Origin of the sequence: Acidiphilium sp. JA12-A1, from assembly GCF_000724705.2 — a bacterium.
Classification (GTDB): Bacteria; Pseudomonadota; Alphaproteobacteria; order Acetobacterales; family Acetobacteraceae; genus Acidiphilium; species Acidiphilium multivorum.
In genome coordinates this window covers 1-57,211 of the sequence record NZ_JFHO01000063.1, presented here as the reverse complement: position 1 = coordinate 57,211, position 57,211 = coordinate 1, and the positions used below count along the sequence as shown (strand labels likewise).

The 57,211-nt window shown below is 67.4% G+C and carries 51 protein-coding genes (1 of these 51 cut by a window edge); 32 read left to right on the top strand and 19 right to left on the bottom strand.

Annotation, left to right across the window (positions count from 1 at the left end):
* On the bottom strand, window positions 1-779 hold the 5' portion of the coding sequence (gene hslU / locus RT91_RS12690) for an ATP-dependent protease ATPase subunit HslU (RefSeq protein WP_007421791.1). 541 nt of this gene lie to the left of the window's left edge; 779 of the gene's 1,320 nt are visible here — the first part of the coding sequence; it begins with the start codon at window positions 777-779; its stop codon lies off the left edge, out of view.
* Window positions 776-1,327, bottom strand: coding sequence for an ATP-dependent protease subunit HslV (gene hslV, locus RT91_RS12685; protein WP_007421790.1), 552 nt, complete (start codon window positions 1,325-1,327; stop codon window positions 776-778). Before hslV ends, hslU begins: the two co-directional genes overlap by 4 nt.
* Before the next feature lie 137 nt (window positions 1,328-1,464).
* On the opposite strand from hslV, the gene RT91_RS12680 reads away from it, so the two are divergent.
* The 12 genes from RT91_RS12680 to attM all read left to right on the top strand — a co-directional run bounded on the left by RT91_RS12680 (window position 1,465) and on the right by attM (window position 11,803).
* Window positions 1,465-1,902 carry a phosphate-starvation-inducible PsiE family protein gene (locus tag RT91_RS12680; protein ID WP_007421789.1) on the top strand — a complete coding sequence of 146 codons (438 nt, stop codon included), beginning with the start codon at window positions 1,465-1,467 and terminating at the stop codon, window positions 1,900-1,902.
* Between the two features lie 78 nt (window positions 1,903-1,980).
* A complete protein-coding gene (locus tag RT91_RS12675; RefSeq protein ID WP_035187569.1) occupies window positions 1,981-3,378 on the top strand; it encodes an MFS transporter in 1,398 nt (465 codons plus the stop codon).
* Window positions 3,379-3,437: 59 nt separating this feature from the next.
* Window positions 3,438-4,028 carry an imidazoleglycerol-phosphate dehydratase HisB gene (gene hisB, locus RT91_RS12670; RefSeq protein WP_007423220.1) on the top strand — a complete coding sequence of 197 codons (591 nt, stop codon included), beginning with the start codon at window positions 3,438-3,440 and terminating at the stop codon, window positions 4,026-4,028.
* Window positions 4,025-4,660, top strand: coding sequence for an imidazole glycerol phosphate synthase subunit HisH (gene hisH / locus RT91_RS12665; RefSeq protein ID WP_007423219.1), 636 nt, complete (start codon window positions 4,025-4,027; stop codon window positions 4,658-4,660). The genes hisB and hisH overlap by 4 nt, the downstream gene beginning before the upstream one ends.
* The gene (locus RT91_RS12660) at window positions 4,657-5,217 is read left to right on the top strand and encodes a GNAT family N-acetyltransferase (protein WP_011942224.1); all 561 of its coding nucleotides are present in this window, start codon (window positions 4,657-4,659) and stop codon (window positions 5,215-5,217) included. Before hisH ends, RT91_RS12660 begins: the two co-directional genes overlap by 4 nt.
* Window position 5,218: 1 nt before the next feature.
* On the top strand, window positions 5,219-5,959 hold the full coding sequence (hisA, locus tag RT91_RS12655) for a 1-(5-phosphoribosyl)-5-[(5-phosphoribosylamino)methylideneamino]imidazole-4-carboxamide isomerase (protein WP_035187567.1): 741 nt from the start codon (window positions 5,219-5,221) through the stop codon (window positions 5,957-5,959).
* Entirely contained in the window at window positions 5,953-6,717 is a 765-nt protein-coding gene (gene hisF / locus RT91_RS12650; RefSeq protein WP_007423216.1) for an imidazole glycerol phosphate synthase subunit HisF, read from the top strand. The genes hisA and hisF overlap by 7 nt, the downstream gene beginning before the upstream one ends.
* Window positions 6,718-6,725: 8 nt before the next feature.
* Window positions 6,726-7,220, top strand: a complete 495-nt coding sequence (locus RT91_RS12645; RefSeq protein WP_013640002.1) for a phosphoribosyl-ATP diphosphatase — start codon at window positions 6,726-6,728, stop codon at window positions 7,218-7,220.
* On the top strand, window positions 7,217-7,600 hold the full coding sequence (locus RT91_RS12640; RefSeq protein WP_007423214.1) for a histidine triad nucleotide-binding protein: 384 nt from the start codon (window positions 7,217-7,219) through the stop codon (window positions 7,598-7,600). The genes RT91_RS12645 and RT91_RS12640 overlap by 4 nt, the downstream gene beginning before the upstream one ends.
* A gap of 4 nt (window positions 7,601-7,604) precedes the next feature.
* Window positions 7,605-9,656: an N-acetylglucosamine-6-phosphate deacetylase gene (gene nagA, locus RT91_RS12635; protein ID WP_035187564.1), complete on the top strand. Its 2,052-nt coding sequence runs from the start codon at window positions 7,605-7,607 to the stop codon at window positions 9,654-9,656.
* Between the two features lie 44 nt (window positions 9,657-9,700).
* Complete coding sequence (locus tag RT91_RS12630; RefSeq protein WP_011942229.1) at window positions 9,701-10,987, top strand: hydroxyacid-oxoacid transhydrogenase; 1,287 nt, start codon at window positions 9,701-9,703, stop codon at window positions 10,985-10,987.
* 27 nt (window positions 10,988-11,014) lie between these two features.
* The gene (attM, locus tag RT91_RS12625; RefSeq protein ID WP_035187563.1) at window positions 11,015-11,803 is read left to right on the top strand and encodes an N-acyl homoserine lactonase AttM; all 789 of its coding nucleotides are present in this window, start codon (window positions 11,015-11,017) and stop codon (window positions 11,801-11,803) included.
* A 79-nt stretch (window positions 11,804-11,882) separates the two neighbouring features.
* On the opposite strand, the gene RT91_RS12620 is transcribed toward attM, so the two are convergent.
* Window positions 11,883-12,644 (bottom strand): SDR family NAD(P)-dependent oxidoreductase, encoded by a 762-nt coding sequence (locus RT91_RS12620; RefSeq protein ID WP_035187561.1) that lies wholly within the window; start codon window positions 12,642-12,644, stop codon window positions 11,883-11,885.
* A 1-nt stretch (window position 12,645) separates the two neighbouring features.
* Window positions 12,646-13,668: an acetamidase/formamidase family protein gene (locus RT91_RS12615; RefSeq protein ID WP_035187559.1), complete on the bottom strand. Its 1,023-nt coding sequence runs from the start codon at window positions 13,666-13,668 to the stop codon at window positions 12,646-12,648.
* A gap of 155 nt (window positions 13,669-13,823) precedes the next feature.
* Between RT91_RS12615 and RT91_RS12610 the strand changes: the two genes are divergently transcribed.
* The 3 genes from RT91_RS12610 (at window position 13,824) to RT91_RS12600 (ending at window position 17,049) form a co-directional block, all read left to right on the top strand.
* A complete protein-coding gene (locus tag RT91_RS12610; RefSeq protein WP_011942232.1) occupies window positions 13,824-14,600 on the top strand; it encodes an SDR family oxidoreductase in 777 nt (258 codons plus the stop codon).
* Between the two features lie 19 nt (window positions 14,601-14,619).
* Window positions 14,620-15,330 (top strand): SDR family NAD(P)-dependent oxidoreductase, encoded by a 711-nt coding sequence (locus RT91_RS12605; protein WP_035187557.1) that lies wholly within the window; start codon window positions 14,620-14,622, stop codon window positions 15,328-15,330.
* A gap of 84 nt (window positions 15,331-15,414) precedes the next feature.
* Window positions 15,415-17,049, top strand: coding sequence for a long-chain-fatty-acid--CoA ligase (locus RT91_RS12600; protein ID WP_007422962.1), 1,635 nt, complete (start codon window positions 15,415-15,417; stop codon window positions 17,047-17,049).
* A gap of 18 nt (window positions 17,050-17,067) precedes the next feature.
* Here RT91_RS12600 and RT91_RS12595 read toward each other — a convergent pair whose 3' ends face one another.
* Window positions 17,068-21,828 carry an NAD-glutamate dehydrogenase domain-containing protein gene (locus RT91_RS12595; protein ID WP_035187555.1) on the bottom strand — a complete coding sequence of 1,587 codons (4,761 nt, stop codon included), beginning with the start codon at window positions 21,826-21,828 and terminating at the stop codon, window positions 17,068-17,070.
* A gap of 318 nt (window positions 21,829-22,146) precedes the next feature.
* Here RT91_RS12595 and ftsH point away from each other — a divergent pair, with 318 nt between their 5' ends.
* On the top strand, window positions 22,147-24,048 hold the full coding sequence (gene ftsH, locus RT91_RS12590) for an ATP-dependent zinc metalloprotease FtsH (protein WP_011942236.1): 1,902 nt from the start codon (window positions 22,147-22,149) through the stop codon (window positions 24,046-24,048).
* Here the strand turns inward: ftsH and RT91_RS12585 are convergent.
* Window positions 24,003-24,617 (bottom strand): endonuclease/exonuclease/phosphatase family protein, encoded by a 615-nt coding sequence (locus RT91_RS12585; RefSeq protein ID WP_011942237.1) that lies wholly within the window; start codon window positions 24,615-24,617, stop codon window positions 24,003-24,005. The two genes, ftsH and RT91_RS12585, sit on opposite strands and share 46 nt — an antisense overlap.
* 173 nt (window positions 24,618-24,790) lie before the next feature.
* Here RT91_RS12585 and RT91_RS12580 point away from each other — a divergent pair, with 173 nt between their 5' ends.
* Window positions 24,791-26,146: a phosphatidylserine/phosphatidylglycerophosphate/cardiolipin synthase family protein gene (locus tag RT91_RS12580; protein WP_240314283.1), complete on the top strand. Its 1,356-nt coding sequence runs from the start codon at window positions 24,791-24,793 to the stop codon at window positions 26,144-26,146.
* Here the strand turns inward: RT91_RS12580 and RT91_RS12575 are convergent.
* Together RT91_RS12575 and RT91_RS12570 are read right to left on the bottom strand one after the other, a co-directional pair.
* Window positions 26,137-26,988, bottom strand: a complete 852-nt coding sequence (locus RT91_RS12575; protein WP_011942239.1) for an alpha/beta hydrolase — start codon at window positions 26,986-26,988, stop codon at window positions 26,137-26,139. The two genes, RT91_RS12580 and RT91_RS12575, sit on opposite strands and share 10 nt — an antisense overlap.
* A 24-nt stretch (window positions 26,989-27,012) precedes the next feature.
* Entirely contained in the window at window positions 27,013-28,047 is a 1,035-nt protein-coding gene (locus RT91_RS12570) for a polyprenyl synthetase family protein (RefSeq protein ID WP_011942240.1), read from the bottom strand.
* 93 nt (window positions 28,048-28,140) lie between these two features.
* On the opposite strand from RT91_RS12570, the gene RT91_RS12565 reads away from it, so the two are divergent.
* Both RT91_RS12565 and RT91_RS12560 read left to right on the top strand, forming a co-directional pair.
* Window positions 28,141-28,347 carry a DUF2007 domain-containing protein gene (locus RT91_RS12565; protein WP_007422958.1) on the top strand — a complete coding sequence of 69 codons (207 nt, stop codon included), beginning with the start codon at window positions 28,141-28,143 and terminating at the stop codon, window positions 28,345-28,347.
* Window positions 28,344-29,063: a tRNA1(Val) (adenine(37)-N6)-methyltransferase gene (locus tag RT91_RS12560; RefSeq protein WP_013640011.1), complete on the top strand. Its 720-nt coding sequence runs from the start codon at window positions 28,344-28,346 to the stop codon at window positions 29,061-29,063. The genes RT91_RS12565 and RT91_RS12560 overlap by 4 nt, the downstream gene beginning before the upstream one ends.
* 8 nt (window positions 29,064-29,071) lie before the next feature.
* Here the strand turns inward: RT91_RS12560 and RT91_RS12555 are convergent, their stop codons facing one another.
* The gene (locus RT91_RS12555; RefSeq protein ID WP_011942242.1) at window positions 29,072-29,539 is read right to left on the bottom strand and encodes a host attachment protein; all 468 of its coding nucleotides are present in this window, start codon (window positions 29,537-29,539) and stop codon (window positions 29,072-29,074) included.
* Window positions 29,540-29,764: 225 nt separating this feature from the next.
* Between RT91_RS12555 and RT91_RS12550 the strand changes: the two genes are divergently transcribed.
* On the top strand, window positions 29,765-31,258 hold the full coding sequence (locus RT91_RS12550; RefSeq protein WP_035187552.1) for an acetyl-CoA hydrolase/transferase family protein: 1,494 nt from the start codon (window positions 29,765-29,767) through the stop codon (window positions 31,256-31,258).
* A gap of 45 nt (window positions 31,259-31,303) precedes the next feature.
* On the opposite strand, the gene dnaN is transcribed toward RT91_RS12550, so the two are convergent.
* Window positions 31,304-32,428, bottom strand: a complete 1,125-nt coding sequence (gene dnaN, locus RT91_RS12545; protein WP_007422952.1) for a DNA polymerase III subunit beta — start codon at window positions 32,426-32,428, stop codon at window positions 31,304-31,306.
* Between the two features lie 198 nt (window positions 32,429-32,626).
* Between dnaN and RT91_RS12540 the strand changes: the two genes are divergently transcribed.
* The 3 genes from RT91_RS12540 (at window position 32,627) to RT91_RS12530 (ending at window position 37,207) form a co-directional block, all read left to right on the top strand.
* Entirely contained in the window at window positions 32,627-34,360 is a 1,734-nt protein-coding gene (locus tag RT91_RS12540; RefSeq protein WP_007422951.1) for an ABC transporter permease subunit, read from the top strand.
* Between the two features lie 9 nt (window positions 34,361-34,369).
* Window positions 34,370-35,689, top strand: coding sequence for an AAA-associated domain-containing protein (locus RT91_RS12535; protein ID WP_007422950.1), 1,320 nt, complete (start codon window positions 34,370-34,372; stop codon window positions 35,687-35,689).
* Between the two features lie 69 nt (window positions 35,690-35,758).
* A complete protein-coding gene (locus tag RT91_RS12530) occupies window positions 35,759-37,207 on the top strand; it encodes a lyase family protein (RefSeq protein ID WP_035187550.1) in 1,449 nt (482 codons plus the stop codon).
* Here RT91_RS12530 and RT91_RS12525 read toward each other — a convergent pair.
* Window positions 37,126-38,094 carry a LysR family transcriptional regulator gene (locus RT91_RS12525; protein ID WP_035187548.1) on the bottom strand — a complete coding sequence of 323 codons (969 nt, stop codon included), beginning with the start codon at window positions 38,092-38,094 and terminating at the stop codon, window positions 37,126-37,128. The genes RT91_RS12530 and RT91_RS12525 overlap by 82 nt on opposite strands.
* A 98-nt stretch (window positions 38,095-38,192) precedes the next feature.
* On the opposite strand from RT91_RS12525, the gene RT91_RS12520 reads away from it, so the two are divergent.
* Together RT91_RS12520 and RT91_RS12515 are read left to right on the top strand one after the other, a co-directional pair.
* Window positions 38,193-38,618, top strand: coding sequence for a DoxX family protein (locus tag RT91_RS12520; protein WP_007421898.1), 426 nt, complete (start codon window positions 38,193-38,195; stop codon window positions 38,616-38,618).
* Window positions 38,618-39,400, top strand: coding sequence for a class III extradiol ring-cleavage dioxygenase (locus tag RT91_RS12515; protein WP_013640016.1), 783 nt, complete (start codon window positions 38,618-38,620; stop codon window positions 39,398-39,400). The genes RT91_RS12520 and RT91_RS12515 overlap by 1 nt, the downstream gene beginning before the upstream one ends.
* Here RT91_RS12515 and RT91_RS12510 read toward each other — a convergent pair.
* The 6 genes from RT91_RS12510 to RT91_RS12485 form a co-directional block, all read right to left on the bottom strand.
* Window positions 39,376-40,617: an MFS transporter gene (locus RT91_RS12510; protein ID WP_011942248.1), complete on the bottom strand. Its 1,242-nt coding sequence runs from the start codon at window positions 40,615-40,617 to the stop codon at window positions 39,376-39,378. The genes RT91_RS12515 and RT91_RS12510 overlap by 25 nt on opposite strands.
* A gap of 29 nt (window positions 40,618-40,646) precedes the next feature.
* Window positions 40,647-42,176, bottom strand: coding sequence for a monocarboxylate uptake permease MctP (gene mctP / locus RT91_RS12505; protein WP_007421895.1), 1,530 nt, complete (start codon window positions 42,174-42,176; stop codon window positions 40,647-40,649).
* 11 nt (window positions 42,177-42,187) lie between these two features.
* Window positions 42,188-42,394 carry a DUF3311 domain-containing protein gene (locus RT91_RS12500; protein ID WP_007421894.1) on the bottom strand — a complete coding sequence of 69 codons (207 nt, stop codon included), beginning with the start codon at window positions 42,392-42,394 and terminating at the stop codon, window positions 42,188-42,190.
* 84 nt (window positions 42,395-42,478) lie between these two features.
* Entirely contained in the window at window positions 42,479-43,060 is a 582-nt protein-coding gene (gmk, locus tag RT91_RS12495) for a guanylate kinase (RefSeq protein WP_011942249.1), read from the bottom strand.
* Complete coding sequence (locus RT91_RS12490; protein WP_011942250.1) at window positions 43,053-43,961, bottom strand: YicC/YloC family endoribonuclease; 909 nt, start codon at window positions 43,959-43,961, stop codon at window positions 43,053-43,055. Before RT91_RS12490 ends, gmk begins: the two co-directional genes overlap by 8 nt.
* Entirely contained in the window at window positions 43,958-44,977 is a 1,020-nt protein-coding gene (locus RT91_RS12485; protein WP_172637347.1) for a site-specific DNA-methyltransferase, read from the bottom strand. The genes RT91_RS12490 and RT91_RS12485 overlap by 4 nt, the downstream gene beginning before the upstream one ends.
* 206 nt (window positions 44,978-45,183) lie before the next feature.
* Between RT91_RS12485 and RT91_RS12480 the strand changes: the two genes are divergently transcribed.
* Entirely contained in the window at window positions 45,184-45,954 is a 771-nt protein-coding gene (locus RT91_RS12480; protein ID WP_011942252.1) for an enoyl-CoA hydratase-related protein, read from the top strand.
* 578 nt (window positions 45,955-46,532) lie between these two features.
* Here RT91_RS12480 and RT91_RS12475 read toward each other — a convergent pair.
* The gene (locus RT91_RS12475; protein WP_035187542.1) at window positions 46,533-47,552 is read right to left on the bottom strand and encodes an NAD(P)/FAD-dependent oxidoreductase; all 1,020 of its coding nucleotides are present in this window, start codon (window positions 47,550-47,552) and stop codon (window positions 46,533-46,535) included.
* Between the two features lie 69 nt (window positions 47,553-47,621).
* Between RT91_RS12475 and tsaE the strand changes: the two genes are divergently transcribed.
* From tsaE to RT91_RS12450, 5 genes are read left to right on the top strand one after another with little or no spacing between them, the layout of a single operon-like run.
* Window positions 47,622-48,071 (top strand): tRNA (adenosine(37)-N6)-threonylcarbamoyltransferase complex ATPase subunit type 1 TsaE, encoded by a 450-nt coding sequence (tsaE, locus tag RT91_RS12470; RefSeq protein WP_035187539.1) that lies wholly within the window; start codon window positions 47,622-47,624, stop codon window positions 48,069-48,071.
* Complete coding sequence (addB, locus tag RT91_RS12465) at window positions 48,068-50,947, top strand: double-strand break repair protein AddB (RefSeq protein WP_035187537.1); 2,880 nt, start codon at window positions 48,068-48,070, stop codon at window positions 50,945-50,947. Before tsaE ends, addB begins: the two co-directional genes overlap by 4 nt.
* Window positions 50,944-54,417 carry a double-strand break repair helicase AddA gene (addA, locus tag RT91_RS12460; protein WP_035187535.1) on the top strand — a complete coding sequence of 1,158 codons (3,474 nt, stop codon included), beginning with the start codon at window positions 50,944-50,946 and terminating at the stop codon, window positions 54,415-54,417. Before addB ends, addA begins: the two co-directional genes overlap by 4 nt.
* Window positions 54,418-54,474: 57 nt before the next feature.
* Window positions 54,475-54,801 carry a thioredoxin gene (trxA, locus tag RT91_RS12455; RefSeq protein WP_011942255.1) on the top strand — a complete coding sequence of 109 codons (327 nt, stop codon included), beginning with the start codon at window positions 54,475-54,477 and terminating at the stop codon, window positions 54,799-54,801.
* The gene (locus RT91_RS12450) at window positions 54,801-55,205 is read left to right on the top strand and encodes an acyl-CoA thioesterase (protein ID WP_013640022.1); all 405 of its coding nucleotides are present in this window, start codon (window positions 54,801-54,803) and stop codon (window positions 55,203-55,205) included. Before trxA ends, RT91_RS12450 begins: the two co-directional genes overlap by 1 nt.
* 1 nt (window position 55,206) lies before the next feature.
* Here RT91_RS12450 and RT91_RS12445 read toward each other — a convergent pair whose 3' ends face one another.
* Window positions 55,207-55,800: an MFS transporter gene (locus RT91_RS12445; protein ID WP_256363799.1), complete on the bottom strand. Its 594-nt coding sequence runs from the start codon at window positions 55,798-55,800 to the stop codon at window positions 55,207-55,209.
* 43 nt (window positions 55,801-55,843) lie between these two features.
* Here RT91_RS12445 and RT91_RS20615 point away from each other — a divergent pair.
* On the top strand, window positions 55,844-57,211 hold a 1,368-nt coding region (locus RT91_RS20615), incomplete at its 3' end, for a transposase (protein WP_082468592.1).

Below are 57,211 nucleotides of genomic sequence, written 5' to 3'. Positions count from 1 at the left end.
TCGGTGCGCGCGCAGATCTTGTCGATCTCGTCGAGAAAGACGATGCCGTGCGTCTCGGCGTGCAGGCGGGCATCGGCGGTCAGCTGCTCGTTGTCGAGCAGGCGGTCGGCCTCCTCGCGCTCCAGCGCGGCGCGGGCGGCGGCGACGGTCATCCGCTTGCGGCCATGCTGGCGGCCGAACATCGACTTCATCATGTCGCCGAGATTGATCGCGCCGCCCGGCGGCATGCCCGGCATGTCCATCTGGCCGATCACGTTGGGCGGCGCCTCGCTCACGTCGACGTCGATTTCCTTTTCTTCCATCTCGCCGTCGCGCAGCATCCGGCGGAAGCGGTTGCGCGTCTCCGACGAGGCCCCCTCGCCCACCAGCGCGGTCAGCAGCCGATCCTCGGCGGCGAGTTCGGCGCGGGCCTGCACGCCCTTGCGGCTCATGTCGCGCAGCATCGTGATCGACACCTCGACGAGGTCGCGCACGATGCTTTCCACATCGCGGCCGACATAGCCCACCTCGGTGAATTTCGTCGCCTCGACCTTGATGAACGGCGCCTGGGCGAGCTTGGCGAGGCGGCGGGCGATCTCGGTCTTGCCGCAGCCGGTCGGCCCGATCATCAGGATGTTCTTCGGCACCACCTCCTCGCGCAGCCCCTCGGGGAGCTGCTGGCGGCGCCATCGGTTGCGCAGCGCGATGGCGACGGCGCGCTTCGCGTCCTGCTGGCCGACGATGAAGCGGTCGAGCTCGGAGACGATTTCGCGGGGCGTGTAGGTCGGGCTGTCGATCACAGGATTTCCACCGTCACGTGATGGTTGGTGTAGACGCAGATGTCGCCGGCGATCTTCATCGCCCGGCGGGCGATGTCCTCGGCGGTCATGCCGTCCACCGAGATCAGCGCGCGCGCCGCGGCAAGGGCGTAGTTGCCGCCGGAGCCGATGGCGATGATGCCGTCCTCGGGTTCCAGCACGTCGCCATTGCCGGTGAGGGTGTAGGCATGGGTGCGGTCGGCCACCGCCATCATCGCCTCGAGCCTGCGGAGATAGCGGTCGGTCCGCCAGTCCTTGGCGAGTTCGACGCAGGCGCGCTCGAGCTGGTTCGGGAAGCGCTCCAGCTTCGCCTCCAGCCGTTCGAGCAGGGTGAAGGCATCAGCGGTGGCGCCGGCGAACCCGGCCACGACATTGCCATTGCCGATTCGGCGCACCTTGCGCGCGTTGCCCTTCACCACGGTGTTGCCGAGGGAGACCTGGCCGTCGCCGGCCATGGCGACCTGCTCGTCGCGCCGCACACAGAGAATGGTCGTGCCATGCCAGCCGACCGGATCATTGGTATTCATCATGCACTCCAGATGGCACCGCGCGGATGGCCGGGCAAGGCGCCAAAGGTTGAAGGGGCGCGGGTCCGTGTCCCTTTCGTGCATGCAACGGACGGCGGAAGCCGCTATCATTGCCGCGGCAGACACGGGGAGACCAGGGGATGGACCGCCGGTTCGGCAGCAGGGCGTACCAATATTTCGAATTCGTCGTCGTCCAGGCCGTGACGCTGCTGATGGCGATCGTGGTGACGGCGGCACTCGCGCATCTCGTGGTGAACATCGCACACGACATCCTGGCCACAACCTTCGATCCGACCAACGCGGCGGTGTTCCAGTCGGTGTTCGGCGGGATCTTCACCGTCGTCATCGCGCTGGAATTCAAGCGATCGATCCTCGTGACGAGCGAGCGCGACGAGGGGCCGGTGCGCGTGCGGGTGGTCATCCTGATCGGGATGCTCGCGATCGTCCGCAAGCTGATCATCATGGATCTCGCGCATGAGAACGCGTTGCAACTCCTCGCACTTTCGGTCGCGTTCCTGTCGCTCGGAATCGTCTACTGGCTGGTCCGCGACCAGGATCGCCGGGAAATGAAGGATTAGACGGGCGAGGCCGGCCCCCGACTTGCCAAGGTCTCAGGAGACGGGCTTACTGATAAAAAACATGTCAGTGAGGATCGCATGCCGGACCAGACTGCGGCGACAATCGCCGCCCGCCTCGACCGTCTGCCGCCGTCGCGCACGGTCTGGACCATCATTGTCCTGATCTCGCTCGGCGGCATATTCGAATTCTATGATCTCTTTTTCACCGGCTATGTCGCTCCGGGAATGGTGGGCGACGGGCTGTTCAAGCCCGAATCGCTCGGCTTCCTCGCCGGGCTGAGCGTGCTGAAGGTCGCCGGCTTCGGCACCTTCGTCTTTGCCACCTTCGCCGGGCTCTGGGTCGGCGCGCTGATCTTCGGCCAGGTCGCCGACCGGTTCGGCCGCCGCGCCGTCTTCACCGGCTCGCTGCTGTGGTACATGGTCTGCACCGCGATCATGGCGTTCCAGACCAGCGGCCTCGCGCTCGATATCTGGCGCTTCATCGCCGGCATCGGCATCGGGGTCGAACTCGTCACCATCGATACGTTCATATCCGAGATCATCCCACGCGGCGAGCGCGGCAAGGCCTTCGCGGTGAACCAGTTCATCACCTTCCTCGTGGTGCCGCTGATCGCGTTCCTGGCCTATGCCATGAAGGGCAGCAAGCCGTTCGGGCTGGACTACTGGCGGGTGCTGATCCTGATCGGCTCGGTCGGCGCCGTCGTGGTGTTTGCCCTGCAGCGCGGCATTCCGGAAAGCCCGCGCTGGCTGGCCCGCCACGGCAGGATGGCGGAGGCGGAGGCGATCGTCGCCGACATCGAGCGGCGGGTGGCGGCGGAGACCGGCGCGGCCCTGCCGCCATTGCAGCCGGCGGCCCCGGAAGAGGAAGGCGCCGGATCGATCATGGAAATCTTCGGCGCCGAATACCTGCGGCGGACGATCATCCTGTCCATCTTCAACATGGCGCAGGTGATCGGCTTCTACGGCTTCGCCGCCTGGGTGCCGACGCTGCTGATCCATCGCGGCATCACCGTCACCCACAGTCTCGAATACGCCTTCATCATCGCCATCGCCAATCCGTTCGGCCCGCTGCTCGGCACGGTCTTCGCCGACCGGATCGAGCGCAAGACGCAGATCATCGGCGCGCTCGTCGTCATGACGGTCGTGATCGGCCTGTTCGCGCAGAGTTCGGCGCCGCCGGTGCTGATCGCCCTTGGCGTGCTGTTCACGCTGGCCTCGAACGTGATGTCCTTCGCCTATCACGGCTACCAGCCGGAGCTGTATCCGACCCGGATCCGCGCCCGCGCGGTCGGCTTCGTATATTCGTGGAGCCGGCTGGCGGCGGCCTTCGCCGGGCTCGCGATCGGCGTGCTGCTCGCCCGGTACGGCGTGCCGGGAGTGGCCGTGTTCATCGCCGTCGCCATGCTGGTGGGCATCGCGATGATCGCGCTCGGTCCCTCGACCAGGGGACTCGCGCTCGAGCAGATCAACCACTGAGCGAAGTTTCGCCGGCCGGCTGATTGGCGGGCCGGCGAAATTGGGCTAGGCCAGCGCGCATGAGCCGCACTGCAAGCATCACGCGCACTACATCCGAAACATCGATCGAACTGATGCTCGACCTCGATGGCACCGGCAACACCGACATCGCCACCGGAATCGGGTTCTTCGACCACATGCTGACCGCGCTCGGCCGGCACGCCATGCTCGACCTGATCGTCCGCGCCGAGGGCGACCTGCATATCGACGCCCACCACACGGTGGAGGATGTCGGCATCGTGCTTGGCCAGGCGATTCGCGAGGCGCTGGGCGACAAGCGCGGCATCACCCGCTTCGGCTTCGCCGCGACCCCGATGGACGAGGCGCTGTGCGAGGCCGCGATCGACCTTTCCGGGCGGGGGTTACTGGTGTTCGACGTGCCGTTCGAGCGACCGATGCTCGGCGACATGGACACCCAGCTGGTTCAGGAATTCTTCCAGGCGCTGACCGCCAATGGCGGCTTCGCCCTGCATCTGACCCGCCGCGCCGGCCACAACGCGCATCACGTGGCCGAGGCCGCGTTCAAGGCGGCGGCACGGGCGCTGCGCATGGCTGTCGAGCCCGATCCGCGGGCCGCGGGCGCGATCCCCTCGACCAAGGGGGTGCTGTGAGGATTGCGGTCATCGATTACGGCAGCGGCAATCTCGCCTCGGCGGCGCGCGGGCTTGAACTCGCCGCCTCCCGTCTCGGGCTCGATGCCACCGTCTCGATTACCGACGACCCGGATATCGTTGCCGGTGCCGACCGGATCGTGCTGCCCGGCCAGGGCGCATTCGCCGACTGCGCGCACGGGCTCGCCGCGCGCCCGGGCCTCGCCGCCGCGATGCATCGGCGGGTCGAGGCCGGGGCGCCGTTTCTTGGCATCTGCGTCGGCATGCAGCTGATGGCCGAACGCGGTCTCGAACACGAAATCACCCCCGGATTCGGGTGGATTCGCGGCGACATCGCGCCGATTCGCGCAGACGGCCTGCGCCTGCCGCACATGGGCTGGAACGAACTCGCCTTCACCCCCGGCGCGCACCCGCTGCTCGACGGGCTCACGCCGGGCGACCATGCGTATTTCGTGCATTCCTACGCCCTGCGCACGGATGATCGCGGACCGGTGATCGCGACCACATCATATGGTGAAGAGATCGTGGCAATGGTTGCAACCGGCAACCGGGCGGGTACACAATTCCACGTTGAGAAAAGCCAGGAGGTCGGCCTGACCATTCTGGCGAATTTCCTGCGCTGGATGCCATGATGACCCAACCGGACCTCTGCGACCTTCCTCCCCCGTCGAGCATGCAGGTCGATCGCCTGACCGCGATCGCCGATGACGACATGCAGACGCTGTGCGAGGCCGCCGATGCGGCGATCATCGATGGCGGCGGCTTCGGCTGGCTCCGCCCACCAGGACGCGCGGCGCTGGAGCAGTATTTCCGCGGCGTCGTGATGGTGCCGGAACGCGAACTGTTCGTCGGCCGGATGGACGGGGTGATCTACGGCGCCGCCCAGCTTGTCCGCCCGCCACGCAACAACGAGGCGCAGGCCTTCGGCGCGACGCTCGCGCATAATTTCGTCGCCCCTTACGCACGCGGCCACGGCCTGGCTCGCCTCATCGTCGAGCGGGTCGAAGACCGCGCCCGCGCCCTCGGCTATCAGGTGCTCAACCTTGATGTCCGCGCGACCCAGGACGCCGCGATCGCCCTCTACGAGCGTGCTGGCTTCGTCCGCTGGGGTACGCACCCGGCCTATGCCCGCACCGACGGGCAGACGATCGCAGGGCATTTCTACTACAAGTTGTTGCAGGCTTCCTGACATGGCGCTGACCCTCTACCCGGCGATCGACCTCAAGGATGGCGCCTGCGTGCGTCTGCGCCGCGGCGAGATGGACCAGGCGACGGTCTATGCCGAGGATCCGGCCGCCCAGGCCCGCGCCTTCGAGGCCGCCGGATTCACAGCACTGCACGTGGTTGACCTGAACGGCGCTTTTGCCGGGCGGCCGGTGAACGGCGAGGCGGTGCGCGCGATACTCGCCGCGGTGGCGATGCCGGTGCAGCTCGGCGGTGGCATCCGTGACATGGCGGGCATCGCCGCCTGGATCGAGCTTGGCATCTCACGCGTCATTCTCGGCAGCGCCGCGGTGAAGAACCCTGCCCTGGTACGCGAGGCGGCGGCCGCCTTTCCGGGGCGGATCATCGTCGGCATCGACGCGCGGGATGGCATGGTCGCCACCGAGGGATGGGCCGAAACATCGTCGCTGCCGGCGACCGAGATGGCGATGCGCCTGCAGGATGCCGGCATCGCCGCCATCATCCATACCGATATCGCGCGCGACGGCATGCTTCAGGGCCTCAATCTCGACGCCACCGAAGCCCTCGCCGCCGCCATCGCCATTCCGGTGATCGCCTCGGGCGGCGTGGCCGGCATCGAGGACATCCGCAACCTGCGCGCCGCCGCCGCCCGGACGCCCAATCTGGCCGGCACGATCATCGGCCGCGCCCTCTACGATGGCCGGATCGACCCGCAGGCCGCGCTGGCGGAGGCCGCCGGATGCTGAAGCTGCGCGTCATTCCCTGCCTCGACGTGAAGGACGGGCGGGTGGTCAAGGGGGTGAACTTCGTCTCGCTGCGCGATGCCGGCGACCCGGTGGAGCAGGCCGTGGTCTATGACCGCGCGGGCGCCGACGAACTCACCTTTCTCGACATCACCGCGAGCCATGAGAATCGCGACACGATCATCGACGTGGTCGGCCGCACCGCAGCCAGAGTGTTCCTGCCGCTGACCGTCGGCGGCGGCATCCGCAGCACGGATGACATGCGCCGCCTGCTGCTGGCCGGAGCCGACAAGTGCAGCATCAATTCGGCAGCCATTTCCCGCCCGGATTTCATCAACGAGGCGGCACGGAAATTCGGCAGCCAGTGCGTGGTCGTCGCGGTCGATGCGCGGCGCGGCGGCAGGGGTTGGGAAGTGTTCACCCATGGCGGACGGCGCGGCACCGGGATCGACGCGGTGGGCTGGTGCGCCGAGATGGCCGCGCGCGGCGCCGGCGAGATCCTGCTGACCTCGATGGACCGCGACGGCACCGGCCTCGGCTTCGACCTCGACCTGCTGCGCGCCGTGACCGCGCGGGTGAACATTCCCGTGATCGCCTCGGGCGGGGTCGGCACGCTCGCGCATTTCGTCGAAGGCGCCGAGGCGGGCGCGACGGGGCTGCTTGCCGCCAGCGTGTTCCATTTCGGCCAGTTCACCATCGCCGAGGTGAAGGCCGCCCTCGCCGCCGCCGGCCTGCCGGTTCGCCCGGTTGCCTCCCACTAGAGATCGCCATGCCCAAGAAACCCGTGAAATCCGCCGCTGCCGACGCCAAGCCGAAAAAGGTCGCTTCCGCCAAACCCAAGGTGAAGGCGAAGCCGAAGGGAGTGGGCGCCGCGAGCCATCCGCCCGTCCCGCTGCTGAACCCTGCGGCGCCGAACGCTCAGGTGCTCGACCGGCTATGGTCGACCATCCTCGCACGGAAAGCCGCCGATCCGCTGGTCAGTCACTCGGCCCGCCTGCTCTCGCGCGGGGTCAACAAGGTCGCCCAGAAATTCGGCGAGGAATCGGTCGAATGCCTGATCGAGGCAGTCGCTGGCAACCGGACGGCGCTGATCGCTGAAAGCGCCGACGTGCTTTACCACCTGCTGGTCATGTGGGTCGCGGCCGGGGTACGGCCGGAAGATGTGTGGCTGGAACTCCAGCGCCGGGAAGGCATTTCCGGGATCACCGAAAAGGCGTCCCGCCCGATGCTGCTGTCGATCGCGGAAACGAGGAAAATTCCATGAAACCAGGTGTGAGCGGCAAGCCGCCCTATGACGACCAGAACGTCTTCGCCAGGATCCTGCGCGGCGAAATCCCCTGCCGCAAGGTGTATGAGGACGAATTCGCCCTCGCCTTTCACGACATCAACCCGCAGGCGCCGCAGCATGTGCTGGTGATTCCGAAGGGGAAATACGTCTCCTTCGCCGATTTCTCTTCCACCGCCAGCGATGCCGAGATCACCGGCTTCGTGCGCGCGGTCGGCGAGGTGGCGCGGCAGATCGGCGCGGAGGAGACCGGCTACCGGCTGCTCGCCAATATGGGGCCGGACAGCCATCAGGAAGTGCCGCACCTGCACGTGCACGTGTTCGCCGGCCGTCCGCTGGGGCCGATGCTCGTCCGCTGAGCCGATGCTGATCGCGGCCGACCGCCTGTTCCGCGACGGGGCGATCACCGGCCCCGGCGCGGTGGCCATCGAGAACGGGCGGATCGCCGCGGTGCTGGACTACGATCCGGCGAACCCGGACCTGCGGCTTCAGGGCGGCATCCTCGCCCCCGGCCTGATCGACCTGCACAACAACGGTGCCTTCGGCATCGATTGCGCCGAGGCGGATACCGATGGCTTCCGCCATCTCTGCCGGGCCCTCGGCGCGCGCGGTGTCACCAGTTTCGCGCCGACCGTCATCACCGCGCCGTTCGCCTCCCTGCATGGCGCGGCGCGGCGCCTGCGCGCGGCGCTGGCGGCGATGGCGGGCGAACCGGTCGCGCGGATGCCGGGGCTGCATCTCGAAGGCCCGTTCCTCGCACCCAACCGGCGCGGCGCCCATCGCACGGACTGGCTGCGCGATCCGACCGGTGCGGCGCTGGACGAACTTCTGGCCGACCCCGATCTTGCCGCCACCCTGAAGCTCGTCACCCTCGCGCCGGAGCGGCCGGGCGGGCTTGCGGCGGTGCGGCGGCTGACGGATGCGGGGGTGATGGTGGCGCTGGGCCACAGCGACGCCGATGCGACAGAAGCGCAGGCCGCGATCGAGGCCGGCGCCCGCCTGGTGACGCATGTGTTCACCGCGATGCGGCCGTTTCATCATCGCGATCCGGGGCTGATCGGCGTCGCCCTCGCGGATGCGCGGGTGCATGCGTGTTTCATCGCCGATGGCGTGCATGCGGATGCGCTGGCGCTGCGCTTCGGCTTCGCCGCCGCCGGCGCGCGCGCGGTGGCGGTGACCGATTCGGTCAGCCTCGCCGGCCTGCCCGAGGGCAGCACGGCACGCTTCGGCGGCGATTCAGCGCAGGCGCGGGACGGCGCCGCGCGGCGGCCGGACGGATCGCTCACCGGCGCGACGATCACGCTCGATGAAGGGCTACGCCGCCTGATCGGCGCCGGCATCGCGCCCGCTTCCGCGCTGCGCGCGGCGACCGAAGCCCCCGCCGCAGCGCTCGGCCTGGCCGATCGGGGGCGGCTCGCCGCCGGGTGCCTGGCCGATCTCGTCTGGTTCGACGATGCGTTCGAGATCCGCAATGCCTGGATCGGCGGGACGGCGCTGCATCCCCTGCCGGCGCCGGCGCGCCATGCCGCCGCCATGCCGGCGACGGAGACGATCCGCCGCGATCTCGACGAACTCGACCGGGCGGACAGCGCCACGATCATGGCCGCGTTGCTGGATCAGGAACAGGAAGCGGCGGCGGCGGTGAAGCGAGCGATCCCAGCGCTCGCCCGCCTGGCGGAGGACGTGGCGGTGCGGCTCGAAGCCGGCGGGCGGCTGTTCTATGCCGGCGCCGGAACCTCAGGCCGCCTCGCGGTGCTCGATGCGGTGGAATGCGGGCCAACCTTCTCGCTGCCGGACGGGGTGATCATTCCCCTGATCGCCGGCGGTGCGGCGGCGGTGACCGGCGCGGTCGAGGGCGCCGAAGACGATGCCGCCGCCGCCGCCGCCCTGCTCGATGACCACAAGGCGGGCCCGGCGGATGTTCTCGTCGGCATCGCCGCCTCCGGGCGGACGCCGTTCACCCTCGGCGCGCTGCGCGCCGCCGCCGCGCGCGGCCTGCTGACCGGGGCTATCGTCAATGCCGATGGTCCGCTCGCCACTTCGGCCGACATCGCGGTGGTGATCGCGACGGGTGCCGAAGTGCTCGCCGGCTCGACCCGGCTTTCGGCCGGCACCAGCCAGAAACTGGCCCTCAACGCGCTCTCCACCACGGTGATGATGCGCCTCGGCAAGACATTCGGCCCCTATATGGTCGATCTCCGCGCCACCAACGCGAAGCTGCGCGCCCGCGCCATCCGCATTGTCCGCGCGATTGCCGGCGCGCCCGAGGCCGATGCGAAAGATGCCCTTGAAACAAGCGGTTACGAAGTAAAGACCGCCATCGTCATGCTCATGTTGCGAATCGGCACGACCGAGGCGCGCGCGCGCCTCGCGGAGGCGAGCGGACGATTGCGCACCGCGCTGGACGGGGCATAGTCCCTCCCGCATTGGCCCGCTCACGGCCGAGGATGGAGGAAATCATGAGCCAGACGGCAGACCAGGGCTTCGAAAGCGTCTTCACGCTCGAAGCCACCCAGTTGAAATACGGCATCGGCGCGGCTGACGAACTCGGCTGGGAGGCGAAGCGCCTTGGCCTCCGCCATGTCATCCTCGTCGCCGACCCGATGCTGCACCAGTTCGGCCTGATCGAGCGAATCGAGGGGATCCTCGCCGCCTCCGGCATAACCTTCGACCGGTTCGAGGACATCCATGTCGAGCCGACGATCGACAGTTTCGCCCGCGCCGCCGCCTTCGCGGAGGCGCATCCCTGCGACGGGTTCATCGCCCTCGGCGGCGGCTCGACGATCGACACCGCGAAAGTCGCCAACCTGATCAGCACCCATGGCGGGGCGGTGATCGACTATGTCAACCCGCCGATCGGCGGCGGCAGGAAGCCGCCCGGACCGCTGCGGCCGCTGATCGCGCTGCCCACTACTTCCGGCTCCGGGTCGGAGGCGACCACCGTCGCCGTGCTCGACATCCCCGAACTCAAGGTCAAGAGCGGGATCTCGCACCGCTACATGCGGCCGACCCTCGCGATGGTCGACCCTGCCCTCGCGCGGACGACACCAGCCGGCGTCACCGCCTCGGCCGGGCTCGACGTGATTTGCCATGCGGTCGAGAGCTATATCTCGAAACCGTTCAACCAGCGGCCGAAGCCGGCCTCGCCGGACGATCGCCCGCCCTATCAGGGCTCCAACCCGGTGGCCGATATCTGGTCGCTCCAGGCGATCGAGTTCGGCGGGAAATATCTCGCCCGCGCCGTGGCCGATGGCGAGGATTACGAGGCGCGCGGGACGATGATGCTCGGCGCCACCATGGCCGGCATCGGCTTCGGCACCGCCGGTGTGCACATTCCCCATGCCTGCGCCTATCCGATCGCGGGGCTCAAGCACGTCTATCACGCCCCAGGCTATTCGCGGAACCACGCCTTCGTGCCGCACGGCTTCTCGGTGATCGTCACCTCGCCAGCGGCGTTCCGCTACACCTATGATGCGGCGCCCGAGAAGCATATCCGCGCCGCCAGCCTGTTGCGCGGCCACGATATCGAGAATCCCGGCCCGGACTCGCTGCCCGCGGCACTGATCGACCTGATGAAGGCGGTGGGCGCGCCCTCGGGCATCGCCGAACTCGGCTACACCGAGGCGGATATTCCCGCGATCATCGACGGCGCGCTGAAGCAGCAGCGCCTGCTCGCCGGATCGCCCAAGCCGGTGGATGCCGGCATCCTGGAGACGATACTGCGCCAGTCGATGCGCAACTGGTGAAACGCCAATAACACGAGGGCAGGGAAAATGTCAGACATAAGGCTCTACATGTTCAGCTGCGGCACACTGAAGACCGTGACCGCCTCGATCAAGATGAACCAGGGCAACGATCCCTACGAGATCCCGGTGCCGTGGTTTCTCATCACCCATCCGAAGGGCAACATCGTGATCGATGGCGGCAATGCCGCAGAGGTCGCCGAGGACATGCGGGCGCATTGGGGGGCGGTCTGCGATGTCTATCTGCCGGTGATGACGCGCGAGGAGGCGTGCCTGCCGCAGCTGCAGAAGCTCGGCATCGATCCGGCGAGCGTGCGCTACGTGCTGCAATCGCATCTGCATCTCGACCATACCGGGGCGATCGGCCGCTTCCCGAACGCGACCCATCTCGTGCAGCGGGCGGAATACGAATATGCCTATACGCCGGACTGGTTCGCCGCCGGCGGCTACATCCGCAAGGATTTCGACAAGCCCGGCCTGAAATGGCAGTTCCTCAACGGCACCGCCGATGATTTCTACGATCTCTACGGCGATGGCGTGATCCGCACCGTCTTCACCCCCGGCCATGCGCCCGGGCATCAGTCGTTCCTGGTCACGCTGCCAAAGACCGGACCGATGCTGCTGACGGTGGATGCGGCCTATACGACCGATCACTGGGATGAAAAGGCGCTGCCGGGCTTCCTCGCCAGCACGGTCGATACGGTGCGCTCGGTGCAGAAACTGCGCACGCTCGCGGAGAAGACCGGTGCGACGGTGGTCACCGGTCACGATCCGATCGCCTGGCCGAACTTCAAGCACGCGCCTGGCTATTACGACTGAACCTGGCCCATTGCTGAAATGACAAACCCGCCCGGAGATGATCCGGGCGGGTTTTCTTTTGTTGATTGACGGCGCGCGATCAGAACTGCACGCCGCGGGTCAGCGCGCCGTCGACCACCAGGTTGGTGCCGGTGACGAAGCTCGCCGCGGGGCTGGCGAGGAACACCACGCCGCGCGCCACCTCGTCTGGCCGGCCCATGCGGCCGGTCGGGTTGAGGGCGAGAGCCTCCTTGAATAGCGCCGGATTGCCATGCTCGATCTTTTCCCACACGCCGCCGGGGAAATAGGTATTGCCCGGCGAGAGCGCGTTGACGCGGATGCCCTTGCCCGCGAGCTGGAACGACAGCCCCTTGGCGTAATGGATCAGCGCCGCCTTGAACACGCCATAGGGGCCGGCGGCGAAATCCACCTCGCGGCCCGACACCGAGGAAATCACCACGATCGATGCCGCGCCGGATTTTTCGAGGAACGGCATCGCCGCGTTCACCGCGGTGACCGTGCCCATCATGTCGGTCTCGAATTCCGCCCGCCAGGAGGCCTCGTCCTGCCCGATCGACAGCGCCGAGACATTGGCGACGACGATGTCGATCCCGCCGAACTCCGCACCGACATCGGCGATCCAGGTCGCCAGCGCAGCATGATCCGAAACGTCCACGGCGCGGCCGGTGGCGCGCACGCCCGCGCGGCGCAGCTCCGCCACCGCGCTTTCGACCTCCTGCGCGTTGCGCGCGCAGATCGCGACATCGGTGCCTTCCTGCGCCAGCAGCTCGGCCACGGAACGGCCGATCCCCTTGGTGCCGCCGGTAATGACGGCGCGTTTGCCCTTCAGTCCGAGATCCATGTCAGCCTGTCTCCCCGTCAATATATTTCTTCAGAATGCCCGCGCCGACCGTATAGTTCGGGTCGACGAAATTGCCGAGACGCACCCGGCCGCACTGGCTCAGCATCATGTAGGCGTCCCACCGCCCGAATCCATATTCCGCCTCGAGCCAGAGGATGAGGTCGCGATAGGCGATGCGCGTCGCATCCTCCAGCGGCCGCGCGGAGCCGATCGCCATGATGAAATCCTCGCGCTCCAGCCGCGGCCATTCGAGCGTCCAGTTCTTGATCAGGTCGACGCGGATGGTGGTTTCCGAGGCATATTCCACCGCCGTGCCGCACACCTCGCCATCGCCCTGGCAGGCATGGGCATCGCCGATGAACAGCCGCGCGCCCGGCGAGCGGACCGGCAGGTAGGTGATACTGCCCGGCCCCATGTCCGGCAGGTCCATGTTGCCGCCATGCGATCCCGGCGTCAGCGAGTTGATGCTGTCGATTTCCGGCGAGGTGGAGAGCGTGCCGATATGCGGCGCATAGGGCAGCACGACGCGCGCGCTCCAGCGCACCTCCTTCTCGTTGACCGGCACCTTGCGGGTGATTTCGGGCAGCGGCGGATTCAGCGTCGCGGTGAGCGCGGTGCCGGTGAGCGCACCGAATTGCGGAATCATGCAGCAGGTGCCGTGCGGATCCTCGCCGCGCGGGCGCATCCGCTCGATATGCACGGCGATCGCGTCGCCCGGTTCCGCGCCCTCGATCATGATCGGCCCGTTCTGCGGATTGACGAAGGGCATGCGCAGGCGGCGGCTCGGCTTGTCCCGCTCGGTGCGGATCGCGCCCTCGAAGGCATCGCGCGTCTCGACCACGATGCGATCGCCCGGTTCGACTGTCAGCACGGGTTCGGAATAGGGGCCGATCGTGTAGTGATACTGGCCCTGCATTTCCTCTGTCAGCTTGTGGACACGCGGCTTGCGGGCCCAGCCGACGCCCCGCCGCGCCACGATTGAATTCGAAATCCAGTGATTGGCCCTGGCCACTTCCACCTCCATCACCAACGGAACGTGCTCACCCGCATATATGCCGGATTGCGCAAGCGATGATGCAGTGTTTGCCGCGCGGGCGCAATTGCGTTCTCCGCCTCGTGCGCCCACATCCCGCGCGTGCATTCGTACCATGACGAAACAGTTCACCGAAGGAGAAAACAATGGATCTGTCGCTCGCGGGAAAGCGCGTCCTCGTCACTGGCGGCTCGAAGGGCATCGGCTTCGCCTGCGCCGCTGCATTCATAGCCGAGGGCGCCGAGGTCGCCATCTGCTCGCGGCAGCAGGCCAATCTCGAAGCCGCCAAAGCCACGCTGCGCCTGCGCGCCGCGCTTTCTGCCGACCTGACTGACGCCGCGTCAGCGGACGCGATGATTAAGGCGGCGGAAGCCGAACTCGGCCCGATCGACATTCTCGTCAACAGCGCTGGCGCGGCACGGCGCACCCCGCCCGACGAACTGACGCCGGCACATTGGCGGGCCGCGATGGACGCCAAATATTTCAGCTATATCAACGTGATCGATCCGCTGGTGAAGCGCATGGCCGCGCGCGGCGGCGGGGTGATCGTCAACGTGATCGGCAATGGCGGCAAGATTGCCTCGCCCGTGCATCTGGCCGGCGGGGCGGCGAACGCGGCGCTGATGCTGGCAACCGCCGGGCTCGCGACCGCCTATGCGAAACAGGGGGTGCGCGTGGTCGGCCTCAATCCGGGACTGACAGAGACCGGGCGCGTCGCCGAGGGCCTCGCCTCGGATGCGCGGCTCGCCGGCATCAGCATCGACGAGGCGCGCGCCCGCGGCATTGCCCGGATTCCCCTCGGCCGGATGGCAACGCCGGAGGAAATCGCCAATACGGTGCTGTTTCTCGCCTCGCCCCGCGCCAGCTATGTGACGGGCGTCAACATCACGATGGACGGCGCCACCACCGCCTGTGTCGTATGACAACGAAAGGTCAGATGAAATGACAGATCAGTCCGGGCCGCGTTATCGCCGCGCCCTGATCGTCGGCGCCGGCAGCGGGCTGAGCGCCGCCCTCGCCCGCCGCTTCGCCGCACAGGGGATGAGCGTCGCGCTCGCCGCGCGCAATCCCGACAAGCTCGCGCCGCTCTGTGCCGATATCGGGGCGAAATCCTTCGCCTGCGATGCCACCGACGCGGCGGCGGTCGCAGGGCTATTCGAGCAGGTGGAAGCCGGCGGCGGCACGCCGGATGTGGTGGTCTACAACGCCTCCGGCCGGGTGCGCGGCCCGGTCGCCTCACTCGATCCCGAGGCGGTTGCGCGCGCCCTCGCGGTTTCGGCCTTCGGGGGATTTCTCGTCGGCCAGCAGGCGGCGCAGAGAATGCTTGGGGCTGGACACGGCGCCATCCTGTTCACCGGCGCCTCGGCCAGCGTGAAGGGCTATGCGGAGTCGGCCGCCTTCGCGATGGGCAAGTTCGCCCTGCGTGGCCTTGCCCAGAGCATGGCACGGGAACTCGCGCCGAAGGGCATCCATGTCGCGCATTTCGTCATCGATGGCGGCATCCGCTCCGCCAGCCGCCCGGTGCCGGCGGATGCGCCGGACAGCCTGCTCGACCCGGAGGCCATCGCCGAGACCTATCTTCATGTCCTGCACCAGCCACGCAGCGCCTGGACCTGGGAGATCGAGCTCAGGCCCTGGGTCGAGCGGTTCTGACCGGCCGCATCGTCCGGCGATTGCGCGCGCCGATGGTTTGAAGCATGTTTCGCGCACAAAGAATTCAAAGAATGGGAGCCGTCCATGCTGGGCCTGATGCAGCACCACGACCTGATGATCTCGGACTTTCTGGTCCACGCCGCCCGGCATCATCCGCGGGCGGAAATCGTCTCCCGCCTCGCCGGCGGCATTCATCGCCAGACCTGGGTGGATACGGCGCGGCGGGCCCGCCAGCTCGCCCGCGCACTTGGCCGGCTCGGTGTACGGTCGGGGGATCGCGTCGCCACTCTCGCCTGGAACAACCACCGCCATGTCGAGCTCTATTTCGCGATTTCCGGCTCGGGCGCCGTGGTCAACACCGTCAATCCGCGCCTGGCACCCGACGACATCGCCTATATCCTCGAACACGCCGAGGATGGCGTGCTGTTCGCCGAGGCCGATTTCGCATCCCTGGTGGAGCAGGTCGCCGGCAAGCTGCCGCCGGGCCTGCTCCGCCAGGTGGTGTTTCTCTGCGACGCGGCGGACCTGCCCGGCATCGCCCTGCCCGCCGGCGTTGCGATCACCGATTACGAAAGCCTGATCGACGCCGAGACCGACGAATACGACTGGCCCCGGTTCGACGAGCGGACCGCCAGCGGCCTCTGCTACACCTCGGGCACGACGGGACGGCCGAAGGGCGTGCTCTACACCCATCGCTCCACCGTGCTGAAGGCGATGGCGGTGAACGCGGCGGATGCGATCGGCCTCAAGGCGGCCGACCGGCTGATGCCGGTGGTGCCGATGTTCCATGTCAACGCCTGGTCCCTGCCCTACGCCGCCGCCGCCGCCGGCACCTCGCTGGTCATGCCGGGGCGGTTCCTCGACGGGCAGAGCCTTTACGAACTCATCGAGGCCGAACACGTCACCTGCGCCTCTGGCGTGCCGACGGTCTGGCTCGGCGTGCTCGCCCATATCCGCAAGACCGGGGGGCGGTTCAGCACACTCGAGCGTATGATCGTTGGCGGATCGGCCTGTCCGGAAGCGCTGTTCGACGCGTATGACGAACTCGGCGTCACCATCGTCCACGCCTGGGGCATGACCGAGAGCAGCCCGATCGCCACGGTGGCGACCCCGGTGCCCGGCGTCGATGCCGCGACCGCGCGGCGGCAGCGGCTGAGCCAGGGGCGGGTGCTGTTCGGGATCGACCTGCGGGCGCGGCGCGGCGCCGAGGAAGTGCCGTGGGACGGCGAGACCGCCGGCGACATCGAGCTGCGCGGCCACTGGGTGACCACCGGCTATTACCGGATGCCGAAAGGCACGACCGAGGACGGCTGGTTTCCCACCGGCGATGTCGGGATGATCGATCCCGACGGGTTCGTGATCCTCACCGATCGGAGCAAGGACCTGATCAAGTCGGGCGGCGAGTGGATCAGCTCGATCGACATCGAGAACATCGCGGTCAGCCATCCGGCGGTGGCCGAGGCGGCGGCGATCGCGGCGAAACACCCGAAATGGGATGAGCGGCCGGTGGTGATCGTCGCGTTGAAGCCAGGCGCGAGCGCCACCCGCGAGGAACTGCTCTCGGTCTATGAGGGCAAGGTCGCGCGCTGGGCAGTGCCGGACGACGTGATCTTCGTGGACGAGTTGCCGCACGGCGCAACGGGCAAGCTGCTCAAGACCGAATTACGCGCGCGATTCGCCAACCATCTGATCGAGAAGCCGGACGGCGCCGCTACCTGAGCGGCGCCGGGGCCGGCTTCAGCCGCGCAGCCGGCGGAGCCCCCGCACGGCGACGATCAGGGCGGCGAGATCGGGCATCAGCGCCACATCATGCGCGAGCGCGATGGCGCTCTCGGCCGGGCGACCCAACGCGAAACGCAGCGCCGCCGGATCGCCGCCGCCGTCGAGCGCCGCTTCCACCAGGGCGCCCTGGATTTCGTTCAGCTCGTCGGCCAGCGCAGCGACGGCCCGCGTCGTCCAGCCGCCCGCGGTCGGAACGGCGCCAAGGGCCGCGCGCAACGGGTTCAGCGCGAACACCTCGCCGGCATCCGTCCAGACCGCGCGGACCATTTCGATCGCCCGGTCGTGCCGGGCCGCGAGCCGCACCACGATCGGCGCCACCATCAGCTCCGGCAGCGCCACCGTGAAGGTCGCGAGCGGCAGCGGAACGCCATGCGCGGTCAGGGCTTGCACGTCCTCGGACTCCTCAAGCCGGGCACAGGCCGAGGCGGCCAGATCCGCGAGGCCGAAGCGCAGAGCCTCGACCTCGTCGCCGATCGGCCCCAGAGGCGGGCCGGCCAGCAGGGTGCGCGCGGCGGCTTCCTGCAGGCGGCGCAGAGCGAAAAGCATCCCGAGGCGCTGCGCCGCCGGCACCGCCATGCCCAGCGCCTCGATCTCACGGTAGCGGGACGGCAGGTCGAACGCGGCGGAGGCGATCAGCGCCGCGCAGGCTATCGCCGGCGGTTCCTGCCCGGATTCGAGCGCGATCCGCCCGAAAGCCGCGGCCCCCATCCGGTTGATCAGTTCGTTGGTCACCGCCGTGCCGATCAGCGCACGCCGCAACCGGTGGCCGTCGATTTCCGCCCGGAACCGCTCGCGCAGCGTGTGCGGAAAGTAATCGGCCAGCAGGTGCCCGAGCGCCGGTTCGTCGACCAGCGGCGAAGCATCGATCATCGCGCCGACATGCAGCTTGGCGTGTGCCATCAGGGTGCAGAGCTCGGGCCGGGTCAGGGCTTGGCCAGAAGCCGCGCGCGCGGCCATCGCCGCCGCGTCCGGCAGGCCGGCCACTGCGCGGTCGAGCACGCCGGCTGCTTCCAGCTGGCTCATCAGCGCGTTCTGCGCCGGCAAATCGGCAGCACCGCCGAGCGCATCGAGCGAGATCGCCTGCGACTGCTGGTGATTGTCGCGCAGCACGAGCGCCGCCACCTCGTCCGTCATCGAGCCCAGCAGGTCGACGCGCTGGTGCGCCGTGAGCTTGCCGGCCTCCATCACGCTCGCCAGCAGGATCTTGATGTTCACCTCGTGGTCGGAGGTCGAAACACCAGCGGAATTGTCGAGGGCATCGGTATTGATCCGCACGCCGGCCTGCGCTGCCTCGATCCGTCCCGCCTGGGTGACGCCGAGATTGGCGCCCTCGCCGACGACCCGGGCGCGGATGTGTCGGCCATCGACGCGAATGGCATCGTTCGCGCGGTCGCCGGCATCGGCCTGGCTTTCCGTTCCCGCCTTCACATAGGTGCCGATCCCGCCGAAATAGAGCAGATCGACCCGCATGGTCAGGATGGCGCGCAGAACAAGCTCGGGCTCGTGCGCGCCGGCCTCGAGGCCGAGCATAGAGGCCGCCGCGGCACTCAGCGTCACCGTTTTCGCGTTGCGCGGGAACACGCCGCCGCCCTCGCTGATCAGCGCGGGGTCGTAATCCGCCCATGACGAGCGCTTCAGCCCGAACAGCCGTCGGCGTTCCTCGTAGCTCTTCGCCGGATCAGGATCGGGATCGAGGAAGATATGGCGATGATCGAATGCGGCCAGCAGCTTCGTGTGACGGCTGACCAGCAGGCCGTTGCCGAAGACGTCGCCCGACATGTCGCCGACGCCGGCACAGGTGAAGTCCTCGCGCTGGATGTCGTGACCCAATTCGTCGAAATGCCGCGCGATGTTCACCCAGGCACCGCGCGCGGTGATGCCCATCGCCTTGTGGTCGTAGCCGACCGAGCCGCCGGAGGCGAAGGCGTCGCCCAGCCAGAAGCCGCGCGAGACGGCGATCTCGTTGGCGATGTCGCTGAAGGTCGCGGTGCCCTTGTCGGCGGCGACGACGAGATAGGGGTCGTCGCCATCGCGCCGGACGATGCGCGGCGGGGCGACCACCGTGCCGCCCGCCAGATTGTCCGTCACATCGAGCATCGCATTGATGAGCAGCCGGTAGCAGGCGATGCCCTCGGCCATGAACGCCTCGCGATCGGCATTCGCATCGCCGGTCGGCGTCGGCGGGCGCTTGAGCACGAAGCCGCCCTTCGCCCCGACCGGCACGATGACGACGTTCTTGACCATTTGTGCCTTCATCAGGCTCAGAATTTCCGTGCGGAAATCATCCCGCCGGTCCGACCAGCGGATGCCGCCGCGCGCGATCATGCCGCCGCGCAGATGGCAGCCCTCCATCCGAGCGCCATGCACGAAAATCTCGAACATCGGCCGCGGCAGCGGCATGTCGCCGGCGCGCGCGCTGTCGATCTTGAGGGCGATCACCGGCGTTGCGGCATCGTGGAAATTGGTGCGCAGCACCGCGTCCAGCAGCCGGCGGTAGCGGCGGAGGATGCGATCTTCCTCGGGGCTGGCAACGGCATCGAGCAGGTCGCGCCAGCGCGCATCCAGCGCCGCCTCGGCCTCCGGATCGCGATTCCGGTCAGGATCGAAGCGGATGTGGAACAGTTCGACCAGCAGCCGGGTCGCCGCCGGATTGGCGGCAAGCGCCGCCTCCACCGCATTCTGGCTGAACGGCGCGCGCACCTGGCGGCACCATTTGAACATGGCGCGCATCAGCCATACTTCGCGCCAGTCGAGCCCGGCGCGCAGGATCAGGCGGTTGAATCCATCGACCTCGGCCCGGTGGTCCGATTCGGCCTCGATTGCCTCCAGCACCGCGCTGGCCCGTCCGGTCAGGTCGAAGGCCTCGCGATCCGCGGTCTCCAGCGTGAGGCGCTGAAGCATGACCACACCGCCGCGGGCCGCGAGCCGGTAAGGCACCTCCTCGATCACCCGCAGGCCAAGGCTTTCGATCAGCGGCACGATGTCCGAGAGCGGCACGGCCTCGCCGGCGCGGAACAGCTTGAGCACCACGCGGTCGTCCGCCATGCCGAACGGCCGCACAAGGGCGAGGCGGAACCGGCCGGCGGCGCGCGCCGCGGCGGCAGCCTCGATGTCGCGCACGGCGATATGGGCCGGGGTGGATGCCGCATATTCCGGCGGGAAAGCATCGCCCCATTCGGCAAGGGTCGCCGCCGCCGTCACGTCGCCCTGTTCGCCGGTCAGCGCGTCGGCCAGTCTTTCTCGGAAACTGCGCGCGGCCTCTTTCATTGCGGCCTCGAGCGCCGCGACATCCAGTGCCCGGGCCCGCTTGGGGTCAGCGGCGATGATGAAATTCACCCGTGCCAGCGGCCCGTCACCCATCGCGGTCGCGTAACCGACCAGTTCGCCGCCGGCGGCACGGTTGATCATGCCGGAGAGCGCGTGGCGCAGCGCGGTGTCGAACCGATCGCGCGGGACGAACACGATGGCGGAGATGTGCCGCCCGAACGGATCCCGACGCAGGAACAGCGCCAGTTCCGGCCGCACCTGCAGCCCCATCACCCGCATCGCCGCGGCGAGGATTTCATCGGGCAGGCCCTGGAAAAGGTCGTCCCGCGGCCAGGTATCGAGAATGTGCCGCAGCGCGCGGCCGTCATGCCCCGAGGGATCGACGCCGGAGTCCTGCATGATCCGCTCAACCTTTTCGCGCAGCATGGGGATGCTGCGAGGGTTGCGGTTGTAGGAGTCCGGGGCGAACAGGCCGGCGAACAGGGTGAGGCCAACCGGGTGGCCGCTCGCATCGCAGGTCTTCACCACGACGACGTCATAAAGTTGGGCGCGCTGCACGCGGCTGCTGATATCGGCCTTGGCCACCGCCACGCGGTCGAACCGCGCGAGCGCCTCCTCGGCCACCGCGCGCCAGGCAGCGGCATCGCGCAGGATGTCGAACAGGGCGACGTCATCCGCGCGCAGCACGCCGAGTCCCGCGCCATCCGGCACGAGCGCGTAATCGCGCCCGAGTCCGATCTCCTGCAGCCCAAGCAGGATGAAATTGTCATTGGCGATCCAGCCGAGCAAGTCGCGCTCCGGCCCCTCGGCAAGAGCGGCGAAACGCTCGTGCAGGCGCTGGTGCATTGCCTCCGCATCGGCGACGGCGGCGGTGGCATCCTGCATCGCGCGGCGAATGTCCTGGGCGATCGCATCGAGCCGGGTCGGATCGGTTTCGGGGCCGAAGGCGATCTGGATCATCGACTCTGGCCGGCCCGCGCCGATCCCGCGCAGCGCGCCGTCCGCGTCGCGCTCGACCGTGAGCACCGGATGGACCAGGGCATGAACAGGCTGTTCCAGGCTTTGCAGCACCGCAAGAGCGGATTCCACAAGAAATGGGCGGTCGTCGTTGATCAGTTCCAGCACGGCATTGGCGTTGCCCCAGCCTGCGCCGCCGCCGCGCGGATTGAACACGCGCAGCAGGCTTTCACCCGGCCGCCGCTCCTGCGCGAAGGACCAGAGCGAGAGTGCCGCCGCCGCGACGTCCTCCGCGGGCCGGGCGGCGAGATCGGCTGTGGCGATGCCCGCTGCGTAATGATCGAGAAAACCGCAGGCCGCGTCCGCGAGGGGGCCTTGCAGGCTGCGCCGAATTGCGCCGGCGATCCCATCGAGCAGCGCATCGCGGCCTGGTCCGTGGCGCACGGTCACCGATCCGTGGCCCCGCCCCGTCGCGTCGTTCGCCGGGCTCATGACCGAACTCCCGATAATCCCGCTCCATAGCCAGAAGCGGACGCCGCCTTCACCGGCATCGATCTGGCGCCCGGCGCCGCAACGATCATCCCAAACCTGGCCGCGGACTCGAGCATGACGTGTTCCCCTTCGTCTGCCGTGTCGTTGAACTGTCGAACCGGTCCGACGCCTTGTCAATTCACGTCTGACCGGCGGCAGCTCCGCATGAAATTTCGTTCTTTATTGATAATAATTCAACGAAACCGTCATTTGATCCCGCTCAAGGCGGGACCGGAGATCGCTGCTAAACTGGCGGGACAATTTCCGGGTCGGACGGATATGGACATCAAGCGCGAGCACAAGATCAATTTCTGGTTTCTCATCGCCGCCGTGATCGGTGTGCTGCTGATCCAGAACCTCCTCACCCGTCCGCCAGACGTGAAGGTGATTCCCTACAGCGAATTCCTCACCCTTGCGAAGTCGGGGGGTGTTGCCGACCTCCGGATCGACCAGGATAGGATCACCGGCCGCTTCACCAAGCCGCCGGCGAAAACACCGGCGACATTCGAGACCAACAGGGTCGAACCGGCGCTAGCCGCGACACTCGAAAAGACCGGGATCAGCTTCGCGGCGACGCCGGGGCCCACCCTGCTCGAGCGCGCGCTTGGCTGGGTGCTGCCGATCTTCCTCTTCGCGTTCATCTGGCTGTTCCTGATCCGCCGCATGTCCGGGGAGTCCGGTGTCGGCGGCATGATGTCGATCGGCAAAAGCCGGGCGAAAATCTATGTCGAGAAGGATATCAAGGTGACCTTTGCCGACGTTGCCGGCGTCGACGAGGCGAAGGCCGAGCTACAGGAAGTGGTCGATTTCCTCCGGAATCCGAAGGAATACGGCCGCCTCGGCGCGCGCGTTCCCAAGGGGATCCTGCTGGTTGGCCCGCCAGGAACAGGCAAGACGCTGCTCGCGCGCGCCGTCGCCGGCGAGGCCGGCGTGACCTTCTTCTCGATTTCGGGATCGGAATTCGTTGAGATGTTCGTCGGCGTCGGCGCGGCCCGCGTGCGCGACCTGTTCGAGCAGGCGCGACGGCAGGCGCCGGCGATCGTCTTCATCGACGAACTCGATGCGCTCGGCCGCGCGCGCGGCGGCATTTTCACCGGCGGCGGGCACGACGAGAAAGAGCAGACGCTGAACCAGTTGCTGACCGAACTCGACGGGTTCGACAGCAGCACCGGCGTCGTTCTCCTTGCCGCGACCAACCGCCCCGAAATTCTCGACGCGGCGCTGCTGCGTGCAGGTCGGTTCGACCGGCAGGTGCTGGTCGACCGGCCGGACCGCAAGGGACGCATTGCCATCCTGACCATCCATGCGAAGCGCATCACCCTCGCTCCGGATGTCTCGATCGAGCAGGTCGCGGCGCTGACGCCGGGCTTCACCGGCGCGGATCTCGCCAATCTGGTGAACGAGGCCGCGCTGCTCGCCACCCGGCGCCGGGCCGATGCCGTGACGCTGGAGGATTTCAACCAGGCGATCGAGCGCATCGTCGCCGGGCTGGAGAAGCGCAACCGGCTGCTCAACCCGCACGAGCGGGACATCGTCGCCCATCACGAAACCGGCCATGCGCTTGTCGCCATGGCGCTGCCGGGCGCCGATCCTGTGCAGAAGATCTCGATCATCCCGCGCGGGATCGCCGCCCTCGGCTACACCATCCAGCGCCCGCTGGAGGACCGTTACCTGATGGACCGGCGGGAACTGTTCCAGCGGATGACGGTGCTGCTGGCGGGCCGCGCCGCCGAATCCCTGGTATTCGACGAGGTTTCGACCGGGGCGGCGGATGACTTCGTGAAGGCCACCGAGATCGCCCGCAGCATGGTGCTGCGCTATGGCATGGTGCCGGAACTCGGCCTCGTGGCCTATGAAACGGACTCAGGCAGCGCCTGGCTCGGCGGTGCCTCGGCCACCGATCTCAGGCCACGCCGCTACGGCGAGCAGACGGCGGATGCGATCGACGCCGCGGTGCGGGATATTCTCGATACAGCGTTCGAGGCGGCGCGTCTCATCCTGCGGCAGAATCGTGCCCTGCTCGACGAGGTGGCAGATGATCTGCTGCGGCGGGAAACGCTCGCTGCCGCCGATCTGCAGCTCATCGCCGCACGGGTGATCCGGCCTGCTGCCCTGCCCTTCCTGCCCGCGCCGGATCAGCCTTCGGCGGCGGCGGCGGCGAGTGTCACCACGATCGGGTGATGATCGGAACTGCCGCGGCCGAGCACCCGGGCCTCATGCGCGTGCAGGTCGCGCACCATGCAACGGTCGAGCCGGAACGGCACCATCTCGCCGGCGCGGCAGGTGGTCTGCCTCGGGCCGACATCTCGATATCCCCTGAGCCGGATCGGGCCCACCGCATTGTAGTCGCCAACGATCACCGCCGGGCCGTCGATCTGCCGGGCGATATGGCGAAGCTGCAGGCGGTTGAGCATCTGCCCGTGCGAGAGATGGACGTTGGCGAAGGTGATTCCCTGCGCCTCCACCAGCAGGGCGAGGCGCGGCGGCACCCTTCCGGGCATGACCGAAGCCGGCAACCGCACCGTGCCGGGCTCAGCGAGCGGTGCGGGACTCCAGACGGCAAGCCCGTAGATCCGCCCCTGCATCGGCGCGCGATAGAACCATCCGCCGCAAAGATCGGTGACCTGGGCAATCGACTCGGTCGCTTCCTGCATCAGCATCAGGTCGGGCCGGTAATCCTCGATCAGCGCCGCGACCTCGCGGGCCTCGGCGCCCACGCGGCGGAGCAGGTTCCAGCTGATCAGGCGCATCGGCAAACCTCCCTTTGAGCACGCCGTCAGGCCGGCTGACGGCAGGACAATGCGAATGATATGGTAGCCTCCCCGCCCATCTTGTGTATGCATGGCGGCATGGCAGCCAATGACGAACGGCGCGGATGCGGCCGCTGATTTTCCTGCTCCTGCTGATTCATTGCGGAGTCGCCTTGGCGGTTACGCGGCACGCGCTGCTGCGCAAGGCGGATGTACGGGCGGCCCTCGGCTGGATCGCGATCGCCTGGCTGTCGGCAGTGATTGGCGGCCCGCTTTACCTTGCCTTCGGCATCAACCGGATCAACCGGCGCGCGAGCCGCCTCTCCGTCCGCACCGACTCGCTCGATGTCAGTTTCGGCGAAGCGACACCGCCCGACGCGCAGCCCGCCATACAGGCGCTCGCCCGGGTCGGCCAGCGGGTCACCGGCGTTCCCCTGCAATCGGGCAACGCCGTTGCCATCCACCACGGCGGATCCAAGGCCTATCCGGCGATGCTGGAGGCGATCCGCGCGGCACGACACAGCATCGCACTCGCATCCTACATTTTCCGCGATGACCGCGTCGGCCGGACCTTCGTCGCCGCCCTTGCCGCGGCGCATGAGCGGGGGGTCGAGGTTCGTGTGCTGATCGATGGCGTTGGCGGCGGCTATCTGCGCGCGCCCGCCTTTCGCGCGCTGCGACGAGCCGGTGTGCCCTGCGCGAAGTTCCTGCACAGCTGGGCGCCATGGCGGATGCCGCTGCTGAACCTGCGCAACCACAAGAAGCTGCTGGTGATCGACGGCGGCGCCGGCTTCACCGGCGGGCTGAACATCGGCGCCGAGAATCTCGCTCCCGACGATCCGTCCGACCGGGTGGACGATGTTCACCTTCGCGTGGAAGGGCCGGCCACACGGCAACTGATGGCCAGCTTCGCCCAAGACTGGCTGTTCACAACCGGCGAGACGCTCGAAGGTCCGGCCTGGTGGCCGCAGATCGGCGAGGCCGGCGTGACGCCGGCGCGGGGCATCCGCTCCGGACCGGATGGCGACCTGTTCAACCTCGAGACGATTCTCGGTGCTGCGATCACCCTTGCGGAACGGCGGATCAGGATCGTCACCCCCTATTTCCTGCCTGATCCGCAGCTGGAGTTCGCCCTTGCCCAGGCCGCGCTCCGCGGGGTCGAGTTGCAGATCGTGATCCCGGAGCGGAGCGATCACCGGTTGATGGACTGGGCGATGCGCGCGCATCTGCGCTTCTTCCGCGCCATCCGCCCGCATGTGCGGCTCGGCGCAGCGCCATTCAACCACGCCAAGCTGGTGACGGTGGACGGCGCCTGGTGCCTGATCGGCAGCTCGAACTGGGACACGCGGAGCCTGCGGCTCAATTTTGAGTTCGATCTCGAATGCTACGATCCGGTCGTCTGCGCCAGGATCGACGCGTTGATCGACTCGAAAATGGCGGCGGCGGCACCGTTACGGCAGGGGCTCGAGACAGGGCCATTCGCGCCGCTACGCGACGCGGCCGCGCGCTTGCTCCTGCCCTATCTCTGAGGCAACAGGCCGAGCGTGGCTCTCGTCAGTTCCCCATCCGGCCGACGCAGCTGATCGAGGATGGTGAAATGGTCGGCGCCGGCCACAGGCAGGAGCGGCCCCGGCGCATGACTGGCGGCACGCAGGGCGTGCAGATCGCGGCTGTCGGTAACCAGCGCCGCCAGTTCACGCGTGCCGTAGGCGATCGCGAGGGGCTTGTTCACGACCGGCAGGCGCAGGGGCGACAGCGTCGCGGCTTCCTCGTCGGTCAGGCGCAGCTTCTCGTTGAGGTAGGTGTCGCGCAGCGGCCCGAGTTCGAACACGCCGGAAATGGCAAACCCCGCCGTCACCCGCGGATGGCGCAGCCCCATCGCCGCGAGATGCCCGCCGGCAGACCAACCCGACAGCACGACCGGGCCAGCGACGCCGTGCGCGGCGCCATGTCCCGCCAGCCAATCCAGCGCCTGGTGGATTTCGGCGACAATGTCCGCCAGCGTGATCTCGGGTGCCAGGGTATAGCCTGGCAGGGCACAGGACCAGCCATGGGCGCGCACCCCCTCGGCCAGGCAGGCGAAATCCTCGCGCCGGTTTCGCTGCCAGTAGCCACCGTGGATGAACACGAGGCAGGGGGCGTTGGGATCTTCCGCGGCGTAGATGTCCCAGAGATTGCGCTCACGCGGGCCGTACCGCAGATCGAGCCCGGCGGCATGGCGGGCGCGGAATTCACGCGAGGCGGCGATCCGTGCCTCGTTCAGCGCCGGGCTTTCGGGAACGGCCGCCGAATTGTCATAGGCGCGGTCACGCTCCGCCCGGCTCATCCGGCCCCATTCGGCACAGAGTCCGCGCAGATGCGGCGTGGTCATGTGGCGTCTCTCCGGGTAGCGGGTTCAGCGATGGCGGGAGACGGCATAATCCGCCGCCTCCATCATCAGGGCGCGCAGCGGATCGTCCGGCAGCGTGGCCAGTGCGTCCTTCGCCTTGCGCGCGAATGCGTCGGCCTCGCGGATGGTCTGGCCGATGGCGTCATGCCTGCGGATCAGATCGAGAGCTGTGGCGAGATCGGTTTCGGTCTGCTCGCCGTCCTCGATGGTACGGCGCCAGAACGCGCGCTCAGGACCATCGCCCGCCGCATAGGCCACCAGGACCGGATAGGTCAGCTTGCCCTCGCGGAAATCGTCGCCGACGGTCTTGCCCAGTTCGTTCTGGTCGGCCGCATAATCGAGTGCGTCATCGACGAGCTGGAACGCCATGCCGAGCGCCGCGCCGTAGCAGGCAAGCGCGCCGCACACCGCAGAGTCACGGTCGGCAACAACACCGCCCACCTCGCACGCCGCCGCGAACAGCGCCGCGGTCTTGCCCTCGATCACCTTGAAATAGCGCGGAATGTCCGTGCTGAGATCATTCTGGGTCGTAAGCTGGAGCACCTCGCCCTCGGCGATGGTAGCCGAGGCGTTGCAGAGAATTCGCAGCACGTCCAGCGAGCCGTCCTCGACCATCAGCTCGAAGGCACGGGCAAACAGGAAATCCCCCACCAGCACCGAAGCCTTGTTGCCAAACACGGCGTTCGCGCTCGCGAGCCCGCGGCGGAGGCCGCTTTCATCCACCACATCGTCATGCAGCAGCGTGGCTGTGTGGATGAATTCGACACAGGCGGCGAGGTGGATATGCCGCTCGCCGCGATAGCCGCAGAGACGCGCCGCGGCGAGGGTGAGAAGCGGCCGCAACCGCTTGCCACCCGCGGCGATCAGATGCGCAGCAAGTTGCGGGATCAGCTCCACATCGCTCGCCATGCGCGCGAGGATGGTGCGGTTCGTTTCCGTCAGATCGTCCTGAAGGACCACCGCGAGGCGATGCAAGGCATCTTCCTCCGGACGCGTGCGCGCCGTTCCGGCATCCTGTCCCGAGGTCAGCAGCCCATCCACAGCCGGTATCAACCTTGTGTTTCCATCTGGATCAGGACAGCATATCGGCGCGGGGGACAGAGGGTCAAGGCGGCCCGCGGGGAAGGAGACCGCATGGAAACGATCGTTGCGTCGACGGATACGATCCGCCTCAGTTTCCTGATGGCGCTCCTCCGCGATGCCGGACTCGCCCCGGTGCTGCTGGATCAGAATATCGCCGCGATCGAGGGCAATATCGGGGCGTTTCCCCGCCGGATCGCGGTTGCGACGGACGAGGCGGCGCAGGCCCGCCGCATTCTGCGCGAGGCCGGCGAGGCATGAGGCTTACCGAAGGCACCTTGCTTGCCGGTCGCATCCGCTACACCCAGGCCGCGACCGGGCATCGGACCGGAATCGAGCCCGTGCTGCTCGCCGCCGTCGTGCCGGCACGGCCGGGCGAACGGGTGATCGAGGCGGGTACCGGTGCCGGCGCCGGTCTTCTCTGCCTCAGCTATCGCGTGCCCGAACTCCGCGGGGTCGGCATCGAGCGGGATCCGGAACTGGCTGCCCTCGCGCGCGACAACCTGCGGACGAACGGCTTCGAGGGCACCACGATCATTACCGCCGACATCACCGGCCCACCGCTCACCGGCCCAGTCGACCATGCCTTCGCCAACCCGCCCTGGCGCCCGGTCGCCGACACCCCCTCGCCCGATCCCGGCCGCCGCCTCGCCTACGAGGCGCCCGGCGATCTGCTGCCGGCCTGGACCGCGTCTCTGACGCGATTGCTGCGTCCGCGCGGCAGCCTGTCGCTGATCCTCCCCGCGGCATCGCTCGATACCGCGCTCGAGGCGGCGCGCGCGGCGGGCTGCGGATCATTGCGGATCCTGCCGCTCTGGCCACGTGCCGGGAGGCCGGCGAAGCTGTTCATTCTCCGGGCAATTCGCGGCGGGCGCGGGCCGACCGTGCTGCTGCCGGGCCTTGTGCTGCACGAGGCCAGCGGCTTCAGCGAGGCCGCCAATCTCGTGCTCCGCGACGGCGCGGCCATCGACCTCTGAGCGGGCGATCACAATCGCGCGGGATGAATTCCGGCCGGCAATACCGCTTCCAGATGCGGCCAGAGTTCCTCATCCGGCACCTTGACGAGGTCGTGCTCGACGGTGCCGATCAGGTTGCGCGCCGGCAAGGGCGCCAGCGCGTCGCGCAGCGTCGGTATCAGCCGCGCAGGCGCAGCAAGGATCAAACCGCCGAAGCTGCCTTCGGGCAGCGCATTGAGTTCCGACGCCACGGTTCGGGCGAAGGCGATCTTTTCCGACTCGTGCGGGTCATGCCGCGGCTCAACCGCGTGATGCGCCGTCGAGCCGGTGTGGAACGATGCGCCCGGCCCATCGCTGCGCAGTTCGGAGGAACGCAGATGCGCCGCCACCGATTCGAATGTGCGCTCGGTCTTGAGCTTGCCTGGGGGACGGAACCGCACGAAGCGCGCCTGCGCGCCATCGGCAATCACGACGAGGAGGTCTTCGCTGCTGGACATCGCTACACTCCGAATGGTCTTGACGAGACGATTCTAGGAGCAGGTTCCGCGGGCGGAAATCACTCGATCGGGTAGGTTTGCCGGCCGACGGCCTTGTCCGCAACGCAGCCATGTCCCCAGGCCGGCTCGTACGACCCGATCCTTGATCTGCCTCAATGAAACGTTCCGAAACGATCGGCAAAGCGCTTGCTCAAGAGGCGTGGCAACGCGGGGAGTGGAAGCGGAATGTATCGTGACCGGATCAGGCTGGAGACGCTCTGGGGCAAGGTGATGTCGGCCGAGGAGGCCGCGCTGTCGATCAGGGACGGGATGGTGATCGGCATGAGCGGTTTCACCCGCGCCGGAGACGCCAAGGAGGTGCCGGTGGCCCTCGCCGAGCGCGCCCGGCACGATCCACTGCGGATCACGCTGATGACCGGCGCCTCGCTCGGCAACGATATCGACAAGACGCTGTCCGAGGCCAACGTGATCGCCCGCCGCATGCCCTTCCAGGCCGACCCGGCCCTGCGCCGCCGCATCAATAACGGCGAGGTGATGTTCATCGACCAGCATCTGTCCGAAACGGTGGAACAGCTGCGCGCACGCCAGCTTCGCCCGGTCGACATCGCCGTGGTCGAGGCGACGGCGATCAACGAGAAGGGCGGCATCGTGCCCACCACCTCGGTCGGCAACGCCGCGAGCTTCGCCGTGCTGGCGGAGAAGGTGATCGTCGAGATCAACATGACGATGCCGCAGGAACTCGAAGGCCTGCACGACATCTATTTCCCCTCGCGCCGCCCCTATCGCGAGCCGCTCGGGGTGATGCGGCCGAGCGACCGGATCGGCCTGCCCTATGTGCCGATCGACCCGCAGAAGATCATCGGCATCGTCATCACCAGCAAGGCCGACAGCCCCTCGCGCATCGAGCCGCCCGATGACGACACCGCCGCGATCGCCGGGCACCTGCTGGAATTCCTCGACCACGAGGTGCGCGAGGCCCGGCTCTCGCCCTCGCTGATGCCGTTGCAGGCCGGCATCGGCAGCATCGCCAACGCGGTGCTGCACGGCTTCACCGAAAGCCGGTTCAGCAACCTCACCATGTATTCCGAGGTGTTGCAGGACAGCACGATCTCGTTGCTCGACAGCGGCCGCCTTGTCTTCGCCTCCGGCTCGTCGATGACGCTGTCGAAGCCGCTCTACGAACGGGTGCTCGGCGATATCGGCCGCTACCGCGACCGGCTGGTGCTGCGCCCGCAGGAAATCAGCAACCATCCCGAAATCGTCCGCCGCCTCGGCATCATCGGCATCAACACGGCGCTGGAGGCAGATATCTACGGCAACGTGAACTCCACCCATGTCGGCGGCACGCACATGATGAACGGCATCGGCGGCTCCGGCGATTTCGCGCGGAACGGCCATCTCTCAGTGTTCGTCACCAAGTCGCTGGCCAAGGGCGGCAAGATCTCCAGCATCGTGCCGATGGTCTCGCATGTCGATCATACCGAGCACGACGTGGACGTGATCGTCACCGAACGGGGGCTGGCCGACCTGCGAGGCCTTGCCCCGCGCGAGCGGGCGGCGCTGGTCATCGACAACTGCGCGCACCCGCTCTACCGCGACGCGCTGCGCGACTATTTCAACGAGGCCGCGCGCAGCCGTGGCGGGCAGACGCCGCATCTGATCGAACAGGCGCTGTCCTGGCACGCCCGCCTGCGCGAGAACGGCTCCATGCAGGGGTGAAGCCTCCGGCGCCGCGCCCGGAGGCCCCGGCGCGGCACCGCGGGGTCAGACCCGCATCGGCATGAGAACGAAAATCGCGCTCTCGTCGCCGGCGGCGCGCACCAGGGTCGGCGCCGCGCCGTCGGCGAAGCAGAACTCCACCTTGCCCTTGATCTGTTCCGTCACGTCGTTGAGGTAGCGGGCCTGGAAGCCGATTTCGAGCGGGGTGGCACGGTATTCCACCTGCTCGGCGTCGAGTTCCTCGGTTGCCGTGCCCTGGTCGGGGCTGGTCGCCGAAAGCACCAGGAGGTCGCGGCCGACGGAGAGTTTGACCGGCTTGTTTCGCTCGGAGGTGATCGCCGAGACGCGCGCCACTGCGGCGGAGAAATCGGCGGTCTCGACGCGCAGTATCTTGTCGTTGCCCGTAGGGATCACCTTCGAATAATCGGGATAGGTGCCGTCGATCAGCTTGCTGGTCATCCGCATGGTGTCCAGCTCGAACTGGATGCGGGTTTCCGAGAGCGCGATCGAGACATCGCCGGAGACCTCGTCGAGCAGCTTGCGGATCTCGTTCACCGTCTTGCGCGGCACGATGACGCCGGGCATCCCCGCGGCGCCCTCGGGCAGCGGCTCCTCGACGCGGGCGAGACGATGCCCGTCCGTCGCCACGGCGCGAAGCACCGGCACTCCCTCCGACTCGGCGGCATGAAGATAGATGCCGTTGAGATAGTAGCGGGTTTCCTCGGTCGAGATCGCGAAGCGCGTGCGGTCGATCAGCCCGCGCAGCGCCTGCGCCGGCACGGCGAAGCGATGCGTCAGCTTGCCGGCATCGAGCTTGGGGAATTCGTCGGTCGGCAGCACCACGAGCTTGGTGGCGTAGCGTCCAGCCCGCAGCGCGAGCGGCGCGTCACCGCCCGGATGGTCGAGCTCGATCTCGGCGTTGTCCGGCTGGCGGCGCACGATCTCGTAAAGGGTCGCCGCCGGCGCGGTGACAGAGCCGTCCCTCATCGTCGTCGCGGCGACCTCCTCGATCAGCGCGATCTCCAGATCGGTCGCGGCGATGGTCAGCCGGCCTTCCTTCACCGACAACAGCACATTGGCCAGGATGGGAATCGTGTTGCGTTTTTCGACAACGTTCTGAACATGGGCCAGCGCCTTCAGCAGCGTTGCCCGATCCGCCTTGAGCTTCATGCGATCCTTCCAGTCAGCCTGACCGGGCTGCCTCAGCACCCGGGTCTCGCTGCATAGCCCAGTTCGAACCGGAATTGAACCATCCCGCCGCCCGATGGTGGGTGACAGCGGCGAAAAGCCGGGCTAAGGCAGGGTCCGCGGGGTGCAGCGCCCGGCTTCAGTTCGACAATCGGCAATGATTTCAACGCGGATCGGCTCATGACCAGACCAGTCCCGCCCGCCCTTGTTCATGGCCGCCGGCTGCCCAATACGTGGGACGTCGCGGCGATGGCACTCGTCTTCGCCCTGCTGATCGGGGTGGCGCACGTCGCGCAGGGCACGATGGCGCCCCTCGCGCGGATGAAATCGGGCCATATTCACCTGAATCCGGCGTGGCTGCCCGGCTACGCATTGCGCACGACGTTGCGCATGTTCGCTGCCCTGCTCGTCTCGCTCGGCTTCACCTTCACGGTCGCGACACTGGCCGCGAAGAGCCGGCGCGCCGCAATCATCATCATCCCGATCCTCGACATCCTGCAATCGATCCCGATTCTCGGCTTCATTTCCTTCACCGTGCTGTTTTTCCTGCATCTTTTCCCGGGACAGGAACTCGGCGCGGAACTCGCGGTGGTGTTCGTCATCTTCACCAGCCAGGCCTGGAACATGGCCTTCAGCTTCTATCAGTCGCTGACCACCGAACCGGCGGATCTGGTCGAGGCCTGCCGCAGCTTCGGCCTGACACCCTGGCAACGCTTCTGGCGACTCGACGTGCCGTTCGCCGTGCCGGGCCTCGTGTGGAACACCATGCTATCGATGTCCGGCGGCTGGTTCTTCGTGGTCGCGTCTGAGGCGATCACGGTCGGTCACACCACCTTCACCTTGCCGGGGATCGGCTCCTACGTTGCGGTCGCGCTGCAGCACCGCGATTTCGCTGCCATCGTCTATGCGCTGCTGGCCATGCTGGTGGTAATCCTGCTCTACGACCAGTTGCTGTTCCGCCCTCTTGTTGCCTGGTCGGGCAAATTCCGGTTCGAAACCGTGCCCTCCGCCGGCGAGACGGAACCCTGGGTCCTCCGCCTGCTGCGCCGGACCTTTCTTCTCCGCGCCGCAGGGGACTGGCTGAGCGACCAGTTTGCCCACGTCGTCCGCCTGCGCCTCGGCAGGGCCGACCGGAAGTTCGGGTCCGCCGGCCTCGACCGCGCCACCGGACGGATCGGCGACGCCGCCTTTTATGCGGTCGTGATCATCGCGGCCGGCGCCGCTGCCGCACAGGTGGTCGAGTTCTGCGCGCGCACGATGTACTGGAGCGATCTTGCCCAGTGCGTCGTGCTCGCCTTCTACACCCTTGCCCGCGTCATCGCGGCTTTGGTGATCTCCTGCGTGATCTGGGTGCCTGTCGGCGTCTGGGTCGGGTTCAGGCCGTGGGCGACGCGACTGGTTCAGCCAGCCGCGCAGTTCCTCGCCGCCTTCCCCGCCAACCTCGTCTTCCCCGTGGTGGTTGCCGGAATCGTGCATTTCCGCCTCGCTCCAAACATCTGGCTGACACCGCTGATGATCCTCGGCACACAGTGGTACGTCCTGTTCAACGTCGTCGCGGGTGCCGCCGCGCTGCCGGGCGACCTGAAGGAAGCGGCATCGAATTTCCGCCTGAGCGGGCTTCTCTGGTGGCGCCGGCTCATCATTCCCGGCATCCTGCCCTATTTCGTTACCGGCGCACTCACCGCGACCGGCGCGGCCTGGAATGCCTCGATCGTTGCCGAGGTCGCCTCATGGGGCCATACCACGCTGGTCGCGCGTGGGCTCGGCGCCTATATCGCGCAGGCGACCATGGCCGGGAACACCAGCCGCATCGTGCTCGGCGTGGCCGTGATGGCGGCTTTCGTGCTCGGCTTCAACCGGCTGGTCTGGCGCCCCCTCTACGCCTATGCCAGCCGGCGCACCAATTTCGGATAAGGAGGAGAGATGGACCAGCAAACCGCGCCCGGCATCCTGCTCGATGTCCGCAACTGCCGGCAATCCTATCCGAAGGAAGCCAACAGCGAACTGGTCGTGCTCGACGACGTCAACGTGACGCTGCGCGAGGGCGAGATCGTCGGCCTGCTCGGCCGCTCCGGCTCGGGCAAGTCGACGCTGCTGCGGATCATCGCCGGCCTGCTGCGCCCGACCCGCGGCGATGTGTCGTGGAAGGGTGCGCCGGTGCGCGGCCCGGTGCGCGGCGTCGCCATGGTGTTCCAGAGTTTTGCTCTGTTTCCGTGGCTCACGGTGCAGGAAAATGTCGAGCTCGGGCTGGAGGCGCAGGGTGTCGCCCGGCGCGAGCGCGAGGAGCGCGCCGAGGAGGCGATCGACCTGATCGGCCTCGGCGGTTATGACGGCGCCTACCCCAAGGAACTCTCGGGCGGCATGCGCCAGCGCGTCGGCCTCGCCCGCGCGCTGGTCACCCATCCCGACCTGCTGCTGATGGACGAGCCGTTCTCGGCGCTGGACGTGCTGACCGCCGAAACCCTGCGCACCGACCTGATCGACCTCTGGTCGGAGGGCAAGCTTCCGGTCAAGTCGATCCTCATCGTAACTCACAATATCGAGGAAGCGGTGCTGATGTGCGACCGCATCCTCGTCTTCTCGTCCGATCCCGGGCGGGTCGCGCACGAATTGCGCGTTCCCTTTCCACACCCGCGCAACCGGCTCGATCCGGCCTTCCGCAAGATGGTGGACGACATCTACGCGGTGATGACGCGGCGCAAGTCGCCGGCGGACCTGAAGGCCGAGGCCGCCCACCCGGCGACCGGCTTTGCCACGCCGCTCCACCCGATCGGCACCAACCTGATGTCCGGCCTGATGGAAACGCTCGCCGCCCCGCCATATGACGGCCGCGCCGACCTGCCGGCCCTCGCCTCCGTGCTGCAATACGAGGCTGACGAATTGTTGCCACTCGGCGAAACCCTGCAACTGCTGCGCTTCGCCGAACTTGAGGATGGCGATATCCGCCTGACCGAGCAGGGCCGGACCTTCGTGAATGCCGATACCGAGGAGCGCAAGAAGATCTTCGCCGCCGCCGCCCTCGCCAACGTGAAGCTGGTCGCCGCGATCCGCCAGGTGATCGACGAACGCTGGAACCATCGCGCCTCCGCCGTCCGCTTCCGCGACGAACTGGAAGATCACATGTCGCCCGAACGCGCCGAGGAAACGCTGCGCACCGCGATCTCCTGGGGCCGCTATGCCGAGATCTATTCCTACGACGAGGAAGCCCAGCAGTTCAGCCTCGAGGATATCGAGGAAGAATAGGGCCGTCTGATCCGCTTCGCCGCAATCGAGCCGCTTTAACCGGCGGGGGCGGCACGCCATCTGCTCTCGATGAGCACCGGAGCAGAAAGACTGCGTGACGTGCCGGTCGGCATCGATGCGACCGGCACCCGCACCGAGCATGATTCGATGGGCGCGATCGAGGTGCCGGCGGATCGCTACTGGGGAGCCCAGACCCAACGCAGCCTGCGCCATTTCGCCATCGGCGAACGGATGCCGACGGCGCTCTACCGCGCCTATGCGCTGGTCAAGAAGGCGGCGGCCGAGGTGAATGCCGAGCTTGGCGCGCTGCCCGGCTGGAAGGTGGCGGCGATCGTCCGCGCCGCCGAAGAGGCGATGGCGGGCGCACTCGACGATCATTTCCCGCTGCATGTCTACCAGACCGGCTCGGGCACGCAGTCCAACATGAACCTCAACGAGGTGCTGGCCGCGCGGGCGAACCAGCTGCTCGGCGCCGAACCCGGCGCTCGAGCGCCGATCCATCCGAATGACGACGTCAACCGCTCGCAATCCTCCAACGATACGTTTCCCGCGGCGATGCATGTCGCGACCCTCGCGGCGCTGGACGAGGATCTCATTCCCGCCATCGACGCGCTCGCCGGCGCCATCGAGGCGAAGGCCTTCGCGTGGATGGACATCCCCAAGACCGGCCGGACCCATCTGCAGGACGCGGTGCCGCTCACCGTGGGCCAGGAATGGTCGGGCTATGCGCACCAGCTTCGCGATGCGCTGGCGCGGGTCGGGGCATCGCGCGGCGGGCTGCTCGAACTCGCCGCCGGCGGCACCGCGGTCGGCACCGGCCTCGCCGCCCCCGCCGGCTTCGGCCGGGCGATCGCCGCACGAATCGCCGCGATCACCGGCAAGCCATTCGTTACCGCCCCGAACAAGTTCGCCGCGCAAGCCTCGCTCGATGCGATGGTCGCGACGATGGCCGCCTTGCGCGGCCTCGCCGTAGCACTGATGAAAATCGCCAACGACATGCGCTGGCTCGCCTCCGGCCCCCGCTGCGGCATCGGCGAACTCCTGCTCCCCGAGAACGAGCCAGGCTCCTCGATCATGCCCGGCAAGGTGAACCCGACCCAGTGCGAGGCGCTGGTGATGGTCTGCATCCAGACGATCGGCGATGACGCGGCGGTTGCCTTCGCCGGCAGCCAGGGCAATTTCGAGCTGAACGCGATGCGGCCGCTGATCATCAACAACGTGCTCCGCACCTGCCGGACCATGACGGAAGCCTGCACCGCCTTCCGCCGGTTTTCGGTGGAGGGGACCGCGCTGAACCGTGCGCGGATCGACGAACAGCTCGGCCGCTCGCTCATGCTGGTCACCGCGCTGAGCCCGGAAATCGGCTATGATCGCGCCGCCGCGATCGCTCATCACGCGGCGGAACACGGCCTGACGCTGCGCGAAGCGGCAACCGGCTATGGCGGCGTCGACCCCGCGACGTTCGACCGGCTCTGCGACCCGGCAAAACTCGTGAGCTCAGGACTGGCGGGCGCCTGATCCAGCCCGGCAAAGACAGGCTCCGCCGCGCGCATCCTGGCCGCCAGCGCATCGGCAACGGCGCGGATGCGCGGCACGTCGCGCGTATCCTCGTGCTGCACCAGCCAGATTTCCCGCTCCGGCAGCGGCAGTGAATCGATCCGCGTCAACCCCGCGCCGGCGGCGACGTGGTGCCCGAGCACGGCGATGCCCAGCCCGGCGCGGGCGGCGGCGAGCTGGCTTACCCGGCTGTCGGTCCTGAGGGCGACAGCCGCCTTCGGCGCCATCGCCGCCAGCGCGTCGAGCTCCGGATAGGCGCCGGTCTCGTCGCGCGACAGGATGAGCCGGTGGCCCTCGCCCTGGCTGCCAGGCCAGGCCGGCACACTGCGCGCGGCAAGATAGGTTTCGCTCGCATATAGGCCGAACGATACCGTGCCGATTCGCCGCCCCCGCAACGACTGCCCACGCGGCCGCGCGAGACGGAGGGCGAGATCGGCCTCGCGCGCAGCGAGCGAGAGGGTACGGTCATCGGCGATCAGTTCCACCACGATGCCCGGATAGCGGTCGGCAAGATCGGCCAAGGCGGGCATCAGCACGGAGGGCGCAAAATCGCTCACCGTCGTCAGGCGCACGGTGCCTTCCAGCCGCACATCCCGCCCGCTCACCGCCCGCTCGGCCGCCAGCGCCGCCGTCTCCATCCGCTCCACCTCGGCGCGCGCCGCCTCACCGGCGGCGGTCAGCCGGAAGCCGCGCGGCGTGCGTTCCAGCAGCCGCACACCGGCCCGCGCCTCCAGCGCCGCGAGCCGCCGTCCCATCGTCGATTGCCGTACGCCCAGCCGCCGCGCCGCCGCCGACAGCGTGCCCTCTCGGGCTATGGCGAGAAAGCTGCGCAGATCGTCCCAATCCATCGTCGCTCCTATGCGATTCCGCATGACGATAACCAAAGAATTGGATATTAACCAACTATTCTCGCATGGTTATCTGGGGGGTGAAGGAGATTACGCACATGGACTCGACAATCGACACCCGAACCGCCGGCTACGGCGCCCTGCTGCTCCGGCTAACTCTGGGCTTCCTGTTCTTCGCCCATGACTGGCTGAAATACGCCATCTTCACCCCTGCCGGGACGGAACATTTCTTCGCCAGCCTCGGTCTGCCGGGCTGGTTCGGCCTGTTCGTCATGCTGTGGGAACTGGCGGCCGGCATCGCGCTGGTGCTCGGGATATGGGCGCGGCTCGCCGCGCTACTGATCGTGCCGGACCTGATCGGCGCCATAGCGCTGGTGCATATCCATAACGGGTTCTATTTCACGGCGAAGGGCGGCGGATGGGAATATCCCGCGTTCTGGGCCATCGCCCTCGTGGTGCTCGCCCTGATCGGCGATGGTCCTTATGCCCTCGTCCCCACACCGTTCGGCCGGAGGACCGCGTGATGCAACCCTCGCTCTTCGTCAGCCATGGCTCGCCGATGCTGGCACTCACCGAAACCCCGGCGAGGATGTTCCTCGCCGGACTTTCCGCCACCCTGCCCAGACCTCGCGCCATTCTCGTCGTCTCCGCGCATTGGGAGACGGCAGAGCCGATGGTCAATGCGGTGGCCCGCAACGAGACCATCCACGATTTCTTCGGCTTCCCCCGCGCGCTCTACGAACTTTCCTATCCCGCGCCGGGCGATGCGGCGCTGGCGCAGCGCATTGCCGGGCTGCTCGGCGAGGCCGGTTTTCCCACCGGGCTCGACCCCGCGCGCGGCCTCGACCACGGCGCCTGGGTGCCGCTGCTACTGGCCTGGCCCGCGGCCGACATCCCTGTACTCCAGCTCTCGGTACAGACCCGGCTCGGCCCGCGCCACGCCTTCGACATCGGCCGGGCGCTGGCGCCGCTGCGGCGTGACGATGTGCTGATCGTCGGTTCCGGCAGTTTCACCCACGACCTGCGGCGCTTCCGCGGCCAGCCGGTCGACGCGCCGGAGGCGGAGGATGTGACGGCGTTCAGCGCCTGGATGGACGCGGCCATTGCCGGCAACGACATCGCCGCCCTGCTCGACTATCGCGCCCGCGCGCCGCATGCGCGCGACGAACACCCGACCGAAGAGCATCTGCTGCCGCTCTTCACCGCGATCGGCGCCGGAGAGGGCAGCGCGGCGCGGCGGCTGCACAACTCGACCGAGCACGCGATCCTGCGGATGGACGCCTACGGGTTCGGCCTGCCGGCCTGATACCGCACCGCCCAGCGCAGCGGAATCAGCGAGGCGAGCAGCAGCAGGCCGGCGACGACGAGGGCGGTGCCCGAGCGCGGCACGTCCGCCGTGCCGTCAGGCCCCAGCGTCGCCGCGTAGATCGTGGTGAACAGCAACGGGCCGACCAGCGCGGTCAGCCCGTTCAGGCTGGCGAGCAACCCCTGCAGCCGCCCCTGCTCGCGCCCGCCAATCCGGTGCGCCATGATCCCCTGCACCGCAGGCATCGCCAGCCCCCAGGCCGAGAGAACCGGGACGCCGATCCAGAAAATCCGCGAATCGGGCGCGAGACCGAACAGCACAAACCCCGCGGCGCCACCAATCAGGCCAAGGATCAGCGTTCTCGGCTCGCCAAGCCGGCGCACCATCGGCCCGACCACAACGCCGCCGACCACGGCAAACCCGACCCCGGCGGCGGCGAGGGTGGCGCCGATCAGCTGCGGGCGCCAGCCGAACCGCTCCTGCACGTAAAGCACCATGACCGAAGGCACCGCCTGCAGCGCGAGCGTGCCGAGCGCATAGATCGTCGCCGGCGCGGCCACGCCCGGCCGGCGATAGAAGCGCAGCGCATCTAGCGGGTTGAGGCCCCGCCAGCCGATCCGCCGGCGGCGGCGCGGCGCAAGCGATTCCGGCAGCGCCACCAGACCGTAGAGGAAGTTGGCGAGGGAAAGACCTGCGGCGAACCAGAACGGCAGGCGCAGCGAAACCGCGCCGAGCAGACCGCCCAACGCCGGTCCGAGCACAAAGCCGATCGCCGCGGCAACGCCCGAGACGCCGAACGCCGCCGCCCGCCGCTCGGGCGGCGTGACATCGGAAATATATGCATTCGCGGCGGCGATGTTGGCCGAGGAAGCGCCGGAGAGAATCCGCCCGGCGAGCAGCCAGCCGACCGATGGAGCCAGCGCCATCACGGTGAAATCCACCGCCTGGCCGAGGCAGGAGAGCAGGATCACCGGCCGCCGGCCGAACCGGTCGGACAGCGCGCCAAGCATCGGCGAGGCAATGAACTGCATCGCCGCCCAGGCGGCACCGAAGGCGCCGAACACATGCGCGCTCAGCCCGGCGCCCCCGCCGACCAGCCCGGTGATGAGCGCGGGCAGGACCGGCAGCACGATCGCCATGGCCAGCATGTCCAGCAGGATCGTGGCCATGATGAAGCCGAAAGCGGCCCCGCGCCTGCGGGACGTGGAACCGCTCATCGACACTGGCGCGAAAGACGCACCATCCCTCAGGCGTAGTCGGCGCTGGTGGTCACGTCGCGCGTGCGGTCCGACTTGATGGCGTGGAACACCGGCGATAGCGCGGTGGCCACGATCACGTTCACGACGAAGGTGGCCAGCGCAATGTAGCACGGATAGGTCATCCCACCGATGTGGAACGGATAGATCGCGCCCTTGAGATGGTTCAGCAACGCGAAATGCGTCGCAAGGCCGATGCCCACCGCCCAGCCGACCAGCAACGCCCATCCGTTGTAGAACCGGGTGAACAGGCTGAATACGATGGCCGGAAAGATCTGGATCATCCACATGCCGCCAAGCAGCTGCAACTGGATCGCGTACTTCAGCGGCAGGCCGAAGATGAACAGCAGCGCTCCGATAATCATCACGATCGAGAACAGCTTGGCGATCTGCGATTCCGCCGCCGCCGATACGCCGGGGGAGACGAATTCCTTCCAGATGTCGCGCGTGAAGATGTTCGCCGAGGCAATCGCCATGATCGCGGCAGGCACCAGGGCGCCGATCGCGATGGCGGCAAAGGCAATGCCGACAAACCAGCCCGGCAAGGTATGGATCAGCAGCGCCGGCACGGCGAAACTCGGCCCATAGGCTTTGAAGCCCGCGGCGAACTGGGGCAGCGCGGAAACGCCGGCTGCCACCGCCATGGCGCCGAGCAGGGTGATCAGGCCGAGCATCAGCGAATAGGCCGGCAGGATCACCGCGTTTTTTCGCACCGTCTCGCTCGAGCGCGACGACAGGATGCCGGTCAACGCGTGGGGATACAGGAACAGCGCCATCGCCGAGCCGAGTGCCAGCGTCGCATAGCCAGAATAAAGCCCGGTGGTATGCGGGCCTGGCTTCGGCAGCAGCAGCTTGGTGGAGGCGATCTTCGCGAAAATATGTCCGAACCCGCCCAGCGAGGCCGGGATCGCGAAGATCGCCACGATGATGGTGAGGTAGATCAGCGTGTCCTTGACCACAGCGATCATCGCCGGCGCGCGAAGGCCCGACGTGTAGGTGAAGGCGGCGAGCACGAGGAAGGCCAGGATCAGCGGGAGATGACTGCCGAACCCGGTACCGAGGTTGAACGCGCCGATGACCACCTGCATGCCGACAAGCTGCAACGCGATATAGGGCATGGTCGCGATGATGCCGGTGATACCCACCGCAAGCGCAAGCCAGCGGTTGCCATAGCGGCCTCTGACAAACTCTGGCCCGGTGACGAAACCGTATTTGGCGGCAACCCGCCACATTTTCGGAAACACAACATACAGGATCGGATAGGCGACGATGGTGTATGGCACCGCGAAGAAGGCGATGGCGCCTGCGCCGAACATCAGCGCGGGCACGGCAATGAACGTATAGGCCGTATAAAGATCGCCGCCGATCAGGAACCAGGAAATCAGCGTACCGAACTGGCGGCCGCCAAGCCCCCATTCGTGAAGCTGGTCGAGGTCACCGCCGCGCCAGCGTGCAGCGAAGAACCCCAGGATGAGAACGCCGACCACGAGGACGGCGAAGACGATACCGGCTATGAGCATGGCGACGTTCCTTAGCTTTCGGCGCGCCAGACGATCCAGATGATGACCGACGAGATCACCACCCAGGCGAGCTGGTACCAATAGAAAAAGGGAAAGCCTAGCACGGCGGGCTTGGCATGATTGAAGAACGGCACCCAGAGCGTTGCCACGAAAGGCACAAGCAACAGGAGCCGCCAAGGCGTTGAGCGCGGCTTGCGCTCTGAATTTTCCTCGGCCACGACATCTCTCCGCATAAAGTGATGTTCGTTTTTATGAAAAACGTCATCGCTCTTTAGGCGCACTTGCCTCTGACAGGCAAGCATTCATGCCATACGAGACGCCATCAGCCGCGCCGCCCGCAGGATCGCCGAAAGATCGCCAAGAGCCGTATCGAAATCGTTGTTTTCGATGATGAAATCGAATTCGCCCTGATGCGCGAGTTCGTCCTCGGCCTCCTCCATCCGCATCGCGATCGCGGCGGGATCATCGCCACGCGCCACAAGGCGGCGATGAAGTTCCTCAAGGCTGCTCGTGCGGATGAATACGCCAACCACATCGCGCGGCAGCGCGGCCCTGAGCTGGCGAAAGCCCTGCCAGTCGATATCGAACAGGATGTCCCGGCCCGCCGCCAGCATCTCCCCGACATGCGCGCGCGGCGTGCCGTAGGACCGGCCGAACACCGTCGCATACTCAAGGAATTCGCCTGCCGCGACCATGCCCGCAAACTGTTCCGGGGTGCGGAAGAAATAATGCACCCCCTCCTGCTCGCCATCGCGCGGCGCGCGGGTGGTGGCGCTGATCGACAGCGACAGCCGTGAATCACCGGCAAGCAACGCCCGAGAGAGCGACGTCTTGCCGGCGCCAGAAGGCGCTGCAAGCACGAGGCAGAGGCCGCGCCTATTCAATGTTCTGAACCTGTTCGCGCAGCTGCTCGATCGTTGCCTTGAGGTCGAGCCCGATGGCGGTCAGTTGCAGCGACGCCGACTTGCTGCACAGCGTGTTCGCCTCGCGGTTGAATTCCTGCATCAGGAAATCGAGCCGGCGGCCGACCGGCGCCGACTCGGCGAGTAACGCATGCGCCGCCTCGACATGCGCATCCAGCCGGTCAAGTTCCTCGCGCACGTCAGATTTCGTGGCGAGCAGCGCGATTTCCTGGGCCAGCCGCTCCTGCGGCACCGGGTCGGAATCGCCGAGCAGATCAGCCAGCGCGCCCTGCAGCCGGGCGCGGTGCTGAGCCGCCTGTTCCGGTGCATGAGCACGCGCCGCGGCGACCAGGCGGCGGATCGCGCCGAGCAGATCCGCGGCGATTACGGCAAGCCGACCGCCCTCGTCACGCCGCGCACGATCGAGCGCTTCGATGGCAACATCGAAGCCGGCGGCCAGAGTGGCGGCAAGAGCCTCTTGCCGGGCGGCCTCCGCATCTTCCGCGACATCCTCGGCGGGAGCGGGACGGATGACGCCAGGCAAGGCCAACAGCGCCTCGGCGCGCGGCACCATCGCACCCGGAATCCGCTCCGACAATGCAAGCGCATGGCGCAGGAGCCCTTCCAGCGCCGCCTCGTCCACCATCATCGCCGCCTGGGACTCGCGCTTCAACGTCAGCGTGGCGGACACATTACCGCGCTTCAACCGCTTGCCGGCCACCTCGCGCAGCGCCGGCTCGAGCCCATCCAGCCCCGCGGGCAGGCGCAACCGAAGATCGAGCCCGCGACCGTTCACGCTGCGGATTTCCCAGACGAAACTGGCATTGTCGTGGCTGCCCGCGTGGCGGGCAAAGCCGGTCATCGAGGCAAGGGTGGAGGTCATGGACGCAACGTTTCGCGCACATGATCAAGTGCGACAAGCCTCCCCTCGCGCTCGATATGCCAGAACGTCCAGCCATTGCAGCTTGCGGCGTTCTGAACCGCGGCACCGACCTGATGGATCGAGCCGCGATGCGCGCCGGCGATGATGCTGGCATCCGCCGCGACCGTGGCGCTCACCCGCCGCAGCCTGTCATGCAGCAATGTGCCTGGCGGGACCAAGCCGCGCTCGACCAGCACGCCGAAGGCGATACGCGGCGCCTCTCTGCGGCTCGGCATCGGCCTGGTCAGATGCGCCGGCGCCGCCCGCATTTCCCGCAGCCGCGCCCAGCCGGCCTCGACGTAGGCGGGATGACGCTCGATGCCGATGAAATGCCGGTTGAGCCGCTTGGCCACCGTCGCCGTCGTCGCGGTACCAGAAAACGGGTCCAGCACCACGTCGTCCGGGTTGGTCGCGGCCAGGATCACGCGGTGCAGCAGGGCCTCCGGCTTCTGGGTCGGGTGCAGCTTGAGGCCGTGCTGGTTGCGCAGCCGCTCGCCGCCGGTGCAGAGCGGAATCGTCCAGTCGCTGCGCATCTGGGTATCGTCGTTGAGCGATTTCATCGCCTGATAGTTGAACCGGTAACGCGATTTCGGCTCCCGCGCCGCCCAGATCAGCGTTTCGTGCGCATTCGTGAAGCGCCGGCCGCGGAAATTCGGCATCGGGTTGGTCTTGCGCCAGATCACGTCGTTGAGAATCCAGAACCCGAGATCCTGCATGATCGCGCCGAGGCGGAAAATGTTGTGATAGGAGCCGATCACCCAGATCGTCGCGTCCTTGTGCATCAGCCGCCGCGCCTCAGAGAGCCAGGCGCGCGAGAATTCGTCATAGGCCGCGAAATCGGTGAACTTGTCCCAGTCGTCGTCAACACCGTCGACCACACTGTCATCCGGCCGGCGCAATTCGCCACGGAGTTGCAGGTTGTAGGGCGGATCGGCGAAGACGCAGTCGATCGACGCATCCGGCAGCATGCGCATCATCTCGACGGCATCGCCAAGCAGAAGCTGATCGAGCGGCAATTCGCGAACGGCGGTCAAGGGCAATTTGGGCCTCGGTCTGTCTCTCCCCCCTATACCTGACGAACGCGCCGTGGTCGCGTCAATGGCTGATGCGCACCCGGACCGACCTTGCGGCTTGCATCCGGGGTCAAATCAGCCATCCTGACGCCAGCAGAGCGGAGGATTCCATGCCCTACGAGATGATTGTGACCGAAACCGACGGCGCCGTGGCCGTCATCCGGCTGAACCGCCCGGAGTCGCTGAACGCGCTGTGCGACCAGTTGATGAGCGAACTCGCCGACGCCTTGCGCGGCTTCGATTCCGACAAGTCAATCCGCTGCATCGTGCTCACCGGATCGGACAGAGCGTTCGCCGCCGGCGCCGACATCAAGGAAATGCAGAACCGTAGCTGGCCCGAAACCGGCCTCGACGATTTCATCGGAAAATCATGGGAAGTCGTTACCACGACGCTCAAGCCGGTGATCGCGGCGGTATCGGGCTATGCGCTCGGCGGCGGATGCGAGTTGGCGATGATGTGCGACATCATCATCGCGGCCGACACGGCGAAGTTCGGCCAGCCGGAAATCGCCATCGGCGTGATCCCCGGTGCCGGCGGCACCCAGCGCCTGACCCGCGCCATCGGGAAATCCAAGGCGATGGAGATGATCCTGACCGGCCGGATGATGGATGCCGAAGAAGCCGAACGCGCCAACCTCGTCGCCCGCGTGGTGCCGGCCGCGGACCTGATGCCGGAGACGATGAAGCTAGCCAGGCGCATCGCCGGCATGTCTCCCGTCGCCCTCCTCCAGGCCAAACGCAGCATCAACGCCGCCTTCGAGACCATGCTGGCCGAGGGTGTGAGATACGAGCGGGCGAGCTTCCTTCCGCTGTTCGGCACACCCCACCAGCGCGAAGGCATGGCGGCCTTCATCGAGAAGCGCAAGCCGGACTTTTCATAGCTCCCGCACGGCTCAGACAGGGAACTGGACGGAGAACAGCCGGTCGGAGGGGCCGTCCAGCTTTCTACCGACCGCCCCCTGCCGCCTTTGCTGCGATTGCTGCCAGCGTCTTGCAGAGCGGGGTCAGGACGGCCGAGCACCACGGCAGGGTTGCCTTCCGCCGAGGCCGCAAGACCTGCCCCGTTTCGGAGATCGCACGCAAGCCGCAACCCGGAGAACTGCGCGCGCCGGCCCGGGTGAAGGAACTTGGGCTAGGTCGGGGGCACGCACCCATTTGATGTTGCCATCGAATTGCTGCGGACAATTATCTGATTTATAATGAACTTCCTGCTATATCCCCCGATCGCGTAGGCAACGGGACAGAATCCTGGGATGGGGGCGACAGGCGCTTGCGGTCTATTGCCGGACGTCATCCGCGATTTCATCGAGGCGCAGGTCGTCGGCAGCGGTCTCCGACTCCCCCGGTTGCCAACAGTACCCCAGTCCAGCGTGGATACGCATCGGCTAATCCTCCCAATGCCCGGGATCGGGAAGCAGGTCGCGGTTTGTCAGGACGCTTTGACGTGAACTGGTTGGCCTCAGGCAGTGCCCGGCACACCTTTCGATGTCGAATACTCGAAATGCAGCGCCTCGTCCGGATGCACGATCGGATGGATTGCGTGAGCCGCCATCGCCGCTTCTGAGAAGCCCTGCAGGATCAGCTTGAGTTTGCCCGGATACTGCGCAACGTCGCCAATCGCGAAAATGCCGCGCGTGCTGGTCTCGCAGGTCGAGGGGGTCACAAGAACGTGATGAAGCGAAAGCTCAAGCCCCCAGGTCGCAACCGGCCCGAGATCGGTGGCGAGACCGAAGAACGGCAACAGCACATCGGCCTCGAGATGCCGGGTTGCGCCGTCGAGATCGGCGACCTCGACCGTGCGCAGCGCACCATCGGCGCCATGCAGCGCATGCAACTGATAGGGAATGATGAGGTCGATGTCGCCCCGCGCCGCCGCTTCGGCCAATTGCGCGGCGCTTTCGGGCGCGGCACGAAATTTCGGCCGCCGGTGGACCACGGCGATGCTCGATGCAATCCCGCACAGCGCCAGCGCCCAGTCCACCGCCGAGTCGCCACCGCCGGCGATCACCACCCGCTTGCCGCGCAACGCCTCGCGCCGCTTCACGTAATACTGCACCGCACCGCTCGCCTCGTAGGCGGCGAGTCCCTCCAGCGGCGGACGGTTCGGGCCGAATGCCCCCGCACCGGCTGCGATGATGATGGCCTTCGCGCGGACGATGTCGCCCAGGTCGGTGCCGATCGTGAAATCGCCCGAACTGCCGGAAATCGCCGTCACGAGCCGGCCGAGCAGGCGCGGCGCGGCGAAGGGCGCGATCTGCCGCTCCAGATTCTCGATCAACCCTGCCGCCTCGATCGCCGGCAGGGCGGGAATGTCGTAGATCGGCTTTTCCGGATAGAGCGCCGCACACTGGCCGCCCACCTCGCCCAACGCGTCGATCAGCACGGTGCCGAGCTTCAGCATCCCGCACTCGAAAACGGCGAACAGGCCGGCTGGGCCCGCGCCGATAATGGCCACATCGGTGGTGATCGTCTCTGCCATGCCCCATGCCTAGCCGAAACCGCGCGCGGGTCAACTTGCAAAGACGATCTGATCGGGCAGGATCGCGCCATGGCGATTCGGAAGATGACGCTAGGCAGCGAGGCTGAGACCGTCGCTCTCGCGCAGGCGATGGCCGCGCGGGCACGGGCGGGCGATGCGGTTCTGCTCTCGGGAAATCTGGGCGCGGGAAAATCGACTTTTGCCCGCGCCTTCATCCGCGCCCGCGCGGGCGATGCCTCGCTCGATGTGCCGAGCCCGAGTTTCACCCTGGTACAGACCTACGAACTTGACCCGCCGGTGACGCATTTCGACCTCTGGCGTCTCACCGGACCGGACGACGTCGCTGAACTCGGGCTGGATGCCGCCTTGGCCGGCATTGCCCTCATCGAGTGGCCAGACCGGCTCGGCCCGCTTGCCCCGCGCGAGGCGATCACGCTCGCGCTGGGCTGGGGCGAGGGCAATACCCGCACGGCTACCGCGTCCGGGCCGGATGCGCTGCTCGAAAGGCTCATGCGATGACGCCCCATGTGCGTTTCATCAGCGCTGACCGTCCGTTCCTGCCCGAACTCGCCCGCGCGTGGCTCGATGAGGCGACGCGTGACGGGCGCGATCCGGCCGATGGCGTGCTGTTCCTGCCCACCCGCCGCGCCGCCCGCGCCGCCGCCGCCGCCTTTCTCGACGCCAAGGGCGGACCACTGATCATGCCCCGCATCGCCGCCATCGGGGCGGCGGATGAAGCGGCACTCGGCATCCTCGCCGGGCTCGACCTGCCGCCGGCGATCACGGCCGAGGAACGTCGGGTGATCCTCGCCAGGCTCATCCTCGGCATGGGCGGGCGCGACGGCGCGCCGACCACCCTCGCCGCCGCGCTCCTGCTCGCGGACGATCTCGCCCTGCTGCTCGACACCGCCGCCCAGGCCGAGATCGACCTTGCGGAGACGCTGCCCGGAATCGTGGCGCCGGACCTTGCGGAACACTGGCAGCGCACGCTGGATTTCCTCTCGATCGTGACAAGGACATGGCCTGCCATTCTCGCCGAACGCGGTGCTATCGATCCGGCGGTCCGCCAGCGCATGCTGATCGACGCGCAAGCCGAACGCTGGCGCCTCACGCCGCCGGCGCATCCGGTCTGGCTCGCCGGGCTTGCCGCGGCCCCCCCGGCCCTCGGGCGCCTCGCGAGAGTCGTCGCGGGCCTGCCGCACGGTTGCGTGGTGCTGCCGGGGTTCGATCCCGATCTGCCCGATAAAGCCTGGTCGATGCTCGATCACACGCCGACCCACCCCCAGGCCGGACTGAACCGCCTTGCCGAAGCGATCGGCGTGCGACGCGAAGAGGTTGCACCTCTGCGAGAAGGCGGTGCAACCGGCCGCGAGACACGGGTTGCACTCCTGCGCCGCGCCTTTTTGCCCACGGCGCCGGCAGCGGATATTGCCGCCGCATCGGCCGACGGACTCTGGCGACTCGATGCAGCGGACGAGCAGGACGAGGCGCGTGCCATCGCGCTGACCCTGCGCCACGCGCTCGAAACGCCAGGGCGTCACGCCGCGCTGGTTACGCCGGATCGCGGCCTGGCCCAGCGTGTCGCCGCCGAACTCGAACGGCTCGGTATTCGCGCCGAGGACAGCGCAGGGGAGCGGCTTGCGGACACACCGCCCGCGGTGCTGCTGCGCCTGCTCGCCGCCGCCGCCGCGAGCGACTACGATGCCGTGCCGCTTCTGGCGCTGCTGAAACACCCCCTGGTCAATGCCGGCCTGCCGGCGGGACGATGCCGCGCCCTCGCCCGTCGGCTAGACCTGCTGCTCCGCGCCGCCCTGCCCGGCCCCGGCTTTTCGGCCATGCGCCATGCCGCCGATCACTCAACCAAACCGGACGAGGCGCTTTCGACCTTTCTCGCCGACCTGCAGGTCAGCCTTCGCCCGCTGTCGCTCGGCCCGGCGAAGACGTCGCCGGCCAGCCTTCTCGCCGGGTTGGTGGAGGCAGCGGAGGCGATCGCCGACGAACTCTGGACCGGCGAGGCCGGGGCGGCGCTGTCCGAACATCTCGCCGTTCAGATCGCAGCGCTCGATGCCCTGCCGGATGTCGAGGCGACGGAACTCGTGCCGTTGCTCGACGCGGTGCTCGGCAACGCCCGGCTGCGCCGCCCCAGAGCGCGCGACGCCAATCCGCGCGTCGCGATCTGGGGCATGATGGAGGCGCGATTGCAACGGGTCGACACGCTCGTTCTCGGCGGGCTGGTCGAGGGCGTGTTTCCGGCCGAACCAGAGCCAGGCCCCTGGCTTTCGCGCCCAATGCGGCGCGCCGCGCGGTTGCCGGACGATGCCGAGCGGATCGGCGAGGCCGCGCACGATCTCGGCATCCTGATCGCCTCATGCGACGAGGTGATCCTGTCGGCGCCGCGCCGGCGGGGCCGCGCGCCGGCGGTACCTTCGCGCTTTCTGGCGCGGATCGACCTTGCGTTGCGCGGGGCCGGCAGCGCACTGAAGCAACATCCCGCCAGCCACTGGTCGACCAGGCTCGACCAGCCGACACTGCGGATTGCCCGGCCCCGGCCGGAACCGCGCCCGCCGGCCCGTGCAAGGCCCATCTCCTATTCGATCTCGAAAGTCACGACGCTGCTGAGCGACCCCTATGCGATCTATGCCGGCGAGGTCTTGGATCTGCACACGCTCAACCCGCTGCAGGCGGAAACCGATGCGGCACTGTTCGGCACTATCACCCATGATGCGCTGAAAGCGGTGACCCGCACGCCGGACTGGGCGTCCGCGCCGGATGCGGCGGCACGACTCGCCCACGCATTTACCTCGGAACTGCGCGGCAAGCGCCTGCGCCGTGCGCTGGAGGCGTTCTGGCTCGTGCGGCTCGAACGGATCGCCGAATGGATCGTCGAGATCGAGCGCGGCAGGCTTGCCGACCTGGGCAAGGCGGATGACATCAAGGTGGAACTACCCGGCGAATGGCGGTTCGGCCATTTCACGGTGAAGGGGCGTGCCGACCGGATCGAACGCCGGGGCGAGACCCTCGCGATCATCGATTACAAGACCGGCAGCCCGCCCGCTGACAAGGCGGTGGAGGCAGGCAGCGCGCCACAATTGCCGATCGAGGCGGTCATCGCGGAGGCCGGTGGCTTTCCCGGCTTCACCGGCAAAGTAACGGAACTCGCCTACTGGAAACTGTCGGGCGGCGCCACGGAAGGTGAAACGCGCGCGCTGTTCGGCGGCAATGCCGGGCCACTCCGGGCGGTGATCGACGCGGCGCGGACGCAGATCCCTGCCCTGCTCGCCTATTATGCTGACCCGGCGACACCGTTTCTCGACGCGCCGCATCCGGGCCGCAAACCCTATGACCAGCCCTTCGCCGGCATTTCCCGGCGCGCCGAATGGCAGGAGGACGCATGAGCGGCGCGATCGCAGCAGCCGAGGCGGCGCAACGCGCGGCCTCCGACCCTTCCGTCTCGGCCTTCGTCGGCGCTTCGGCCGGCTCGGGCAAGACCAAACTGCTGACCGACCGGCTGCTGCGGCTGATGCTCTCCGGTGCCACGCCGAGCCGCATTCTCTGCCTCACCTTCACCCGCGCCGCCGCCGCCGAGATGGCGATCCGCCTCCGCCGGCGGCTCGGTGACTGGGCGATCGCCACCGACGAAACTCTCGATGCCGATCTCGCGGCGCTGGACATGCCGGCGGATACCGGGACGAGGCATCGAGCAAGGATGCTGTTCGGCCAGGTGCTCGACCTGCCGGGCGGCCTGCGGATCGACACGGTTCACGCCTTCTGCCAGTCGCTGCTGCGCCGCTTTCCACTGGAAGCGCAGATCTCGCCACATTTCGCCGTCGCCGATGAGGCCGAAGCCGCAGTCCGCCGCCGCGGCGCGCGCGAGGCCGTGCTCGGCGATGACAGCCGCGCCGCCGAAGCCGCGCTGCGTCTGCTCGCGGGGCAGATTTCGGAAACCGATTTCGCCGGACTGACCGACCGGATGCTGACCGATGCGCAGGCCCGCCTTGCCCGACTCGTGAGCCGCCACCCAGATGCCGGCATCATCGCGGCGATGCAGGCAGCGGCCCTCGATGCTCCGGATGACGACGAGGAAACGATCCGCCGCGCGATCGTCGAATTCGACGATCGCGAGATCCGTGGCGCTCTTTCCATCATCAAGGATCGGAGCTCGACGAAGGCGTGTGAAAAGGCGGGCGAACTGCTCAGCTGGCTGAATCTCGAAACAGAGGCGCGCCTCGCCTGCCAGGATATCTGGATCAGCGGCTTCTTCACCGGCAAGGGCGACCCACGCGCGATGTCTTCGCTGGTGAGCAAGGGGCTCGACGCCGAGGAGCCCACACTCAAGGCCACGATCGAGGCGGAACAGGGGCGATTGTTGCGCGCGAAAGACCGGCTCGCGGCGCGCCGTCTTGCCGATCTTTCGGCGGCGCTCGCCCAGCTCGTGTTGCCGATCCAAGCCGCCGAGCAGAGCGCGAAGCAGGGTAGTGCGCGGTTCGACTATGCAGACCTGATCGCCCGCGCCGCGCAACTGCTTGTCGACCCCGGTGCCGCCTGGGTGCTCTACAAGCTCGACGGCGGAATCGACCACATTCTGCTTGACGAGGTGCAGGACATCGCACCGGCGCAATGGGAAGTGATCGACGCGATCGTCGCGGAATTCTTCGCCGGCACCGGTGCGCGGGACGGCACCGCACGCACCGTCTTCGCGGTGGGTGACCGGAAGCAGTCGATCTATTCCTTTCAGGGCGCCGATCTCGCGAGTTTCGACGCCTGGCGGGCGGGGATCGGTGCGCGCGTCTCGGCCGCCGGCGCGCGCTGGCACGAAGGCAGCCTTGCGACATCATTCCGCTCCACGGCGCCCATTCTCTCTCTGGTGGACAAGGTATTCGAACGCGGGCCGGCACGCAGCGGTGTGGTCATGCCGGACGAGGTGCTGGCGCATGGCGCGAGCCGCGCCGGACAAGCCGGCTCGGTCACGCTCTGGCCGCTGGTGCCGGCGGATCCCGACCCCGAACTCGCTGCCTGGGCACCGGCCGAGACCTACGCCGAACAGGCCTCGGCCAGGCGACGACTGGCCAGGTCGGTCGCGGGCTGGATTGCCGCAAATGTAGGCACGATGCGTCTCGAGTCTCGCGGCCGGACGCTCGCTCCCGGCGATATCCTGATCCTGGTCAGGCAGCGGAACGAATTCGGCGTCGCGCTCACCCGCGCGCTGAAGGAGGCGGGGGTCAAGGTCGCGGGGCTCGACCGCATGGTGCTGACCGAAACCCGCGCCGTGGCCGACCTGATCGCCCTCGCCCGCGCGGTGCTGCTGCCGGAAGACGACGTCGAACTCGCCACCGTGCTGGCCAGTCCCCTCGGCGGGCTTTCCGACGAGGAATTGATGAATCTCGCCCTCGACCGCAAAGGCACGCTGCGCGACGCGTTATTCACCCGCGCCGACGAACACGTGGCCTTTGCGGCGGCTCGCGACCTGATTGCCGAAGCGCAGGCGCGGGCGGATTTCGTCACCCCCTACCGCTTCTTTGCCGAGGTGCTGGGGCCGATGGGCGGGCGGGCGCGGCTGCTCGCCCGGCTTGGTCCCGAGGCGGCGGAACCTCTCGATGAGTTGCTCGCCACCGCCCTCGACTATGGCACGCACGAAGCGCCGAGCCTGCAGGGTTTCCTCGCCGCGCTCGACGCCGCCGCAGCCGAGGTGAAACGGGAGGCGGAAGCCGCGGGCGATTCCGTGCGGCTGATGACCGTGCATGGCGCGAAGGGATTGCAGGCGCCGCTGGTGATCCTGCCTGACACCACCGGTCAGCGGGGGAAGGAAGCGCGCGACCTGCTTTACTGGATCGACGCACCGCAAGGCGGCGGCGAGGTTCCCATTTTTTGCCCGCGAGCCGACATGCGCAGCGCCGCCGTGCGCCAGGCTCTCGCCAGTGCATCCGACCGCGGCTTCGAGGAATACAATCGGCTTCTCTATGTTGCGCTGACCCGGGCGGAAGACCATCTGATCGTTTGCGGTGCTGCGACGAAATCCCGCCTCCCCGAGACCTGCTGGTATGAAAGCGTGCGCGCCGGTTTCGAACGGCTCGATGGAGTTGCCGAAATCGAGGCCGAACCGCCGCTCGACGGCACGATTCTGTATTATGCCGCACCGCAATCCGCACCGCCGGACCGGCTTGCGGCAATCAGCACGGCGACTGCGGCGCCGCTGCCCGGATGGATCGGTCCGGAAACCGGCTGGCGCGCAGCACCGCCGCCCGAACCAAAACAGCGCATCGACCGGCTGGTACCCAGCAGGAGTGCCGAGGGGGAAAGCACCGGTCTGGCCGCCGCCTCGCCGCTCGCTGGCCGTGGCACGGGCCGGGAAGCCGCCATGGCGCGCGGGCGGCTGATCCACGCGCTGCTGCAGCACCTGCCGGATCTCCCGCCAGGCGACCGGCGGGAGGCCGCGCGCCGTTATCTGGCGCAACCCGGTCACCGGCTTGGCGATGTGGAGCAGACGGATGTGATCGACGCGGTCTTTGACGTGCTCGATCACCCGGACCTGACAGCACTGTTCGGCCCCGCCTCACGCGCGGAGGCACCGATCGCCGGCATCGTCGGCGGTGTTGAGATCGGCGGATTGATCGACCGGCTCGCGGTTTTACCCGACCGGGTGCTCATTGCCGACTACAAGACCGATCGCCAGCCGCCAGCAGATCCGGCCGGAATTCCCGAAGCCTATGCGGCGCAGCTTGCTGCCTATGCCGCCGTGCTTGCCGAGATCTATCCAGGCCGCCGGATCGACGCGGTGCTGGTCTGGACCGCGCGGGGCCATGTCATGCCGGTGCCCGCGGCAAGGCTCGCGCGACATGCGCCCAAGCCGGACCAGCCATCCGCTTGATCGTCGCCGGGCGAGACGCCATTCTCCCCATCAACATCTCGTTTAAGGAGCAGGATCATGGGTGCAGCAACGAAAGCCGTATCTGACGCGGAGTTTTCAACTTCAGTTCTCGACTCGAAGGAGCCGGTGCTGGTCGATTTCTGGGCGGAATGGTGTGGCCCCTGCAAGATTATCGGCCCCTCGCTCGAGGAACTCGGCAGCGAATATGCCGGGCGCGTCACGATCGCCAAGGTGAATATCGACGAAAACCCGATGACACCGACGCAGTACGGCGTCCGCGGCATCCCGACACTGATCCTGTTCAAGGACGGCAAGCCGGCGGCGCAGCATGTCGGCGCCGCGCCGAAGAGCGTGCTCAAGGCCTGGCTGGACAAGAACATCTGATGGCCGTGGCGGACGATCCGGAGTCGCCACCAGCGACGCCGCCAATGATGCGCGCTATCGCCATGCCGGCCGACGCCAATGCGAATGGCGACATTTTCGGCGGCTGGCTGATGTCGCAGATGGACCTTGGCGGGTCGAATCTGGCGGGCCGGATCGCCCATGGGCGAATCGCGACCGTGGCGGTGGATGCGATGAGTTTCATCCGTCCGGTCAAGATTGGCGACGAGGTCAGTGTCTATGCCGAGCTTCTGAAGGTGGGCCGGACTTCGATCCAGGTGAATGTCGAGGCCTGGCGCCGGGCGCGCGATTCGGCGAGCGAGCGGCGGGTGACGAAGGCGGTGTTCACCTTTGTCGCGATCGACAGCGAAGGTCGTCCGCGCCCGATCGCACCCGCCCAGGCTTGAGTTAATCGACTTCCGACAGCGGACGCGCCACCGACTCGAGCGGGCGGCGCGCTGCCTCGACGCCGATCGCCGCCTCCACTGCGGCGGCCCCCAGCATCAGGAGGCCGCCCAGAAGATCCCCGTAGAACAGGTTGATCCGCTCGCCACTGCCTATCAGCATCCCGAACAGGAGAGGACCTGCAATTCCGCCCAGAGCGGTGCCAAACGCGTAGAACAGCGCGATGGCGACCGCCCGGATTTCCAGCGGGAAGCATTCGCTCACGGTCAGATAGGCCGAACTTGCTGCGGCCGAGGCAAAGAAGAAGATCGTCGTCCAGGCCGCGGTCTGCCCCGTCGCGGAAAGATCGGCACCAACGAAAAGCAGCCCGGTGGCGATCATCAGCAGCCCGGCGGTGGCATAGGTCGCGGTGATCATCGTGCGGCGACCGACCGTATCGAAGAGGCGGCCGAGTATCAGCGGCCCCGCGAAATTACCCAGTGCGAAGGGCAGGATGAACATCCCCACCCGATCACCCGGCACGCCATAGAATTTCGTAAGAACAATGGCATATGTGAAAAAGATGTAAGAGGGGCAAAAATGTGGGTGACCGTACATTTTTTCCTTGCACCGATTCGGCGCAGGGGAGTCTTTGGGTCATGTGCCTCCGTCCGTCACCCTTTCCGCGCTGAGCCGTGCAGAGCTTGAAGCTCTGCTGGTCGAACTGTTCGGTGAGATCGCCAGCCTGAAGGTGATCGTTGCTGAATTGCGCGAAGAGAATGCGCGACTGAAGGGTCTGAAGGGTCGCCCGCATATCAAACCGAGTGGCATGGAAAAAGGAACAGCGCCGCCGAAGCCCCAGAAGCAGGAGAAGCGTCCCGTTCGGGGCAAGGTCTCACCCCGGGTCAAAGTCGAAGAAAAGGTGATCGGGATTGAGGTCCCGCCAGGAGCTGTTTTCAAAGGTCATGAACCTTTTCTGGTCCAGGACCTCGTGATTTCGGCGACGGCGACCCGTTACCTGCGAGAGCGCTGGATAACGCCGGATGGCCGGACGATCCTGGCACCATTGCCTCAAGGAACCGCAGGCCATTTCGGTCCGGAACTACGCCGCTTCGTGCTGGTGCAATATCATCAGGGTCAATCGACGATGCCGCGGTTGCTCGCCTTGTTGCGATCGCTGGGGATTTCGATCTCGAAGCGGCAGTTGGTTCGCCTGTTGAACGAGAACCATGAGGCGTTCATCGCTGAAGCTCAGGATGTTCTGCGTGCGGGACTGGAAACATCTTCCTGGGTCAGTGTGGACGACACCGGTGCACGGCATGCCGCAAAGAACGGGTTTTGCACGCAGATCGGCAATGAGTGGTTCACCTGGTTCCGCACGCGGTCCTCGAAGAACCGGATGAACTTTCTTGATCTGCTCCGTGCCGGGCATACCGATTACGTGCTCAATGACGCGGCCTACACCTACATGCGCGATCATGGTCTTCCCGCCGCGACGATCGCCCTTCTGGCGGCGAGCCCACAGACTCGGTTCGCTGATCAGCCGGCGTGGACGGCTTTTCTCGAGCGGCTCGGCTTCACCGCATTGGCGGTCACGCCTAACCCAGTGCGGGTTGCCACAGAAGCGGCGCTATGGGGCAGCGTTCAGGCGCATGAATTTCTGTGCGATGCCGTTATTCTGAGCGACGACGCCGGACAATTCAATATCGGCCGGCACGCGTTGTGCTGGGTCCACGCGGAACGGCTGGTGCATAAACTGGACACGTTCAACGACCAGCATCGCGCCGCTCAAACGCGGGTTCGTGGCCTGATCTGGGATTTTTACGCGGACCTCAAAGCGTACCAGCAAAAACCGGGCAAGCGGCAGGCTCGGGCGTTACGGACCCGCTTCGACCGTATCTTCCTCTGCCGCACCGGCTTCGTGACGCTGGACCGTCTGCTGGCGCGGCTGCACGCCAACAAGGCCGAACTACTGATGGTGCTGGAACGGCCGGAAATCCCGCTCCACACCAATGGTTCGGAAAACGAC

Coding starts and splice junctions, on each gene's coding strand:
- ftsH (WP_011942236.1), top strand. CDS start 22,147: ATGGACATCAAGCGCGAGCACAAGATCAATTTCTGGTTTCTCATCGCC.
- RT91_RS12560 (WP_013640011.1), top strand. CDS start 28,344: ATGAGGCTTACCGAAGGCACCTTGCTTGCCGGTCGCATCCGCTACACC.
- RT91_RS12675 (WP_035187569.1), top strand. CDS start 1,981: ATGCCGGACCAGACTGCGGCGACAATCGCCGCCCGCCTCGACCGTCTG.
- hisB (WP_007423220.1), top strand. CDS start 3,438: ATGAGCCGCACTGCAAGCATCACGCGCACTACATCCGAAACATCGATC.
- RT91_RS12550 (WP_035187552.1), top strand. CDS start 29,765: ATGTATCGTGACCGGATCAGGCTGGAGACGCTCTGGGGCAAGGTGATG.
- RT91_RS12555 (WP_011942242.1), bottom strand. CDS start 29,539: ATGTCCAGCAGCGAAGACCTCCTCGTCGTGATTGCCGATGGCGCGCAG.
- RT91_RS12525 (WP_035187548.1), bottom strand. CDS start 38,094: ATGGATTGGGACGATCTGCGCAGCTTTCTCGCCATAGCCCGAGAGGGC.
- RT91_RS12480 (WP_011942252.1), top strand. CDS start 45,184: ATGCCCTACGAGATGATTGTGACCGAAACCGACGGCGCCGTGGCCGTC.
- RT91_RS12565 (WP_007422958.1), top strand. CDS start 28,141: ATGGAAACGATCGTTGCGTCGACGGATACGATCCGCCTCAGTTTCCTG.
- RT91_RS12615 (WP_035187559.1), bottom strand. CDS start 13,668: ATGGAGGTGGAAGTGGCCAGGGCCAATCACTGGATTTCGAATTCAATC.
- RT91_RS12660 (WP_011942224.1), top strand. CDS start 4,657: ATGATGACCCAACCGGACCTCTGCGACCTTCCTCCCCCGTCGAGCATG.
- attM (WP_035187563.1), top strand. CDS start 11,015: ATGTCAGACATAAGGCTCTACATGTTCAGCTGCGGCACACTGAAGACC.
- hslV (WP_007421790.1), bottom strand. CDS start 1,327: ATGATGAATACCAATGATCCGGTCGGCTGGCATGGCACGACCATTCTC.
- RT91_RS12595 (WP_035187555.1), bottom strand. CDS start 21,828: ATGAGCCCGGCGAACGACGCGACGGGGCGGGGCCACGGATCGGTGACC.
- RT91_RS12540 (WP_007422951.1), top strand. CDS start 32,627: ATGACCAGACCAGTCCCGCCCGCCCTTGTTCATGGCCGCCGGCTGCCC.
- RT91_RS12600 (WP_007422962.1), top strand. CDS start 15,415: ATGCTGGGCCTGATGCAGCACCACGACCTGATGATCTCGGACTTTCTG.
- RT91_RS12680 (WP_007421789.1), top strand. CDS start 1,465: ATGGACCGCCGGTTCGGCAGCAGGGCGTACCAATATTTCGAATTCGTC.
- mctP (WP_007421895.1), bottom strand. CDS start 42,176: ATGCTCATAGCCGGTATCGTCTTCGCCGTCCTCGTGGTCGGCGTTCTC.
- RT91_RS12575 (WP_011942239.1), bottom strand. CDS start 26,988: ATGACCACGCCGCATCTGCGCGGACTCTGTGCCGAATGGGGCCGGATG.
- RT91_RS12585 (WP_011942237.1), bottom strand. CDS start 24,617: ATGCGCCTGATCAGCTGGAACCTGCTCCGCCGCGTGGGCGCCGAGGCC.
- RT91_RS12630 (WP_011942229.1), top strand. CDS start 9,701: ATGAGCCAGACGGCAGACCAGGGCTTCGAAAGCGTCTTCACGCTCGAA.
- hisA (WP_035187567.1), top strand. CDS start 5,219: ATGGCGCTGACCCTCTACCCGGCGATCGACCTCAAGGATGGCGCCTGC.
- RT91_RS12515 (WP_013640016.1), top strand. CDS start 38,618: ATGCAACCCTCGCTCTTCGTCAGCCATGGCTCGCCGATGCTGGCACTC.
- addA (WP_035187535.1), top strand. CDS start 50,944: ATGAGCGGCGCGATCGCAGCAGCCGAGGCGGCGCAACGCGCGGCCTCC.
- RT91_RS12520 (WP_007421898.1), top strand. CDS start 38,193: ATGGACTCGACAATCGACACCCGAACCGCCGGCTACGGCGCCCTGCTG.
- trxA (WP_011942255.1), top strand. CDS start 54,475: ATGGGTGCAGCAACGAAAGCCGTATCTGACGCGGAGTTTTCAACTTCA.
- RT91_RS12530 (WP_035187550.1), top strand. CDS start 35,759: ATGAGCACCGGAGCAGAAAGACTGCGTGACGTGCCGGTCGGCATCGAT.
- RT91_RS12510 (WP_011942248.1), bottom strand. CDS start 40,617: ATGAGCGGTTCCACGTCCCGCAGGCGCGGGGCCGCTTTCGGCTTCATC.
- RT91_RS12475 (WP_035187542.1), bottom strand. CDS start 47,552: ATGGCAGAGACGATCACCACCGATGTGGCCATTATCGGCGCGGGCCCA.
- nagA (WP_035187564.1), top strand. CDS start 7,605: ATGCTGATCGCGGCCGACCGCCTGTTCCGCGACGGGGCGATCACCGGC.
- hisF (WP_007423216.1), top strand. CDS start 5,953: ATGCTGAAGCTGCGCGTCATTCCCTGCCTCGACGTGAAGGACGGGCGG.
- dnaN (WP_007422952.1), bottom strand. CDS start 32,428: ATGAAGCTCAAGGCGGATCGGGCAACGCTGCTGAAGGCGCTGGCCCAT.
- RT91_RS12450 (WP_013640022.1), top strand. CDS start 54,801: ATGGCCGTGGCGGACGATCCGGAGTCGCCACCAGCGACGCCGCCAATG.
- addB (WP_035187537.1), top strand. CDS start 48,068: ATGACGCCCCATGTGCGTTTCATCAGCGCTGACCGTCCGTTCCTGCCC.
- RT91_RS12610 (WP_011942232.1), top strand. CDS start 13,824: ATGGATCTGTCGCTCGCGGGAAAGCGCGTCCTCGTCACTGGCGGCTCG.
- tsaE (WP_035187539.1), top strand. CDS start 47,622: ATGGCGATTCGGAAGATGACGCTAGGCAGCGAGGCTGAGACCGTCGCT.
- RT91_RS12535 (WP_007422950.1), top strand. CDS start 34,370: ATGGACCAGCAAACCGCGCCCGGCATCCTGCTCGATGTCCGCAACTGC.
- RT91_RS12645 (WP_013640002.1), top strand. CDS start 6,726: ATGCCCAAGAAACCCGTGAAATCCGCCGCTGCCGACGCCAAGCCGAAA.
- RT91_RS12605 (WP_035187557.1), top strand. CDS start 14,620: ATGACAGATCAGTCCGGGCCGCGTTATCGCCGCGCCCTGATCGTCGGC.
- RT91_RS12620 (WP_035187561.1), bottom strand. CDS start 12,644: ATGGATCTCGGACTGAAGGGCAAACGCGCCGTCATTACCGGCGGCACC.
- RT91_RS12485 (WP_172637347.1), bottom strand. CDS start 44,977: ATGATGCGCATGCTGCCGGATGCGTCGATCGACTGCGTCTTCGCCGAT.
- RT91_RS12445 (WP_256363799.1), bottom strand. CDS start 55,800: ATGTACGGTCACCCACATTTTTGCCCCTCTTACATCTTTTTCACATAT.
- RT91_RS12640 (WP_007423214.1), top strand. CDS start 7,217: ATGAAACCAGGTGTGAGCGGCAAGCCGCCCTATGACGACCAGAACGTC.
- RT91_RS12490 (WP_011942250.1), bottom strand. CDS start 43,961: ATGACCTCCACCCTTGCCTCGATGACCGGCTTTGCCCGCCACGCGGGC.